General features: G+C 50.3%; 40 protein-coding genes (1 of these 40 running past the window's edge). 19 read left to right on the forward strand and 21 right to left on the reverse strand.

The genetic code is table 11. The annotated features are described in order from the left end of the window. Positions 1-188: 188 nt before the first annotated feature. From AArcSt2_RS10770 to AArcSt2_RS10785, 4 genes are all read right to left on the reverse strand, one after another. Positions 189-803 (reverse strand): TetR/AcrR family transcriptional regulator, encoded by a 615-nt coding sequence (locus AArcSt2_RS10770; RefSeq protein WP_250584521.1) that lies wholly within the window; start codon positions 801-803, stop codon positions 189-191. 68 nt (positions 804-871) lie between these two features. Beyond that, entirely contained in the window at positions 872-2,044 is a 1,173-nt protein-coding gene (locus AArcSt2_RS10775; RefSeq protein WP_250584523.1) for an XdhC family protein, read from the reverse strand. Between the two features lie 98 nt (positions 2,045-2,142). Then, positions 2,143-3,489: a VWA domain-containing protein gene (locus tag AArcSt2_RS10780; RefSeq protein WP_250584525.1), complete on the reverse strand. Its 1,347-nt coding sequence runs from the start codon at positions 3,487-3,489 to the stop codon at positions 2,143-2,145. Next, positions 3,486-4,430 carry an AAA family ATPase gene (locus AArcSt2_RS10785; protein WP_250584527.1) on the reverse strand — a complete coding sequence of 315 codons (945 nt, stop codon included), beginning with the start codon at positions 4,428-4,430 and terminating at the stop codon, positions 3,486-3,488. The genes AArcSt2_RS10780 and AArcSt2_RS10785 overlap by 4 nt, the downstream gene beginning before the upstream one ends. Positions 4,431-4,592: 162 nt before the next feature. On the opposite strand from AArcSt2_RS10785, the gene AArcSt2_RS10790 reads away from it, so the two are divergent. From AArcSt2_RS10790 to AArcSt2_RS10835, 10 genes are all read left to right on the forward strand, one after another. Continuing rightward, the gene (locus AArcSt2_RS10790; RefSeq protein WP_250584529.1) at positions 4,593-5,240 is read left to right on the forward strand and encodes a nucleotidyltransferase family protein; all 648 of its coding nucleotides are present in this window, start codon (positions 4,593-4,595) and stop codon (positions 5,238-5,240) included. A gap of 170 nt (positions 5,241-5,410) precedes the next feature. After that, positions 5,411-5,893: a (2Fe-2S)-binding protein gene (locus AArcSt2_RS10795; protein ID WP_174653206.1), complete on the forward strand. Its 483-nt coding sequence runs from the start codon at positions 5,411-5,413 to the stop codon at positions 5,891-5,893. Beyond that, positions 5,886-8,258 (forward strand): xanthine dehydrogenase family protein molybdopterin-binding subunit, encoded by a 2,373-nt coding sequence (locus AArcSt2_RS10800; protein ID WP_250584531.1) that lies wholly within the window; start codon positions 5,886-5,888, stop codon positions 8,256-8,258. Before AArcSt2_RS10795 ends, AArcSt2_RS10800 begins: the two co-directional genes overlap by 8 nt. Next, positions 8,258-9,127, forward strand: a complete 870-nt coding sequence (locus tag AArcSt2_RS10805; protein ID WP_250584533.1) for an FAD binding domain-containing protein — start codon at positions 8,258-8,260, stop codon at positions 9,125-9,127. The genes AArcSt2_RS10800 and AArcSt2_RS10805 overlap by 1 nt, the downstream gene beginning before the upstream one ends. A gap of 130 nt (positions 9,128-9,257) precedes the next feature. Further along, entirely contained in the window at positions 9,258-20,273 is an 11,016-nt protein-coding gene (locus tag AArcSt2_RS10810) for a right-handed parallel beta-helix repeat-containing protein (RefSeq protein ID WP_250584536.1), read from the forward strand. Positions 20,274-20,645: 372 nt separating this feature from the next. Then, a complete protein-coding gene (locus AArcSt2_RS10815) occupies positions 20,646-20,867 on the forward strand; it encodes a HalOD1 output domain-containing protein (RefSeq protein ID WP_250584538.1) in 222 nt (73 codons plus the stop codon). 159 nt (positions 20,868-21,026) lie between these two features. Then, the gene (locus tag AArcSt2_RS10820; protein WP_250584540.1) at positions 21,027-21,518 is read left to right on the forward strand and encodes an MOSC domain-containing protein; all 492 of its coding nucleotides are present in this window, start codon (positions 21,027-21,029) and stop codon (positions 21,516-21,518) included. Further along, on the forward strand, positions 21,515-21,778 hold the full coding sequence (locus AArcSt2_RS10825; RefSeq protein ID WP_250584542.1) for a hypothetical protein: 264 nt from the start codon (positions 21,515-21,517) through the stop codon (positions 21,776-21,778). The genes AArcSt2_RS10820 and AArcSt2_RS10825 overlap by 4 nt, the downstream gene beginning before the upstream one ends. Before the next feature lie 127 nt (positions 21,779-21,905). Beyond that, positions 21,906-23,549: a helix-turn-helix domain-containing protein gene (locus tag AArcSt2_RS10830; protein WP_250584544.1), complete on the forward strand. Its 1,644-nt coding sequence runs from the start codon at positions 21,906-21,908 to the stop codon at positions 23,547-23,549. Positions 23,550-23,558: 9 nt separating this feature from the next. Further along, positions 23,559-25,262 (forward strand): sensor histidine kinase, encoded by a 1,704-nt coding sequence (locus tag AArcSt2_RS10835; RefSeq protein WP_250584546.1) that lies wholly within the window; start codon positions 23,559-23,561, stop codon positions 25,260-25,262. A 95-nt stretch (positions 25,263-25,357) separates the two neighbouring features. Here the strand turns inward: AArcSt2_RS10835 and AArcSt2_RS10840 are convergent, their stop codons facing one another. The 4 genes from AArcSt2_RS10840 to AArcSt2_RS10855 form a co-directional block, all read right to left on the reverse strand. Next, positions 25,358-25,981, reverse strand: coding sequence for a hypothetical protein (locus tag AArcSt2_RS10840; protein ID WP_250584548.1), 624 nt, complete (start codon positions 25,979-25,981; stop codon positions 25,358-25,360). An 88-nt stretch (positions 25,982-26,069) separates the two neighbouring features. Then, entirely contained in the window at positions 26,070-26,639 is a 570-nt protein-coding gene (locus tag AArcSt2_RS10845) for a hypothetical protein (RefSeq protein ID WP_250584550.1), read from the reverse strand. A gap of 71 nt (positions 26,640-26,710) precedes the next feature. Beyond that, complete coding sequence (locus AArcSt2_RS10850) at positions 26,711-27,412, reverse strand: PrsW family glutamic-type intramembrane protease (RefSeq protein WP_250584552.1); 702 nt, start codon at positions 27,410-27,412, stop codon at positions 26,711-26,713. Continuing rightward, positions 27,409-28,152, reverse strand: coding sequence for a hypothetical protein (locus AArcSt2_RS10855; RefSeq protein WP_250584554.1), 744 nt, complete (start codon positions 28,150-28,152; stop codon positions 27,409-27,411). The genes AArcSt2_RS10850 and AArcSt2_RS10855 overlap by 4 nt, the downstream gene beginning before the upstream one ends. 617 nt (positions 28,153-28,769) lie before the next feature. On the opposite strand from AArcSt2_RS10855, the gene AArcSt2_RS10860 reads away from it, so the two are divergent. Next, positions 28,770-34,325, forward strand: a complete 5,556-nt coding sequence (locus AArcSt2_RS10860; RefSeq protein WP_250584556.1) for a S8 family serine peptidase — start codon at positions 28,770-28,772, stop codon at positions 34,323-34,325. Between the two features lie 62 nt (positions 34,326-34,387). Next, positions 34,388-36,223 carry a carboxypeptidase regulatory-like domain-containing protein gene (locus AArcSt2_RS10865; protein WP_250584558.1) on the forward strand — a complete coding sequence of 612 codons (1,836 nt, stop codon included), beginning with the start codon at positions 34,388-34,390 and terminating at the stop codon, positions 36,221-36,223. A gap of 356 nt (positions 36,224-36,579) precedes the next feature. On the opposite strand, the gene AArcSt2_RS10870 is transcribed toward AArcSt2_RS10865, so the two are convergent. From AArcSt2_RS10870 to AArcSt2_RS10895, 6 genes are all read right to left on the reverse strand, one after another. Then, on the reverse strand, positions 36,580-38,373 hold the full coding sequence (locus AArcSt2_RS10870) for a hybrid sensor histidine kinase/response regulator (protein WP_250584560.1): 1,794 nt from the start codon (positions 38,371-38,373) through the stop codon (positions 36,580-36,582). A 114-nt stretch (positions 38,374-38,487) separates the two neighbouring features. Then, a complete protein-coding gene (locus AArcSt2_RS10875; protein WP_250584562.1) occupies positions 38,488-42,645 on the reverse strand; it encodes a GLUG motif-containing protein in 4,158 nt (1,385 codons plus the stop codon). 303 nt (positions 42,646-42,948) lie between these two features. Then, positions 42,949-43,518 (reverse strand): hypothetical protein, encoded by a 570-nt coding sequence (locus AArcSt2_RS10880; protein WP_250584564.1) that lies wholly within the window; start codon positions 43,516-43,518, stop codon positions 42,949-42,951. Between the two features lie 79 nt (positions 43,519-43,597). After that, positions 43,598-44,116 carry a hypothetical protein gene (locus AArcSt2_RS10885; protein WP_250584566.1) on the reverse strand — a complete coding sequence of 173 codons (519 nt, stop codon included), beginning with the start codon at positions 44,114-44,116 and terminating at the stop codon, positions 43,598-43,600. 488 nt (positions 44,117-44,604) lie between these two features. Continuing rightward, positions 44,605-45,174, reverse strand: coding sequence for a hypothetical protein (locus AArcSt2_RS10890; RefSeq protein WP_250584568.1), 570 nt, complete (start codon positions 45,172-45,174; stop codon positions 44,605-44,607). Further along, positions 45,167-45,322: a hypothetical protein gene (locus AArcSt2_RS10895; RefSeq protein ID WP_250584570.1), complete on the reverse strand. Its 156-nt coding sequence runs from the start codon at positions 45,320-45,322 to the stop codon at positions 45,167-45,169. Before AArcSt2_RS10895 ends, AArcSt2_RS10890 begins: the two co-directional genes overlap by 8 nt. A 153-nt stretch (positions 45,323-45,475) precedes the next feature. Between AArcSt2_RS10895 and AArcSt2_RS10900 the strand changes: the two genes are divergently transcribed. Both AArcSt2_RS10900 and AArcSt2_RS10905 read left to right on the forward strand, forming a co-directional pair. Further along, positions 45,476-46,102: a hypothetical protein gene (locus AArcSt2_RS10900; RefSeq protein ID WP_250584572.1), complete on the forward strand. Its 627-nt coding sequence runs from the start codon at positions 45,476-45,478 to the stop codon at positions 46,100-46,102. Positions 46,103-46,280: 178 nt separating this feature from the next. Next, on the forward strand, positions 46,281-46,850 hold the full coding sequence (locus AArcSt2_RS10905; RefSeq protein ID WP_250584574.1) for a hypothetical protein: 570 nt from the start codon (positions 46,281-46,283) through the stop codon (positions 46,848-46,850). 255 nt (positions 46,851-47,105) lie between these two features. Here AArcSt2_RS10905 and AArcSt2_RS10910 read toward each other — a convergent pair whose 3' ends face one another. From AArcSt2_RS10910 to AArcSt2_RS10920, 3 genes are all read right to left on the reverse strand, one after another. Then, complete coding sequence (locus AArcSt2_RS10910) at positions 47,106-47,327, reverse strand: antitoxin VapB family protein (RefSeq protein ID WP_250584576.1); 222 nt, start codon at positions 47,325-47,327, stop codon at positions 47,106-47,108. A gap of 116 nt (positions 47,328-47,443) precedes the next feature. Then, positions 47,444-47,977, reverse strand: coding sequence for a PIN domain-containing protein (locus tag AArcSt2_RS10915; protein WP_174653257.1), 534 nt, complete (start codon positions 47,975-47,977; stop codon positions 47,444-47,446). Further along, positions 47,974-48,276, reverse strand: coding sequence for a UPF0175 family protein (locus AArcSt2_RS10920; protein WP_250584578.1), 303 nt, complete (start codon positions 48,274-48,276; stop codon positions 47,974-47,976). The genes AArcSt2_RS10915 and AArcSt2_RS10920 overlap by 4 nt, the downstream gene beginning before the upstream one ends. A gap of 163 nt (positions 48,277-48,439) precedes the next feature. Between AArcSt2_RS10920 and AArcSt2_RS10925 the strand changes: the two genes are divergently transcribed. The 3 genes from AArcSt2_RS10925 (at position 48,440) to AArcSt2_RS10935 (ending at position 51,107) form a co-directional block, all read left to right on the forward strand. After that, entirely contained in the window at positions 48,440-49,024 is a 585-nt protein-coding gene (locus AArcSt2_RS10925; protein ID WP_250584580.1) for a winged helix-turn-helix domain-containing protein, read from the forward strand. Further along, entirely contained in the window at positions 49,021-49,476 is a 456-nt protein-coding gene (locus tag AArcSt2_RS10930; RefSeq protein ID WP_250584582.1) for a toxin-antitoxin system TumE family protein, read from the forward strand. Before AArcSt2_RS10925 ends, AArcSt2_RS10930 begins: the two co-directional genes overlap by 4 nt. A 185-nt stretch (positions 49,477-49,661) precedes the next feature. Further along, entirely contained in the window at positions 49,662-51,107 is a 1,446-nt protein-coding gene (locus tag AArcSt2_RS10935; RefSeq protein WP_250584584.1) for an oligosaccharide flippase family protein, read from the forward strand. A 189-nt stretch (positions 51,108-51,296) separates the two neighbouring features. Here AArcSt2_RS10935 and AArcSt2_RS10940 read toward each other — a convergent pair whose 3' ends face one another. The 3 genes from AArcSt2_RS10940 to AArcSt2_RS10950 all read right to left on the reverse strand — a co-directional run bounded on the left by AArcSt2_RS10940 (position 51,297) and on the right by AArcSt2_RS10950 (position 55,339). Further along, positions 51,297-52,199, reverse strand: coding sequence for a glycosyltransferase family 2 protein (locus tag AArcSt2_RS10940; RefSeq protein ID WP_250584586.1), 903 nt, complete (start codon positions 52,197-52,199; stop codon positions 51,297-51,299). Between the two features lie 1,086 nt (positions 52,200-53,285). Next, complete coding sequence (locus AArcSt2_RS10945) at positions 53,286-54,125, reverse strand: hypothetical protein (protein WP_250584588.1); 840 nt, start codon at positions 54,123-54,125, stop codon at positions 53,286-53,288. Positions 54,126-54,502: 377 nt separating this feature from the next. Next, a complete protein-coding gene (locus AArcSt2_RS10950) occupies positions 54,503-55,339 on the reverse strand; it encodes a DUF8008 family protein (protein WP_250584590.1) in 837 nt (278 codons plus the stop codon). Positions 55,340-55,945: 606 nt separating this feature from the next. Here AArcSt2_RS10950 and AArcSt2_RS10955 point away from each other — a divergent pair. Further along, positions 55,946-56,398 carry a type IV pilin domain-containing protein gene (locus AArcSt2_RS10955; RefSeq protein ID WP_250584899.1) on the forward strand — a complete coding sequence of 151 codons (453 nt, stop codon included), beginning with the start codon at positions 55,946-55,948 and terminating at the stop codon, positions 56,396-56,398. A gap of 409 nt (positions 56,399-56,807) precedes the next feature. Then, positions 56,808-57,554, forward strand: coding sequence for a UTP--glucose-1-phosphate uridylyltransferase AglF (aglF, locus tag AArcSt2_RS10960; RefSeq protein ID WP_250584592.1), 747 nt, complete (start codon positions 56,808-56,810; stop codon positions 57,552-57,554). A 30-nt stretch (positions 57,555-57,584) separates the two neighbouring features. On the opposite strand, the gene AArcSt2_RS10965 is transcribed toward aglF, so the two are convergent. Then, positions 57,585-57,671 carry the end of a GDP-mannose 4,6-dehydratase gene (locus AArcSt2_RS10965; protein WP_250584594.1) on the reverse strand. Its footprint extends 900 nt past the window's final position, so 87 of the gene's 987 nt are visible here — the last part of the coding sequence; its start codon lies beyond the right edge, outside the window — the gene reads right to left on this strand; the stop codon is at positions 57,585-57,587.

Consider the following 57,671-nt stretch of genomic DNA (forward strand, 5'->3'; position numbering starts at 1 on the left):
CACGACCTGTATGCCTCAAGTGGGACGACCACAACTGGTCGGAGTTACCACGCTCAGTTCCCAACGAGGAGCATACGAACCCGCAAGTTGCCTCCGTGGGTCGGTAACCGATATTATACCCCCAGCGTGAGGAAACCTCGCCGTTTACGGCGAGGAGGATGTCATGCTTCGATTACGACAATAGCACTTCACTGCTCGCCGTCATTGGCAGAAGTGAACCGATCGAGATGAGCATAAATCGCGTTTCGGCTCGTTTCGATCGGGAATGAGCCATGCGTGGTGATACGGCGCATCCGAATACCGTGAAGCATCGAAAGCAATAGTTCGGCTTCCACTTCGGGGTCAATATCGCTAAATACGCCTGAATCTACGCCCGTATGCAGAATTTCGGTGATCTTCTCTTGGAGCGTTTTATCAACCGTTGTGTACTGCTCTTTGTAGAGCGGGTGATGTGGCGCGTCGCTGCGGAGTTCGAGTAGCGCAATCTGTGCTTGATACGTTTCTGTATCGATTGTTTCAGGGACGAGCCGATCGATGAGCGTCTCAAGTTGTGTTTGTGGATCAGTGGTTTCGACCTCAATCTCCTCAAGGAACGTGTTCAGCGCGTATGCCAGAAATGCCGACAGCAAATCCGCCTTGCCGTCATAGTGGTAGTACAGCAGTGACTTGCTTTTTTCGAACTCGTCTGAAATCGCTTGCATGGTGAGATCGCTATAGCCGTGCTCAACGAGTGCTTGGTAGGTTGCTCGCATAATCTCCTTTTTGAGCGGCCCAATATCGGAGGAAACTGCCATCTCAGCCATTATGCTTCCTCGCAGAATAGGTACGGTATCGATCGTGACATTCGAGCAAACGTTCTCATGCAGGATAATTAACTGTCTTCTTTTAATATCTCTGCTGCAACGCGGCCATGAATCGGGCCTGCATGTGATTGTAGATGCGCTGGTTCCTGCTCGTTGTGCACCGCAAGGAGTTCCGCAACAATACTGTGGGCAATCTGATACGGTGAGCCGCCACCAAGATTGAGGCCGATTGGCGTGTACACGCGGTCAAGCGCAGACGCCGTTACAGTTGCACCTGATTCCGAAAGCTCCCCAAGGAGCTGTTCGAAACGCTCTCGCGGCCCCATTAAGCCAATGTATGCTACTGGCGAATTAAGTAATGTCTCGATAGTTAAGAGATCATCAACAAAGTTGTGCGTCATCACGACTGCATACGTTCGGTCGTGAAGCGAGATGACGTCCTCGATTGAGCCGGGTGAGGTCGCGTATGTTTCATCAGCATATGGGAATCGTTCCGAGAGCGGGATACCGCCACGAAAGCCAACGACGGTAACGTGAAACTCGTTTTTTGCAGCCAATTCGGTGACGGGCTCCACATCGTGGCCGCTTCCAAAGATGACCAGTTCCGGCCGTGCTGCCACTCCATCAATAAAGACGGTTAGCTCGTTACCGGCATCTGTGATCGTAAGCACAGTCGATCGCCCATGTGTTGCCATCTTTCGTGCAGGGTCTGCCAACGCATCCTCTGGCCAGTTGTCACTCCCACCTGCAGGGATGGTAAATCGATCGTCCACCGGGTCGTAGTATGCTCGATCGCCACGGGAGTGCACGCCCGTTTCCGAGTCGATCACGGTTATAACGGCAATATCCTCTCGGTTAGCAAATGCATCAACTGCCGGTTGGTACTGTGCTGTGAGCGGTTCTAAAAGCACATCAATAATTCCATGACAGCCAATACCGAGTCCCCAGACATCATCGTCTTCCATCATATCATAGGTCACATACTGTATCGTCCCCGAGTCACGAACGTCAGCGGCTGCTTTCTGTAATGCATCCTCGAGACAGCCAGGAGTGAGACTCCCGCTGTGTGTCCCATCTGCGGCAAACAGCATCTTTGCGCCAGGGCGTCGGTAGGCGTTTCCCTCTACAGAAACAATCGTCGCGAGAACATCTTCGGTGGCCTCAGTAGCCGATGCTTCAAGCCGAGTACGGACGCGATTCAACACTGCCGGTTCTGGAATATTCCAATCGTGTTCTGTCATGATGGATGAGCGATCGACCGTCTCTGGATAAGAACGTCTCGACGGCAATTGCATCCAGTATGGTACCTGCACACAAAGTGGTTCCGTCGGTCACACGCTCACGGTGTGTTGGAGGTGGATGGTCCCCCATGACGACGGCGATCATAACGGTATCCGATCGGTCCATGCAACCCTCGATAGCTCAGTTGGCGGGTCGCCTCGGTAAGGTCTGCTGCATCAGCAAACCCGAAGAGTCCATCGACGAACGGGAGACAGGTGGCCATCCCACGTGCAGTTGGCTCGTATGCGCGAGACACTGCAAGCGGGTTCAACCAGATGATCGCGGCCGATCGGCGCGCAATCCACGCAATTGACTCCGCAAGCACATCATCATCTCCAACATCGAGTCCATCACTGACCATAATCACTGCCGTCTGTCGATCGATCGCATCCGGTGCAGTCCGCTTGAGCGTCTCGAGTGAACGTCCAATCTGTGTGCCACCACCCCATGTGACCTCGGCGTTTCGAAGTGCAGTAAGCGGGTCTACATGCCGATCAGCGAATGCGTCTGTTGCTTCGGTTAGTTCGGTGTCAAATAGGAATACGCGTGCGTTCCGTGCTCGCTCAGTGACGGTGGTTACCAACAGGAGCAGTAGCTCAAGGTTGAGCGTGTCTAGTACGGAGCCACTGACGTCGATCAACACACAGCAGTTTCGCTCGGACGTGACCTGCGTTTGCATCGGAAGATCGATCGGCGCACCACCAGTTTGGATGCTTTTTCGAAGCGCCTGCCGGAAATCAGGACGCCGACCACTCGTTGCGGGGCGATGTCTGCGTCCGGCAAGCGTGACCACCGTCTCGACAAATTCGGTCACTGCTGCTTCGGTGGTGTCGTGTTGTGGCCCAAGCGCACGTTCGGGGTCGATCGATCCAGCCGGTCCCGTGGCGCTATACCCCCTGACAGCAGCGGCGTCATCAGTTGTGGTGTCATCTGTCGAAGTTGCTATTTGCTGGGTACTCGTGGGCTGTATACTGTCAGGCCCACTGGTTTCGACATCCTGTTCTGCAGATTCGCGGGGCTCATCCGCAGTCATTACAGAGAGTGAATCCGATCGGGAGAGAACGTGTGTCTCGGGTCGATCACCGGCTTGGGTGGGAGTCTCAATAGCTACCGCTTCCAGCCGAGCCCGAAGTCGCTGCCAAAACTCGGGGAACACCGCTGCAAATACCGTGTACTCATCGGGTGCAGAGAGCAATGTTGCCTGAAGCACAGTTTGCACTCGTGTTTTGTCGCTGAGTCCGACAAGTGAAAGCGCACGCGCAGCCTCAAGCGTCGAGACTGCAGGCAATGTGACACCTTGTTGGTGTAACTGGTCAGTGAACCAGTGTAGCTCAGCAAGCACATGCTTGTGTGCAGTCGTAAAATCAGCCGCCTCGATCGGCGTGGTGGGTGGGTGATCAGTCATCTTGGCGTCTCTGCATCAGCAGCCACGGTAATGAGCTCAGAGAGTAGTGTTTCGTCAACGCGATCAAGATCTTCGATCTCTTTCAGCACACAGCCAAGCGTGCGTTGAATCTCTGCGATTGACAGCGGATCATCAGACTCTGGCGCCCGGAGTGTGTTAATCGCCCGTGCCCAATCGAGCGTCTCTGCCACACCGGGCTGTTTGAGAAACGGTTCTTCGCGGAGCCGCTCGATGATTGCACAGAGCTCTGCAGTGACTGTTGCTTGCAGCTCCGGCACTTTCTGTGACACAATCTGAAACTCTTGATCGAACGACGGTGGCTCAATGTGAAGGTAGAGACAGCGGCGCTTGAGCGCATCGCTCAATGCTCGTGTTCGGTTCGAGGTTAACAGGACGACCGGTGGCTGTGTTGCTCGGATCGTCCCGAGCTCTGGAATGGAGACTTGAAAGTCAGAGAGCACCTCAAGGAGAAACGCTTCAAACGCATCATCCGCACGATCGATCTCGTCAATCAAGAGGACAGGCGGGGTATGGCTGTCTGCAGAGATTGCGCGGAAGAGCGGCCGTTTGAGGAGATACGGTTCACTGAATACGGATTGTGTCGAATTTGAGGCGGCTGTGTCAACTGCACCTTCGTTCGATTGGACGGCAAGCAGCTGTTTCGTGTAGTTCCACTCATACAACGCGTTCTCCGCTGTCAACCCTTCATAACACTGGAGACGAATGAGCTCCGTTTCGAAGCCGCTTGCAAGCACTTTCCCCAGTTCGGTTTTTCCACTTCCCGGTGGTCCCTCAAGTAAGAGCGGCTTCCCAAGCGTGAGCGAGAGCCAGACAGTCGTGACCACGTTCTCGGGTGCAACATAGTCCATCCGATCGAATATCGATTCAAGCTCCGATTCTGTGAGGTTCTGAAACGATGATGCGGTTCGATCCGAGGTCATAGACACCAGCGCTGTTCAGCGCAGAGATCGATTGCCCTGCCTCTCCACCGCTCGATCGAATCACACATAGAATAATTGAACGTAGTTCGGGTCGGCTATATACTTTTGTAACATGGTACCATTGTGACCAGCAGCGGTCCTAAATGGGGTCTAGAATCAGATATGAGTGAGAGCGACTCGGATACTCAGCTCCCGACTGTTGACCCGACGTGTGTTCCATCTGGGACACCGATGCCAACCGTTGTTGGAATTGTTCTTGCCGGTGGAACGAGCCAACGCTTTGGTGACACAAACAAGCTCCTTGCAGAAATTGACGGAGAACCGATCGTTCGGCACGCAACGCGAGGGGTGTGTAACACCGCAGTCACTGCGACGATTGCCGTGCTTGGTCACGATCGCAAGCAGGTTGAAACAGCACTATCCGGGCTGCCGATCGAAACCGTCGTCAATACAGCGTATCGTGATGGGCAGTCAACATCGGTTCAAACAGGTGTTCGAGCAGCGTATGAATTGGTTCCTGATGCCGATGCGGTCGTTATTGCGCTTGGTGACATGCCGTTTGTCGCTGTCGAGACAATCAACACACTCATCCAGGTGTACGCAACTGGTGAGTGGGATGCGCTTGCACCGAGTACAGACGATGTTCGAGGAAATCCAGTCCTTTTCAGTCGGGATCACGCTCCAGCATTAACAGACGTCACTGGGGATGTCGGTGGGCGAGAGATCCTGTTAGCTGGTGATCGGAGCGCTCTCGTTGCGGTTTCGGATCCAGGTATTCATCGAGACGTCGATCGGCCAAGCGATCTCTGAAATTGTGTGCTCTGTATAGGCAGGCCACGGTCAGTCCTTTGGGTAGCTAGTCCACGATTTCGCACATATCTATTTACCACAACAGACAGTTGAATCATGTAGATAGATAACATGTTATCAATAACCATGAAAGTTGCTCTCAGTACAACGTATCATCTCGGAGTTGAACCATGAGCAAACAAGAGATTACACTCTCGGTTAATGGGGCAACACACGAGTTGCACGTTGAGCCACGAACGCTCCTTGTTACAGCCCTCCGAGAGGAACTTGGCTACACTGGTGCAAACGTCGGCTGTGAGACGGCACGATGTGGTGCGTGCACGGTTCGTGTCAATGGAGATGCGATCAAATCGTGTATGCAGTTTGCTGTCCAGTTAGATGGAGCAGAGATTGAAACCGTAGAGGGGCTTGCAGAAGACGGCAACCTTGCACCGCTGCAGGCACAGTTCCAAGCACACCACGGGCTCCAGTGTGGATTTTGTACGCCTGGAATGCTGATGACTGCAGATACGTATCTGAAAGACGCTGAGAATCCATCCCGTGAGGAGATCCGAGAGGCGATTGAAGGGAATCTCTGTCGCTGTACCGGCTATCACAACATCGTTGATGCGATCGAAGCAACGCTTACTGAGGGGGCACCAACCAATGAGTGACGCCGAAGATCGGTCCGATAAGCGAGTGTTTGGGAAAGCGATTAAGCGGAACGAAGATATTCCGTTGTTGACCGGCAGTGCAACTTACACTGACGATGTCATGCTTCGAGAGATGGTGCATCTTGCGATTCGGCGATCGGACCATGCACATGCCACGATTGTAGATATCGACACAAGCGAGGCAGAAGCGATGGACGGTGTCATCGCCGTCTACACCGGCGAAGATGTTGTCGAAAGCGGCGTCCCGAACACGATCCCAACCGCATGGATGCTCCCGGGACTGGTGACACCGCAGTATCGAATGCTCGCCGTGGACAAAGTCCGCCACGAAGGTGATGGAATCGCAGCGGTTGTCGCTGAGACACCTGAAAAAGCACGCGATGCACTTGATGCGATCGAAGTCACCTATGAGAAACTCGAACACGTGACCGACCCGGTCGACGCAGTTGAGAGTGATGTGCCGCCAGTCCATGATGAGGCAGCGGACAATGTGGCGTTTGATTTCGAACTCGGTGAAAAGGATGTTGTTGATGAGGCATTCGAAGCCGCAGATCATGTCGTGAGTGTCGATCTCCGACAGCCGCGGATAATCCCAAATGCAATGGAGCCACGGGCGGCTGTTGCAGATTGGGATCGTGGCACCGAAGAACTCCGAATCTGGATGACGAGCCAAAACCCCCATCTGCACCGAATGTTGCTCTCTGCAGGGACGCTCGGTGTTCCTGAGAACAAGATTCAGGTTATTGCCCCTGAAGTTGGTGGCGGCTTCGGTAGTAAGATCTACCACTACCCAGATGAAGCCGTGACTGCGTGGTGCTCAATGCAGTTGGGTCGGCCAGTCAAATGGAAGGCCAGCCGTATGGAGGCGTACGTCACGGATTGTCACGGCCGCGATCACACTACGACTGCTGAGATTGCAGTCAACGATGATGGCACTGTCCAAGGCGTCCGCGTGGAGACGTACGCCGGCCTTGGCGCACAGCTATCGCAGTTTGCGACGGCCACCCCCTCGTACCTCTACTCAACAATCCTCTCCGGTGAGTATGCGATTCCTGCGATCTACTGTCGCGTGATTGGTGCATTTACGAACACGACGCCGGTTGACGCCTACCGTGGTGCTGGACGTGCAGAAGGAATCTATGTGATTGAACGGCTCATGGATGTTGCAGCTAGAGAGCTCGACATGGATCCTGCGGAGTTCAGACGCCGAAATCTGATTCCGGCCGACCAGTTCCCATATCAGACGGCTGCGGCAGTCATCTACGATAGCGGAGAGTACGAACGTGCTATGGATACCGCGTTGGAGCACATCGGCTATGATGACCTTCGAGAGCGACAGAAAGCGCTCCGTGAGGAGGGGCGGTATCTCGGTATCGGCGTTGGAAACTTCGTCGAGTCTGCTGGCTTATCACCATCCGGGCTTGCCGGCGATCTCGGTGCGCAGGCTGGTGGCTGGGAGAGTTCGATCGTCCGGTTTGATTCAACTGGAACCGTCACCGTCCTTGTTGGCACTGCTGATCAAGGGCAAGGCCATCGTACAACGTTCGCACAGATCGCAGCCGAAGAGCTTGGCGTCGATATTGATGCCGTAAACGTTGTCGAAGGAGATACCGATCAGATCCCGCAAGGGATGGGGACATACGGCAGTCGAAGCGCCTCTGTTGGTGGTGGGGCGATCGCTCGTGGTGCCCGTGATGTACGAGAGAAAGCCCGCGAGATTGCGGCGCATCAGCTTGAGGCCAGTGTTGAGGACATCGGATTTGATGATGGGGAGTTCCATGTTGTGGGTGCACCCGACCGATCGATGCATATCCAAGCCGTGGCTGCACAAGCCTATCTTGGTCACAATCTGCCTGAGGAGATGGACCCCGGGCTTGAGTCAACAAACTTCTATGATCCGGAGAACTTCACGTTCCCATTCGGAACACACGTTGCCGTTGTCGAGATCGATCCAGAGACAGGGGCGATCGACCTCGAACGCTATGTTGCAGTTGACGACTGCGGGGAGATCATCAACCCATTAATCGTCGAAGGGCAAGTTCACGGCGGCATTGCGCAAGGAATCGGTGCGGCGCTGTATGAAGGCGCCGTCTATGATGATGACGGCCATCTCACAACTCGTCGAATGGACGAGTATGCCGTTCCGCACGCGACGTACCTGCCGGACTTCGAGACCGAGAATACGGTGACTCCAAGTCCACATAACCCGATCGGCGTCAAGGGTGTTGGCGAGTCTGCAACGATCGCTGCCGCGCCAACGATCGTCTCCGCGGTTGTGGATGCATTGGAACCGTTTGGAGTAACACATCTGGACATGCCGATCACACCAGAGCGTGTCTGGCGGGCCATGGGAGGTGGTGACTAATGTACGCAAACGATTTCGAGTACTATCGAGCAACGAGCGTTGCAGAAGCCGTTGAACTGCTGGTATCAAATGAGGGTGCAGAGCCGATGGCCGGATCACATGGGCTGCTCCCGCGAATGCGAACTGGTGAGGAAGCACCGCCTGTGCTCGTGGACATCAACGGTATTGACGGACTTCGGTCGATCGAGGAGACCGAAGCAGGACTGTCGATCGGAGCACTCACAACACATGCCGAAATTGCGCGATCGGAACTCGTACAGACGCATGCACCAGCACTTGCAGTCGCTGCACAGGCAGTTGGCGATATTCAGGTCCGAAACGGCGGGAGTATTGGCGGCAACCTTGCACATGGCGATCCGAGAGCGGACCTTCCTGCTGCAGTCCTTGCACTTGGTGGGTCAGTTTCGGTGACTGGACCGGATGGATCGAGTTCGATCGACGCAACCGAACTGTTTCATGGTGACTTCAAGACCGAAGTTGGTGATCATGAGATTGTGACCGCGGTTGAGATTCCAGTCGCAGCGAATACCGCGAGCACATATGTCAAGTATCGAAATCCACTCTCCGGCTATCCACTGATCGGTGTTGGAACGTGGGTGCAGACGGACGATGGTGGTGAGACGATCGAAGCTGCTCGCGTTGCGGCGACCGGAAACCTTGTCCGTTCGATGCGGCTCGAGGAGGTTGAAAATGCGTTGATCGGCTCAGCAGTCGATAAATCGACGATTGATGCGGCCGTTGCAGAGGCAGCCGTAGATGAAGAGCTGTATCGACAGGATCCACAAGCGTCTGCGGCATACTGTAACCACCTGTTGGCTGTTCGGACAGCAGAGGCATTGGATACAGTGCTTGCGATCGAGACAAACTGACTCATTCTTTTTTTAGAGTCTAGTGTAGCGGCGGTAGAGACATTGTACCGGTTCACGGGCTACAGTTTGTTCACCACGTGAACAGCGTTCAGGGGTCGATACTAAATACCGGTGAGGTACATCTCTCTTAATGAATCAAGAAAAACGAATTTCAGGTTTATTTGATGTTTTTACAACACATTCTATTCCGTTATTGCTCCGGCGTCCGAAACGTAGTACGGTCGAAACAAAACAGCTGTTTGCGATCGTGTTCTCTATTTTACTCCTTGGATCGGGGATGTTCCCGTTTGTTATGGTTGGAGACGCTCGTGCACAGAGCAGTTCTTGTGACTTTGTTGTTCCAACCCACAGCTCGATACAGGATCGGCTTACTGCTGCAAGTCCTGGCGATACGGTTTGTGTCGATAGTGGTTTTTATAGTGGCGAACTTGTGATTGATACGCCGGGGGTGACTCTCCAATCAAGCAGTACCCAGTCGCAGCCGGTGCTCTCCGGAAGTGCAAGTGGCACTGCAATCACTATTGACGGGGCTGATAACGTCACTGTTCGTGGATTTGAGATTCGTGGGTATGATACCGCATTCTCGGTTGAATCCAGCCCAAATGCGACGCTTGTATCGAACAGCATTCTCGAGAACAGTTGGGCGATTCGGGATCGAGATACACCATCCCACGATCTAACTATTACTGATAATTTCATCCAAGATAATTCAATCAGAGCGATTTCAATCGAAGGGAGCGATCGGACACAAATTATCGGTAACCACATAGCGGAGAATTCAGGCTCTGCATCCGGACAGGGATATGCGATCTACATTCGGGGTGGATCTGGTGGTGCTGGCGTCGTTATTGAGGAAAATACAATCACCGCACATGATATTGGAATCTCTATCTGGACACCGGATGCGGTAATTCGTGACAATACGATTACTGACCACTCAAATACGGCAATCAATCTTCGAACAGGGCTGTCCGGGCAAAATGGACATGATGCACTAATCGAAGGCAATAGTTTGGATAATGACGGGACAAACATTGCAGCACGATCTATCCGAAACCCCGAGATTCGTAACAATACGCTCTTTGGTAGTGGAACAGACATCGACTTTGAATTTGTACGTGACGCAATCATCACTGACAACGAAATGATAACCGGAGTGATGATTGATGGCAGCTCGCGGTCCCACTTTGATCATGAGATTACCGGTAATACGATCGGTGGTGCACCGCTTGTGTATCTCAATGGTGAAACTGCACCGACGATCCCATCAACTGCAGGCCAAATCATTGTATATGATTCAACCGATGTTACAATCACTGAGCTTACTATTGATAGCCTTGCGGTCGGGATTCAGGTTGCATACAGCTCCGACGTAACGATCTCGAACAACACGATTGCACAGACGGCAGGCCCTGCGATCCTGCTTCGAGACGCTTCGGGTGCGACTATTGAACATAATATTGTAACCCACCCACTTCGTAGCGCAGGGAGCTCCGACGCAGCAATCAGTGTTAGTGGCTCACCTGGGGCGACCATTGCACATAATGAGGTCTCAGACAGTGAGGGCCGATCGATCGCGGTTACTGGCTCAGCAAATGCAGAGATACACAGCAATACACTCGTTGATAATTATGACGGCGCGTTCATTTCTAATTCGGACAGTGCTACTGTTTCAGACAACGTAATCACTGGCACACATCACGGTGGTGGGTCTGTTGGCAACTTCCGATCTGCAATCCTCGTAACTGGAAGTGAAGGGATCCGATTTGAACGAAACCACATCTATGACAACGCTGGAAATGGGATCCACGATAACCGTGGACAGGGTTCGCAAAATGCGGTGATGAGAGATAATATCATCACTGGAAACGGGAATGATGGATTCTACTGGGGCAATAGCCGCGGTGCAACATTTAGCAATAATACCGTTTCAGATAACGATCGCCGTGGAATCTTTGGCCCGACTCAAGCAACAGTGACCGATAATACGGTCACAAACAATGGCGGTGCAGGTATTGACGTCTCTCACGACGCACACGTCAGCCACAACGAGGTGGAGAACAACGGGGGCCACGGAGTGGAGGCGAACGCTCGTTCCGTTGTCCAAGATAACCGTATTACCAACAACGGAGGAAGTGGTATCTTCTTCCGATATTTTGACGGGCAAATCGTTCGAAACAATACGGTGGGTGGTCACCAAGTAGATCTTGTTATTTTTGAGACCGAGGAAGTCACCGTCGTTGATAATACGTTTGAGACTGGTGTCCAATTGCTCTCAAGCTCAAATCCATACACTACGCTTGAAGAAGATTTGACAACGCACTCATTTAGTGGGAATACGGTTGCTGGAAAAGACCTGTACTACGTCGATGGTGAAACAGCTCCAACAATACCTGCTGATATCGGACAGCTCATCATCGTCAATGCAACCAATGTCGTTGTTAGTGACCTCTCGTTTGACGGTGTCACCGCACCGATTCAGATCGCATTTAGCGAGGTCACAGTTACAAACAATACAATTACGAATAGTGCAGGCTCGGCAATCCAACGAGGAGGGTCACTTACGCTTTGGGCTTCAGACGATGCGGTTGTTTCGGCAAATACAGTCACTGAAAGCGCAGCGACTTCGATTCGGATCGTCGAGAGCGATCGAGTTGAACTCACCAACAACACAATTATAGACAGCGATCGGGGCGGGATTCTATTTGAAGGGGCGACAAACGCATCGATCGTTGATACACTGATCCGTGGAACAACATTCCGCGGGATTGATGCAGAGCGCAGCCATGGGGCCTCCCTCGAACATGTAACGGTAAGAGATACCGGCAATGATGGTGTATATTTCACCTCATCAGACGGTGTGACCGTCCAAGATAGCACAATCGAACGAAATTCTGGACATGGATTATATCTAAGCGGGTCGGATGTTACAGTCGAGCAAAATACGATCGCCGCAAACGAAGGCCACGGTATTGCGACTGGAACTGTCCCGACGATTACCATCGCTGAGAATACGATTACTGACAACGATGATACTGGGATCAGTGTCGGAGGAACAAGTGCGACTGGCGTAACCGTTACCGAAAACGAAGTTCACAGAAACGATATTGGGCTGCGTGTAACCAATGACGCACATGTAACGAATAATTCGATCACTGGCCATTCGAGCAGTGCAATTCAGATCTCTTTTAATCCCGACGACATTGTGATCACGAATAACGAACTGTCCAACAATGGCGTTGGAATTGAGTACGAGCGTGCAACATGGAGTAGCAGTGAGCCAGTCACTGCCACGAACAACTGGTGGGGTGCAGAAAGTGGCCCAAGTGGTGGTGTCACTGACCCGGCCACAGGTGTAATCGCAACTGGCGATGGAGACATTGTTGATCAAAATGTTCGATTCGATCCGTGGCTCACAACAAGCCAACCTGACGATGAGACAGACAGCTCGTTCTTTGCGGTTGCAATCACAACAACAAACTCACCTGTTATTCCCGGTGCAGACCTCACTGTTTCGGTCACTGTGACCAATACCGGTGCGGAGGATGGTACCCAGACAATCTATCTGGAAGATATTTCTGGTACTGTTGTTGACTCTAGAAGTGTTTCTCTATCTGCCGCAGAATCCGTCGATGAAACGCTTACCTGGTCCACCGATGAGAGTACCGAGACGGAAGGGGATATTACTGTCCGAAGTGATAACGATGAAGCAACACAGCGGGTTCGACTCGCTGCGATCGGAGCAGAAACCGAGATTGCTGCGTGTACGGTTATCACAACACCAGGAGAGTACACCCTTACAGGCGATCTTTCTGGAAGTCAAACATGCATCCAGATCGCAGCCAGCGACGTGACGCTTGATGGGATGGGGCATACAATTCAAGGCCATGATCTCGTATCAGGAACACAGTATGGAATTCACGTATACAATCCGGATGAACGAGTAACAAACGTCACCGTCACTAATCTGACGGTTGATGGGTGGACATTTGGTGTCCGTCTCCAAGATACCGACGAAAGTACCGTTTCGAATGTGACTGCCCAACACAGTGGCTCCGGCGTGTCGTTGCTACGTGCACATGCGAACGAATTTGTAAATATCAGTGCACGTGAGAACCGATATCGCGGGATTTTGATCAGTGGGAGTACGCAGAATACGTTCACAGAGATTGCTGTCGTTGACAATGAAATAGACTCCTCATGGCTGACTGCGAGAGGGACTGTCTATTTGAGCGGCTCAAGTAACAATGTGTTTGACCAGCTCACTGCCACAAGAGGCGGTGTTGGTGTTCGCGTGCTTTCTGGAACTGGAAATTCGTTTACAAACATCACAACAACCGATACACGGTTCCATGGTATTGAAATCCACAGCCACAACCACGAGTTCGAAAACGTTGCAGTCACCGGGAGCGGGTGGGAGGGAATCCGCGTTGCAGAGGCGAACAACAACCAGTTCCGGAACGTAAATACAAGCTACAATGATGGGTCAGGAATCCGCCTTGCTGGGAGTACACGAGGATCCCCTGCTAGCTCCGGCAACACGCTCCTGAATATTACCGCGATCGGCAACGATCCTTCCGGTGTTGCTCTGAGTGTTGCAAATAATAACGAGCTACATAATCTAACACTCGATTCCAACGTAGGCATTAGCCTTGACCTTTCGAGCCGAGCGCAAGGGAATGTTATTGATAATGTTACGATTGTTGATGGTGGAAGTTCGGCGGTCCAGTTTGGTCCTGATAGTGTTGCAAATACGGTGCGTAATAGTACTGTCACAGATACAAACGGTGTCGTGCTTTCGTTTAGAGCAAGCGTCTCCGGTGAAAATACAGGTAACATCGTCTCAGATATGACGGTGTCTAACAGCGGTACTGCGTTCGTTTCCTCTTGGGGGGCAACCAGTAATACCGTTACCAGAATGACGTACGATGATGTCACGGTTTCGTTTCGTGCACAAGACGTTGCGATTATGGGTACCGACAGTCTAAATGAGCTTCCAGCGTCGGTTGAACCGATCGGTGCATACCTTGATATTATCGCGGGACCGCAGTCACCTGTTGACACCTACGACCCGCGAGTCGAGTATCTCCAATTCTACTACGAAGATGCTGACAGCAGCGGTCTCAATGAGGACTCATTGCGTGTCTGGCGGTTAAATGAGACGTGGAACAGTCCGTCAGCAGAGTCATACTCATCAGGTGTGAACACGACTGCAAACTACGTCTATGCCGAAAATATCACTGGATTCTCGACATTTGGTGTGTTCGGCGAGCAACTCGCCGCGGAGTTAGAGATACAAAGTGCGTCCGTTAATACGACTGAGACGGCTTCGGGTTCGGACATACTTGTTAGTGCAACCGTTGAGAATGTTGGGCCAGAAGCAGGTGAACTCACAGTTCCACTGTCGATCAATGGAACGATCGCTGACACCCAAACGGTCACACTTGATCCGTCTGAGACGGAGGTGATTACGTTTACGCACACATTGACAGACCCAGGAACCTACAGCGTAGCGATTGGCAACACTGAAGCAGGAACCGTCACGGTTCTCGAACAGGCAGATATCATCCTCTACAGAGGGTCAGTTGATTCGGTCGTAACCCCTGATGAGGAGGTAACGGTTACTGGTGACCTCTACAACCGCGGTGGCGTTAGCGGTGAATACACTGTCTTGCTCAACATCTCGGGCGAAACAGTTGCAGACACAACAGTCACTGTTGAACCGGGAATCGATCGCGGTGCTGTTTCACTCGAGTGGACGCCAACGATCGAGGACTTAGCCGGCGAGGACCGTATTGAGGTAGACGTCTACTTGAATGACTTCTTTGTCAAGACAGTTGCTGTCGAGAATCAGTACTCAGACATTAATGTGATTGCGGCATCGGTTTCCGAAGTTGAGGTTGTTCACGGTGAAGAGCCGTACGTGATCGGATCGATCTACCAAGCAGGAACGATCGACGGTCCGGAAGTGATCAAACTCAATGCAACAGACGAGTCGGGGAACACAGAGACGATCGGCCAGCAGGAAGTAACGCTCTCACCGGCATTCTATCACCTTGGCGCAATCAACATCACGGCAACGTTTGACGGTCCAGGAACGTATGAACTCACCCTTGGTGATCGTAGTGCAGGCACGATCGAGGTGCTTGAAGCAGTCTCGGATATCCAAGTGATTGCAGCGTCTCGATCGACAGACGAAGTGATTGAAAATGAGGAGTTCTACGTGATTGGGTCGATCTACCAAGCCGGCACGATCGATGGGCCACAGAATACCACCCTGAATGCGACGCCGGTTGGTGGCGGAGAGACGATTGAGTTAGGGGTCGATGCGGACCGGACGCTTGCCCCAGGATTCTACCATCTTGGTGCAATCAATCTGACCGCAACGATCGACACACCAGGAACGTATGAGCTGACACTTGGCGATCGAGATGCAGGCACGATTGAGGTGATTGCAGCGAGTTCAGACATTCAAGTGATTGCAGCATCTCGATCGACAGATGAAGTGCTCGAAAATGAGGAATTCTACGTGGTTGGCTCGATCTATCAAGCAGGTAATATCGATGGGCCGCAAGACACCATCCTGACTGCAACACCAATTGACGGCGGTGAATCGATCGAACTTGGTGTTGATGAGGAACGGACGCTTTCTCCTGGGTTCTACCATCTTGGTGCGATCAACATGACCGCGACGATCGACACGCCAGGTACGTATGAGCTGACACTTGGGGATCGCAGTGCAGGCACGATCGAGGTGATTGAAGCCGTGTCGGATATTCAGGTAATTGCCGCCTCTCGATCGACAGATGAGGCGCTTGAAAATGAGCCGTTCTACGTCATTGGCTCGATCTACCAAGCAGGCAACATCGATGGGCCGCAAGACATCTCGTTGACTGCAACCCCAACAGACGGTGGGGATCCGATCGAGATTGCGGTTGACGAAGATCGAACGCTTTCTCCGGGGTTCTACCATCTTGGTGCGATCAACCTGACTGCAACGATTGACACACCAGGAACGTACGATATCGAACTTGGTGGGCGAGATGCGGGGACGATCGAGGTGATCGAAGCCGTTTCAGACATTCAAGTGATTGCAGCGTCGGCGTCCGAAGATACCATTGTCGAAGGTGACTCCTTCCACACGATCGGGTCGATCTATCAGGCAGGGACGATCGACGGTCCACAAGATATCTCGTTGACTGCAACCCCAACAGACGGTGGCAGTCCGATCGAGCTTGGTACTGATAAAGATCGAATGCTTTCACCAGGATTCTATCATCTCGGTGCGATCAATATGACCGCGACGATAGACGAACCAGGGACGTATGAAATCACACTTGGCGATCGAAGCGCTGGTGAAATTGTCGTTGAAGCGGCAGTCTCAGATATCCAAGTAATCTCTGGGTCCGTCTCTGAGATGAGTCTCACTGTTGGTGAAGAGTTCTACACCGTTGGGTCGATCTACCAGGCTGGCAACATTGATGGGCCACAGGATATTACACTGACTGCGACGCCGACTGATGGCGGTGAGACGATCGAGCTTGCGACTGCAGAAGCAGTGCTTTCGCCTGGATTCTACCATCTCGGTGCGCTCAATATTTCTGCGACGATCGACGAGCCGGGACAGTATGAACTCACCCTTGGCGATCGGGTGGTCGGAACGGTCGGTGTCGATGAATCACCGTCAGATATCCAAGTGATTGCAGCATCGTTGTCTGAGATTGAGAAAATCGAAGGCGAAGACGCGTATGTCGTTGGGAGCATCTATCAAAATGGGACTGCAAACGGTGGTGAGCCACTCTCCGAGGAGATTACACTCCGAGCAACCCCAACAGACGGTGGCGAAACGATCGAGCTTGGTAGCCAGACGGTTTCGCTCTCGCCTGGGTTCTACCACCTCGGTGCGCTCAACATCAGTTTCACCATTGACGAACCCGGGACATATGACCTCACATTAGGTGAACAAGATGCAGGGACGATCGAAGTGATTGAAGCAGTTTCAGACATTCGAGTGATTGCGGCATCGGCGTCTGAAGACACTATTGTCGAAGGCGACTCCTTCCACACGATCGGGTCACTCTATCAGGGAGGGACGATCGACGGCCCAGAAGATATTGCCCTGACTGCAACCCCAACAGACGGCGGTGACCCAATTGAGATCGGTCTTGATGAGGGCCGAACGCTCACCCCCGGATTTTATCACCTCGGCGCGGTCAACCTGACCGCGACGATCGACACACCAGGAACGTACGATATCGAACTCGGTGGCCGAAATGCTGGGACGATCGAGGTACTGGAGGCTGTTTCGGATATTCAAGTGATTGCTGCATCCGCATCTGAAGATACCATTGTCGAAGGAGAATCCTTCTACACAATCGGGTCACTCTATCAGGCAGGCACGGTCGGCGGTCCAGAAGATATTGCTCTGACGGCAACTCCAACAGACGGTGGTGACCCAATTGAGATTGGTCTTGCTGAAGATCGGACGCTTGCGCCGGGATTCTACCATCTTGGTGCAGTCAATCTGACCGCAACACTTGAGACGCCGGGAACGTACGAGATTCGCCTTGGCGGTCGAGATGCAGGCACGGTCGAAGTGCTGGCAGCGGTCTCAGACATTCAGGTTATTGCTGCATCCGCATCTGAGGACACGATCGTGCAAGGAGAGTCGTTCTACACGATCGGATCGATCTACCAAGCAGGCACAATTAGCGGCCCAGAAGATATCGCCTTGACTGCAACCCCAACAGATGGTGGCGAGCCGATCGAACTTGGTTTGGATGACGGTCGGACGCTTTCTCCAGGGTTCTATCACCTTGGTGCAATTAATATGACTGCGACGATCGACGAACCTGGAACGTACGATATCGCACTGGGTGGCCGGGCTGCGGGGACAGTTGAAGTGCTGGCAGCAGCCTCCGACATCCGCGTGATCGCTGCCTCACCATCGGTGACAACGACGAGTGTTGGTTCGGAGTTCTACGTTATTGGATCACTCTACCAAGCAGGAACGATCGACGGCCCAGAGGACATCTCACTGACGGCAACCCCAACAGATGGTGGCAGTCCGATTGAGTTGGGCGTACAAGACGGAGTGACGCTCTCGCCGGGGTTCTATCATCTCGGTGCGATCAACATGACTGCGACGTTTGATTCGGCTGGAAGCTATGATCTATCGCTTGGCGATCGCAGTGCAGGCACTGTTACCGTCGAACCACCTGTTGTCGAACCACAAATAACCAATATCGATGGCTACTCGAGTGAATTTGATCCGGACCGTGACGTGGAAGTCGTCTACACGAATGAAGACACGCTCGTTTCGATCATGATCGACTCCGATCTTGCGATCGATCATGCCACCGTGCGCATTAGCTCGTTGCAGACATCGTATGTTACCTCGGTGGATGCGACACATCAGGGCGGCGATTACTGGGACGCAACAATCCCAGTTGACTCAATTCTCGATGACGGGTTGTACGAACTCACAGTCGTTGCTGCAGACGTACTGGGAACTGGTGGTATGAAAGATGCAGCGCAACTTCTCGCGATCGATCGCGATCAGCCATCACTGTCGGTCAGTATTACTGACGTTGACAGCAACGACGCAACAGTCATTGTCGAAAGCAGTGAGCCACTCTCTGGAACACCAACTGTCGAAGCGACTGTCTTTGTTGATGGATCTCAAGAGAGCGCGGATCTGGTGATGGATACAAGCGTTACACACGGAACAACGTTCACTGGAACGCTCTCATTCGATGAGAGTGGAGAGTACAACGTCTCTGCGACCGGAGTCGATCGAGCAGGAAACGAAGCAACAGATACTGCATCCGTCACGATCAACACGGCGTTTAAGCTCAGTGCAGGCGAGATTACCCTCACTAATAGCGGGACACAGATTATCTTCGATGTGAAAGATGACGCCGATAACGCCATCAAAAGCCAAGAGCTGTTCCTGGCACTCTCTGAGAATACGGTTAATCCACATCTCGACGGTGGACACACAGGTGTTGGGTTTGTTTCTGGAGAGCTTGATGGACTGTTCGATACGCTGATTGACGATGGTATTGTTGAAGGAATAACCCTCTCTGTCGCGGTTGATGATGCCGCGTTACCAACCGGAAGCGCGATTGAAGATGTCGAGATGCAGTACTTCGATACGGAGACAACCGCATGGAGTTCGGTTGAGTCAACATTCCAACAGGTCGGTGGCACAACGCATGTTGTCGCAGATGTGCCTGGATTCTCAACATACGGACTTGTTGTACCGGACACAAAGCCTCCAACGCTGACGCATGTTTCACCAACAGATGGAGACACACTCGATTCAGATCTCTCGGAGGCAACCGTCCGCTTCGAGTACGAGGATGATCTTTCGGGCGTGAACTCGAGTTCGATCGACCTCAAAATCAATGGTGTCTCAGTTGGAGGCGATGCAGATGGAGCAACACAGATCAACTCTGAAGCAGCCACTCACACGCTCTCGGTGACTGCAGGTGAGTCCTACACTGCAACGCTCACGATCGAAGACAAGGCGGGTAATGCTGCAGAGTACGAGACGAGCTTCACTGTCGAAAGCGCTGACGACGATTCGGAGTCAGACACACGTCCGCCGTCACGGCCATCCGCATCGATCGATCTCAGCCACATTGAGCTCTCGACAAGTAAAGCAACGGTTGGCGAGCCAGTGAATATCGCTGGAACGCTCGAAAATACCGGCCGTACAAGCGGTACCTACACCGCAACGCTCTCAGTAGATGGTACTTCGATCGGGACGCAAACGGTCACAGTACCTGCAAGAGACACTGTCTCGGTAAGCTTTACTCACCAGTTCGATACCGTTGGTGAGTACACGCTTGATATTGATGGACAAGTGGTGACGATCACCGTCTTTGAGCAGGAACAGACAACCGGTGATCATGCCGATAGCGACGATGACGCTACCAACACTGAGGTTGACCCATCAACAGACGATCGAGGCGAATCAGAGACAGACGAGACGAATACATCACAGCCGGTTGATGAGCCAGGAGGAGTTGCTGGACCGGATGCGGTGGAGACTGATTCAGTTATTCCTGGCTTCGGAATCACGATCGTATTGGTCACGATCGTACTGAGTGCGCTTCTCCTTGGTCGCCGGCGCCAGTAACCGCTCAGGTCCAATGATCGGGAGAGTCACGTCACCCGATCGATCATTATTATCCAGTACTAATCGTCAAAATATTCTTTGCTACACAGTCCCAATGTGTGTGTTGTTGAATAGTAGCTGACAATAATCCGGATACCACACTCACACAACAGCGATACCGTCAAAAAGCCCTGCGTTGCACATACTGTCTCGTAATAGCTGGTGTTTCGAGACCCTCCTGTCCATAGTGTGGTGTTTCCCTAATTGAGCACACAATGAATACTCCCCGTTCAGATGCACCTGTTGTCGTATCGTCCAGCGGCTGTGTCACCGTTGAGCCGATCGCTCTCAGCCCGTTATCCATCAAATGTGCAATAAAACGGGGTGTCTCCGATGTGTAAACTCACTCCAGATCTCCTCGGCTCCGCGATTGCTTCCCGGGTTGCGCGTATTGAGGGAATCGATAATATCGAATCCTCCGAACTACCGCCCGTTCAAGAGGCAATTGATTTGGATACACTCGCAAATGCGGTCAGGCATGAGAGTGTTACTGTCGCATTTGAATACTACGGGTACCAAATAGTTGTGTCAAAGGAAGCGATCGAAGTGCTCTAACGCGGCGTGCACGACGGTAGTTTCGAGGTTCCGAACGGGGAAATTACGTTCAATCTGTCTCATCCTCAAAATATATCTTTGGTCTACGCATCGACCGAACTGGTTGTGTTGTGGACATATCACCCAAACAGCTAACTCGTCTTTGAGTAACAAACCAGTATGCAACAGGGTATGGTGACTGGAGTGTATATCGCACCAGATAGTGGCGACCCAATGGAACCGAAAAGCGAAGTCGAAGCGGTTGCAAACCGCGGGCTTCGTGGCGATCGATACTTTGATAACAATGGCTTGTGGAATCTTCTGGATCAAGATCCAGACCGTGATATCAAAGGTGCAAGCGACGTGACCTTTATTGAGACAGAAGCGATTGCTGCGGCAACAGACGCTATTAACACAACAATTGAACCGGGGGCGCATCGAAGAAACATCACAACCGAAGGCGTTGCGCTCAACCATCTCGTTGGTGAACGCTTCACTGTTGGTGAAGTGGTTTGTGAAGGAATTGAACTGTGTGAACCATGCGGATATATGCAGTCACTGATTGGTGAGTCAGAGCTGAGTGAGGCACTTGTCCACCGTGGCGGGCTTAATGCGACGATCGTTACAGCAGGTATCATTGCAGTTGATGATGTGATTCGGTGGGACGTATGATCCGCCTTGATCTCGGTGATGGACTCTCCGTCTCGATCGAAGATGGAGGTGAGAAACCGTTTCAGTACACCATTTCCCTGCATGGTGGGCACGTAATTAGCTATCAGACAAGTGCAGATGTACGCAAACCTGCTGGTCGTGTTGGAGTCCGAAACATGGTCTGTCGACACGTTACTGACCGCTCGAAGGCCAACGTTGAGGAGCAAATCCAGAAAGAAGCCTCAAAACAGGCGTCTGCGATCGAGACGATTTGTAAATAGACAAATACCTATGTGTATTGGTGTTTGTTATTTATGATATGAAGAATAGTAGGAAGTAATGAATATTGGATATCCATTCTCCTGTAGAATACACGCTCCCTTTGGGCGATCTGTGGAGGCATAGCTGGTGTCGTTGAATCCATCGCGTATACCAGCAATGGCGGCGATCAAGGAGCCGATTTCACTGCTCTTGATTGATGATGACGAGCGGTGGCTCTGGGTAACCGAGCAGCTGTTGTCTGAGCAACACGACTTGTTTGTAATTGAGACTGCTACAGGGTTTCACAGCGGACAACGGAAAATCGAGGCGATCGATCCGGACTGTGTTGTCTGTGATTATCAACTTGGGGATGGAACTGGACTTCAGTTGCTTACGTGGGTTCGAGAACGCGACCGAACACAGCCATTTGTGCTGATTACTGGCCGTGGAAGCGAAGACGTTGCAAGCGACGCGATCAGCAAGGGGGTCACAGAATACCTCTCGAAATCGGAGAACAACAACTGCGAATTGCTTGCAAGATATGTACTGAACGCAGTCACGCAGCACCGAACAGAGCATGCACTGCAACAAGAGCAACGTACGAATAATCAGATTCTCGAACTTGTTACCGCAACAACCGATCACGAAGCAATCCTGCAACAGTTGTGTCAACTACTGGTTGATGAGTATGATTATCGGTGCGTATGGATCGGTCGGTTTGGTTCGGAGGTTCACATTCATCCACAGGCGGCTGCTGGTGACACTCGGTATCTAGATCTGCTTCTTGATACTACTGGCACCCCGCGTGTTGATGATGATCCTGTGTTGTTGGCGCTTAGCTATGGTGAACAGACCGCTGTGTCAGACATCCACAGCGCGACAAACGCAATTAACTCATCGATCGCAGAGGGAGCAGATGGTAGCATAGACCGTTCATGGACGTCGTTAGCAACGCAGTGTGGAATCTCGTCGGCTGTCGGCGTGCCGATCGAACGAGATGGTGTCTGTATCGGTGTTCTCGGTGTGTATTCTGAGGAGACGGCAGGTGTGAGTGACGCACAAAAACAACTGCTTGTTGCACAAGCAAATATCGTGGGCTACCTCTCGCGCGTCAGTGGGTGGAAACAGTCGCTGCTCTCAAACGAGATGGTTCGGGTTGATATTACAATCAAAGACGACCGTGTTCCGTTGCTTGCAGCAGCAGCGAGCCTCCCAAACACTCCCCGTCTTGAGGTACAGTCGGTCAACATACGTGAGAATGGACGGCGGATCTATCTTGTGACAACTTCTGATCCCGTTGACTGGTCTCAACTCTCACAGACAGCTGTTGAACTTATTGCCGTCTCGACACAGCCTCCAGTAACGGCCACAATCGCAACAGAAACTCTGATTCCCGAAGAGGTTGCTGTTGATAATGGTGCCACGTTCGATCGAAGCGTCATCGAGAACAATTCGATGGTACTCTCGATACGAATTCCCAATGGTGAGAAACTGTCGCCGATCGTCGATGCATTGCGATCGAAGTTTGGAAGCGTAAGCGTGTCGCGAAAATGGCGAGATAATATAATGAGTATCGCTGCCACCGGCCAAAACCCAATCGAGACACTCACTGATCGACAGCGCGAAGTGCTACAACATGCGTACTATGGTGGCTACTTCAACTTTCCACGGGGGATCTCTGCAACTGAGATTGCAGAACAACTTGGTGTTTCACAACCAACCGTCTCACAGCACCTCCAAGCAGCAGAGAAAAAAGTGTTTTCAAGCCTCTTTGCAGAGAGATACGAGTGAGTGCGACGAATGGACCACACTGCACTCATCTTCTCCAGTTTTGAAGCGGCATTCGCGATTGTAACGATTATCATTGTACAGATATCGTGGCGCTATCGCGATCGAGTAACTGGATTTCCGTTGTTAGTGACGGCGGTGAGTGCAGCCGCATATGCGATTGCGAGTTTTATCATGCCATTTGTGTCCGATCCGCTCACGTGGCATTTGGTGAACAATATCCGATATCCGCTTGGTGCACTGATTGCAACGGGCTCGTTCTTTATTGCGGTTGAGTTCACGCAGAACGAACAGTACAAACATCCGATTGTAATTGGTATCTTTGGATTTCTCGTGTTATTGGATGCGACAGTTGCACTCACTGATCCGATACATCGGCTGATGATTGCAGATCAGTTCGTCACTGAGACTGGAATTTACGCGGCCGTTCTTGGGCCGTTGTTTTGGGTACACGTTATTGTTGGACTTGGAATCGGCTCAGTAAGCATTAGCATATTATTGTCAAACCTCCGGGAGGCACGAGGTGTCTATCGAACACAGAATGTCGTGCTGGTTGTTGCCCTCGGTATCTTAGCGATCTTTTTTGCCGTCCAATCAGTTGCGGCAATCAACGATCGATTCGATCTTGCAACGGTTGGCATCGTTGGATACTGTAGTCTCATCCTGTGGGGCCTGTTTAGAGCAGACCTGCTCAAGACGGTCCCCGTTTCAAGAGAGACACTATTAAAAAGCATGGATGATCCCGTTATCGCACTCAACGAGAATGATGTTGTGGTTGATCTAAATGCGGCTGCGATCGAGTTATTTTCCGTCGATGACACTGCAATCGGGAGTGATGTGGAGGCGGTGTTCGCTGAGTATCCTGCACTCAAAACACGGGTTGGCAGAGTGGAGCTTGAAGCAGAGACACGAGATGAAATTACCCTCTCACGCAACGGCGTCACACAGTATTACGATCTATTGGTCTCACCGATCGTGTCCCGAGATACAACCAGTCCGACCGTTAATGGGACGCTTGGTCGGATTGTCGTGCTTCGGGACATCACCGACCGAAAGCAGTACGAAACCCGAATTGAAACTCATAACCGAACGCTCGAACGGCTGGCAAATGTGATCTCTCATGATCTTCGCAGCCCGATGGCGACTGCTCAAAACCTCGTTACGATACTGAAACTGAATATTGATGAGCCAAACGAATCAGCCGAACGATCGCTTTCGGAGTTAGAGGCGTTAATTGGTGATATTGAAGCCTTTGCAAGCCATCTTCCTGCGCTCGCTCGCGAAAGTACCTACGTTGAGCATCCAACGGAGTTTGAGCTTGCCCCAATCGCAGCTGCTGCGTGGCGGGCGGTTGATACTGATGGCCTGTCGCTACTGGTTGCTGATGAGATCACGCTTTCCGGTGATCCACGGCGACTCAGACAGGTGCTACAGAACCTGTTTCAAAATACGGCCCAACACGCACGACCAACCGCAACCACAGTGACGATCGGACACCTAGCCGATCGGGATGGGTTCTTTATCGAGGATGACGGCCCTGGAATTGGGGCTGCACAAGACAACGAGATATTCGATTATGGGATGAGCACCGGTGATGGCACCGGTATCGGATTAGCAATTGTGCGAACGATCGTCGAAGCACACAGTTGGCGTATCTCCGTAACGCATAGCGATCGGGGTGGCGCACGGTTTGAGATCGATACGAATCCAACCTGAGTGTGTCAATTTTCGCTCCGAGATCGCTTGAGGGATCGATCGTCGGTGAACCGTTTACGGATTTAAAAAGGACTGTATACGGGTTGCATATCTCGCTACCAGTGGCCAACCCAATAGTTTGCTGTAAGAACCGCACCGCCGAGCCAAATTAAATGGTCATTGCTATTCGTCAGATCGATATTGAGTGCCTCGTTCTGTGCACTTCCTACAACACGTATCTTTGCATTCTTCGCAGCGTCATCATGAAACCAAAACCCAAATCTTAAAGGTAGTGTCCAATCGTAAAGTTCATCGCCATTGTCATCGGTGACTGTTGCCTCCATTACATATCCTCCAAGATTCACGCACGCAAGTGTCAGGTTCATCCGATTAGGATCAATCGACCCGTATCGTTTGGACTGATCGTCGGAGACAAAGAGGAGAAAATCGTAGATTCTATGATTGTAATCGTTAACATCGAACCAGCCTCGGAAGCGCATATTGTGGGCGTCAATCCAATCTGGCTCTCCGGCCCCAGTCGATCCAGCAAGGTCACTCCCACCAGTGGGCTCTTCAAGATCCTCCAAAGACTCAATTCTGATCTCCCCAGCCTCTGGAGACTCATCTGAAGCGTCTGGTTCACCTGATGCGGGTGCACCGATACAACCTGCAATGGCCGCACTAGTCAGTGTTGCGCCAGTTGCGAGAAATGCACGTCGAGAGTGCCACGGTTTATTCATGATGTACAGAATAGCTAGGTAACGGATAAGTCAGATACCTATACATCATGGTAGTAGGGGCTTTCTTCGAGGAGCGGTCGATCCTTTGTCACCAGCGGCCGATCCAATAGCTCGCAGTAAGAACCGCCCCGCTGAGCCAAATTTCATGGTGTCTGCCCTCCGTAAGATCTATTTCGAGCGCCTCGTTTTGGGCACTCCCAAGAACGCGAATTTCAGCAGTCGTCGAGCTATAGCTTCTGATCCACCAAGCTTGTGCAAAGTTTCGACGTTTCGTATACAATGAGTTTCCGTCTTCATCAAACAGTTTTATTTCGACTGTATATCCTGCTCTATTGACAATCGATAGTGAAATGTCTTCATTATGATATGGCATGGCCGGATTGTACCGATCCGCATCATACCAGCCTCGGAACCGCATATTATGCGCATCAATCCAGTCGGGTTCTCCGTCTCCAGCAGTTCCTGCAAGATCACTGCCACCACCAGGCTCTTCGAGATCGTCCGCAGATTGTATTCTGATATCTCCCTCTCCGGGTGAGCGATCGGAGGCCTCTGTTTCTCCAGAGGCAGGCGCACCGATACACCCTGCAATAGCCGTACCAGTTAGTGTTGCGCCAGTTGCGAGAAACGCACGTCGAGAGTGCCACGATTTGTTCATGATGTACAGAATAGCTAGGTAACGGATAAGTCAGATACCTATACATCATGGTATTGTGGCGGCGGTGCTTGCTAACTCTTTTCGGGAGGCACAGCGGCACGCAAATCTGGCTGTGTCCGAGTCAGTTGTCGATACCGGCGCAAGAATACCCACAACACAAGATATGAAACCAGCCCGCTTGCGATCGCAACCGGTCGACCGAACACCTCGAAAAGGACGATCAAATTAAACAGTGCGTGCAGTAAGACCGCGAGGCAGTAGCCGTAGACAACAAACAGCGGCCAAAAACCGAACTCATCGAGCGTCCCATTATATAAATGATACAGCGTGACACCGATGACTCCAGTTGCGGTGCCGTGCATAATTGTCGTTGAGACGCTGCGTGTGATAACATACTGCGTCAGTTCAATCGTCGCAAGGTCTTGTGCACGGATGAGAAACGAAAAGTTCTCGACGAGGCTGAAACCGAACCCAACAAAAATTGCGGCCAGAATGAACTCATGTCTCGCGAGGTAGCGACGAGCGGCGATCGCAACGGCAAACAGCGGCAGCGCCTTGAGGAACTCTTCAACGATCGGCGCAAACTGAATCTGTAGATCTCGCGTTGAGAGCCGGAACATGAACAGCAGTTCCGTATTAATTTCCGATGCGAGAAAGCCAGCGATCGCACCCCAGACAAAGAATAACAACAGAAAGCGTGTCTGGGGGTTATCGACAAGCAGAATCAGTAACAACAGTGGAACCGTAATTGCAACCGACAGCGCAAGCATCATCGGAGCCATCCCTCCTGTTCATATCGTAGCAATGAAGCTGCAATCAGTGTCGCAGACACATACCAGACTGGATCAAGAAACTCTACTGTAAGCTGTGGTGTAATAATTGCAATTGTCGTATATGTAATGTCTGATATTGCAAAGAGCGCGACACCGATTGCAATCCCCCGAAACCGATGTGACAGCAGCAGGTTTGTTGCAATCGCCAGCGAAGCGCCCGCGAGTGTCACATACCAGAGGCTATAGACAAATCGACCGATCGGGATCGGTTGGCCGATCGTTGCAACGGCAAGCAACACTGGACCCGCAATGATAATCGGCACAAGCGATCGTCGAAGTCTAATCTCGGCATGTCTGTGAAGATACAGCAACGTTGGGAGTATTAACAGATAGAACGCCTGAAACCCGAGTTCTGCAACGGATGGGTACGTGATCGGAACGCTCGCAAGATAGACATACAGCGTCCAGTACACGTGGGCTAGTGTCCAGCCGCTAAGTGCTAATCCAGCAACTAACAGCACTAATCGCTGGTAGTGATAATAACCGACAAATAACAGCGACACTGCGAGCATAAAAAATCCATTCATCAGCAAGTAATGTAGATCCAAGAAGACCTCACTGAACAGTGTTGTCCCACTGAACGTATCGGTAAGCAGTACCCCTCCGACCCCGATCGCTGCAATGATCGCACAGGCGAACACCGCGAGTGACACAGACTGGAGTGGATGTTCGCGAATCATCTATAGGATATACGGACTGTCGCGCGGCTTAACTGATTGGGTTGTTGTGATACCAATTGTCGCAGATATCTGTCTGTTCCTTGCCAGTGAACTCTCATCGTATATGACTGCTGAGTCAATCGTTGTTGATTGGGTGTGTATCAAAAGCGTCTAAGAAAAAACAGCGAGAGGTTCACAGGTCAGGTGACCTGTGGTCGTTTGCAACAGGGCAAGTTACTTATCCATCAATCATAGCACGAAATAAATTGTGTGGAGAATATGACAAAAGAGAGATATTAAAAATGCAATGATTAGATTGTGCGCAAGGAATATTTACAATATTACATCTGATTCGACTATTTATTATATTATAAATTTTTAATTAACTTACAGCTATTTTCAGATATTAATTTTCGGCTCTTACTAAAAATGTGATTGGTTAGATACATATATAGAAATTTGAATTTTAGCTTGATAATGGTAGAGACAAAGTTATTTTTAAATGTAGCATTACTGATAATTTTTAACAAACGAATAAACTCGATACATTTTTTCAGCGGTTTATTAATTATTTGCACACTATTCCTTCAGGAAAAGATATAAGTCAGAATAATATACAGTTACAGTTGCTAACGCACATGAATTATTCCCCAAAATTTAGTACAGTACTCGCAATCTTTTTTGCAGCCATTATGCTCACCACACCGGTAGCAATGGCTGCACCTGGTGTCGACTCCTCCAATTCAGGAGAAATTCCAGATGCGAGTCTAGATGAAGTACAGACCCAATCTCCAGATGAGGTTGAAGTCTCATCTGAGCTTGAATCTGAGGATTCAAACGGAGAAATAACCGAAGTCTTAGTCAGATTAGATGCTGACTCATCACAGTTCCGCAGTAATGTGGAAGATGAGGTTGACTCCGTCTCAGATGAACAAGAACAACTCAAACAAGACGCAGAAATTACTCAACAAACCCTCGAAAGATATGCAGAGTCGGATGAGGGAATCGAGATCATAAACAGTTTCTGGCTTGTTAACGCCGCACTTGTCGAGATCGACACAGAAGAGACTGATCTCGATGACATTGCATCAGTTGATGGTGTATCCGAGCTTCATCCAAACTACAACGTAGAGTTGGTTGAACCAGATGGTGACGTCGATTCAAATGAATTTGGCGACGCAGACTACACGTATGGGCTGGAACAAATTAATGCTCCAAACGTGTGGGACGATTTTGATACACAAGGTGAAGACACATCTGTTGCAGTTGTTGATACTGGTATCAATGCAGATCATATTGAGTTCGCCGATCGTGACGAAATCGATGATAATTGGGCTGCATTCGACTTCAACGGTCTAGAAATGGACACCGAACCGTTTGATGAGAATGGTCATGGAACACACGTTGCTGGAACTGTTCTCGGTGGGGACGCCTCCGGAACCAGTATCGGTGTCGCACCCGATGCAGAACTGATCCCGATCAACGTGTTCCCTGATCCAGACGGTGGAACGACGCTTGCCGCAATTATTGGTGGGCTTGAGAATGCAGTCGAGCAAGGAGCAGATGTTGCGAACTTCAGCCTCGGTGGTGCTGGGTTTGCCGCAATCTACATTGATCTTGTAAAGAACGCCAAAGAAGCTGGAACGCTCATAGTCTCCTCTTCAGGTAACGACGGGCCAGGCTCTGATGGAACGCCTGCGAATGTGTTTAACAGCTCTGCGATCGGTGCAACCGATGAAAACGCGCAAGTAACTGACTTTTCGACCGGATCGGAGGTTGATACGGAGGCAACATGGGGAACAATCGCCCCAAGCAGTTGGCCTGATGAGTACGTTACTCCTGACTTTTCTGCACCCGGTGCGGATGTTATGAGTTCGTATGTCCCTGGCGATGATGAATACACTGCACTCAGCGGGACGAGTATGGCTGCCCCACACGTTGCCGGGGCTGCAGCACTTCTCATGTCCGAACATGACCTCTCACCATCCGAGGTGAAAGACCTGCTTGAAGAGACCGCAACGAAACCGAACCCATCCGAGATTAGTAGTGCGACGATCGGAGATGCTGAAATGGTCAGTAGTGGACAAGGAGACAATCTCTTTGATGATGATGTTGCTGATGTCCGATACGGCTACGGAATTGCCGACGTGTATGCAGCGTTCATCTACCTTGATGAAAACACTGCCACGATCGAAGGCGAGGTAACCGATGGCGAGGACGCAGTCGGTGAACAGATTGTTGACGTTGACGATCCTGGTATTCGAAGCGTCAAAACGGATGACGATGGAGAGTTTGTCGTTGACGTTGTCGCTGGAGAATACGAATTCTCCGTCGACAGCTTTGGTGAAACGGCCAGCGAAACCGTCTCTGTCGGTGATGGTGAAACTGAAACAGTATCGCTCGAACTGAGTAACGTTGCTGCTGTTGAGCTACTCCAATCGCAGCCACCAGAGGTTGCGTCTGGAGATGGCTTTGACATTGCTGTCAATGCAGCAAACATTGAAGAGATTATTGTCGACTTTGGCGAGGATTCCACAGTTTCAAAAGAGAATGTGACTGTGATGCTCGGTGAAGACGAAATCGAACTCGGAGTGCCAACAGACCTTACTGATGAAGAAGATCTCTTTACTGGTGAAGCAGTAATCAGCGTCACAACAGATGCTGATGCTGGTGAAAGTCTAGAGCTCGTACACACATTCACTGGCTCTGGTTCGGATATTGAAGACGTCTCATCAGGTGTGACTCAAGTACTTGCTGAGGATGCTGAACCAGAAAACGTCGAACTCGTTGAGTTTGACGCGGCTGATGAAGTTATCCCGAGCCAGCCATCGCTTGCTGGAACTGTCACTCTCGAAAACCCAGGTGACTTTACTCAAGACGTTACTGTCGCACACTCAATTATTTCGCCACCACTCGGTCTGTTCCCAGAACAAGTCACTGTTGGGGCAGGAGAGACTGTTGAGGTAGATATCGGACCATATAATTGGTTTGTTATTGGCGATCCTGGCATAAGTATTAATCACAGGGTAGATGTCTTCCAAGACGGCTCTACGGTTGAAAGTGGTGTCGAAACAACGGAGTTTGTTGGCGCAACCGGCTCAGCCGGTACTGTCACTGATGTAGATACTGGTGAACCGATCGTCGGTGCAACTGTAACCGTCACTGACCCTGCCGGTGAAGAGTTCGTCGGCATTAGTGGTGTATCAGGTGAATATGATGTTGGTGGTCCCGAACTACCAGGAACATACACTGTCGAAGTTGCACACGATGGATACGTAACCACAGAAACAGAGGTTGATGTTGAAGATGGACCAGTCCAAGCAGATGTCGAACTTGTAAGCGATCCTGTCTATGAGTTCTCGATGGATGCTGACGAGGTCTACTCGATCGGTATTCCAGGCCCAATTGAGGGTGATACTGTCGGTGACGTAATCGAGGCAGATACTGAAGGAGTCATCTACGCATACGATCCCGAAACTGGTGGTTGGACACAAGCAGCAGTTGATGACAGTGTTAGTGCACTCGATGCACTCGTCGTCATTCCAACTGAAGACGCAAATGCATCGATCGAACTCGCGGGTGATGCTGGCGATAGCAGCACTGCAGCGCCTGTCGATCGGAACATCGAAGAAGGATGGAACTTCATTGCACCATCCTCGTACAATACACCAGATAATGCGTTTGTGACCACTTCAGAGGAACTCCGTATCCTCCAGATAGGATCACACACTGAACCAGCCTCAGGAATGGCGATCGACGGTGAGTTCAGTGATGGATCGCTGTTCGATGATGTTGGGTCCGAGGTTGTAAACCCATTCTCTGGATACTTTGTCTTCGTTGATGATGACGGTGTCCACTCAGGAGAGCTGTACGACGGTCTCTCCCTTGCAGACGCAAATGAACGACTGAACCTTGATACAGAGGCGTTCTCTGTTGATATTGTCGGTGAGAATAGTGATCAGCTTATCACTGATGCATCTGTCACTGTTGAGAACACGTCATTTGCAACTGTGAGCACAGATGCTTCAACTGGGTCTGATGGTATCATTGGTTTGAACCACCTTCCAGAAGATGAAGAACAAGTACTTTCGATTGAAGCAGACGGCTTCGTTGATGACCGTGTAACAGCAGATAATGATAGTTCCGTCACATTGCAAGAAGAGCGGTTCTTCCAAATTGATGACTTTGAAATCAGTGAAACAACACTCGAACCAGGTCAAGAGTTCGAGGTTGAATACACAGTCACCAACGTTGGGGCTGAAACAGCAATGCAGGCTGTTGAGGTTGAATTCGGACAGAATGTCCAACTAGCACGATCGGAGATGGATACATTTGCCATTAGCTCACAGATGATCGAGCTTGAACCGGGTGAATCCGAAACCGTGACTGTCACCGATGTTGTCTCCGAACAGCAACCAGTTGCACCACAAGAGGTTGCGGTCATCACGAACGCAGCAGGAGCTGACCTCCAAGATACCGAAGCGATCGACGTTGAGGTCATTCCAGAAATCGATGAGGTTGAGCTTAGCTTCAACGAACAGGCAGTCGGTGTTGATGAAGAGGGTGACCAAGCAGTCGTTGTTGAAGATGTGACTGCAGAAGCTGGTCAGTACGTTGTTATTACTGAAGACGGCGAAGACGTCACAGAAGTTGGCGCGGTCCAACTTAACGACAGAGTCGTTGGTGAAGATGTTGTTGTTCCAGTCGATGATGCAACACCTGGCACGCATGTCGCACACATTGTAGAAGATCTCTCCGAATTTACGGATGAATCAGCAGACACAAGCGACGAGGAATCGGTCCTTGTTACTGACGATGCTGATGTTCTCGATGCAGTATTGACATTTGAAGATGATAGCTTCGACAGCGAAACTGATGTTGTGACTGTCGAGGAAGCATCTGTCTTTGATGGAGCGGATGATGAACGGAACTTCACCGTTGATCTGCACCCAACAGATGCAGATGGAAACATCATCGCGGATGAGGCAGTCGGACAATCCGCAAACCTCACTGGCGAAAACACTGATGTGAGTATCGATCTTGACGAGAATATCACGGCAACTGACGAGTATGTTGCAATGATCCATCTCGGCGACTCTGAAGAACCTCTTTCGACACCTGCACTCACCGCTGCAGCAGGGAGTGGATTTGCACCAGTTGTTGATTCAGCTGAGGTAGAGATTGTCCCTGATGTAGGGTTCATGATCGAGTCGCTCGACGCACCTGAGTCAGTCCTTCTTGGACAGAGCTTCGAGGCAGAAGCGACGATCAAAAATGTCCGTGACGACACTGCAACACAAACTGTGACCTTCGAGTTTGATGGAGACGAGATTGCAGCGGAAGATGTTGAAATCGAAGGCGGAGAAACAGAGACCATCGTCTTTGGTCCTGTTGATTCCGAAGATATCGGTGCTGGTGAGTTCGAACACCGCGTCTCAACTGACGATGATTATGAGACCGCACCGATCGAAATCACGTCGACAAACGTTGAGCTAAACGAGCAAGCACTTGGCACTGACGCTGACGGCGAGGATGCAATCCTTGTTGATGATGTAAGTGCCGGTGCTGGTCTGTATGTTGTCGTGACTGATACAGATCTCAACGAAGTTGGATCGGTACAACTCGAGGAGTCGCTTGCAAACGAATCCGTTACAGTCCCAGTCGATTCGACGGCGGGAACACATGTTGCGCACGTTACGAGCAATCCAAATGATCTCGAATCAATGGATACCGACAGCAGCCAGGAGAACCTTCTCGTGAACGATGCTGCATCAATCTTTGCAGCAACACTCGAGTTCGGCGATCAGGATGTTGATGCCGGTGCTGAGGAAGTGAACGTCTCTGTCGCCAATTTAGTTGATGGAATGGATGATGACACGGAATTTGTCGTTGACCTACATCCAACAACCGAGGATGGGGACATTATTGGTGATGAGGCCGTTGGCCAATCAGAAACAATCACTGGTGAAAATGAGGAAGTAACGATCGAACTCGAGGAAGAACTCGAGGAATCCGATGAGTTCGTTGCAATGCTCCACGTAGGGCCAAGTGGCGAGCCGCTCTCAACGCCACCGATCTTGACGCTTGATGGTGATGAGCTCGTACCAGTCGTTGATTCAGGAGAAGTTACAGTTGACGACGATGAGCAAGCGTCGATGACTGCTCCAGCAACGGTTGCTGTTGCAGGACTCTAAAAAAACGCCCATTTTTATTTATACAACTTATCAATGAGAAAAATAATGGAGACTGATAATACATGAGCGGGCAACACAAGCGCTTGTTTACAGTTCTGATAGCGATCGCAATGCTGCTCTCTGTCGTTGCAGTTGGCGGAGTTGGATCAGTGGTTGCACAGGAAGATAGCCCAGAACCAATTCCTGCAAGCTACTACGGGCAAGCGACGATCGGTGGTGAGCCAGTCCCAGAAGGGACCGTAATCACCGCTGAAGTCAATGGCGAAGAACGTGGGTCAATCACCGTTACTGAAGACGGAGCGTTCGGTGGACCTGCAGTAGGTGACGACAAACTGGTTGTTAACGCAAGTGATGATGAAGCAGGCGAAGAAGTGACGTTCCTAGTCGCAGGTGAAGAGGTAGAAACTGATCCAGACTCCGTGACGTGGGAATCTGGCGCAGTTGAAGAGATTACACTCGCTGGCGATGATATAGACATTCCTGTGTTCGACCTAGCGCTCGATGAAGACGATTCGACACTCGCCGTTGAAGAGGGCGAGACAGCAACGGTTGCGGTCTCAGTCACGAATACTGGTGATTCAGGAAGTGACACGCTCTCATTTGAAATCGATGGTGACGAAGTCGATACCGAGACGATCGATATTGACGCAGGCGATACTGAAACCGTAACGTTCACTGAAACGCTTGATACCGTTGGTGAGATCGACGCAGCAGTTGTGTCTGCGGCTGACAGGCTTGATGTGACACTCGAAGCCGAAGAAGCAGATGACGATGATCCAGCACCATCGCCACCAAGCGATCCATCACCACCGCCTGCTGACGATGACGATGACGATGCAGACGAGGCAGATGAAGAGGGCGAGGATGATCCAGCAGACGATCCTGAAGAGGATGTTGTCGACCCCGTTAGCTCATCCACAGCAGCGGTAAGCGTTGATACAGAGACAAACCGATCGACTGCACGGTTTGAGAACGTCTCAGTCTCATCGGTCTCGTTCGACTCTACTGAGATCGTCGGAGACACCACAGTCGAATCCTTTGAGCGTGCACAGGATAGCGACCCTGACGCATCAGATCCACCAGGCTCAACCGGTACTGTGCAGCGCATTACCGTTCCTGACGGTGCTGAAGACACCGCTGCACTGATTAGCTTCTCGGTCGATCTGGATGCGGTTCCAGATGCAGATCCAGAAGACTACACACCTTACCGTCTGGCATCCGGTGAGTGGGAGCAACTCGACGTTGAATCACGCGATATTGGTGACGACACGGTGACGATAGAAGCGGAAACACCTGGTTTCTCAACATTCGCTGTGAGTGCGGTCGAGACACCTGACGCAGTTGCAGCAATCGAGCCAACGGAGATTGCAGCCGGAGACACCGCGACGCTTTCGGCTGCAGAATCAACCGATCGATATGGTGAGATTGTTTCGTACGAGTGGGTGATTGACGGCGACGTTGTTGGTACAGATGAAACAGTCGATGTCAGTCCTGACGCAGGCGAGTACGACGTAGTGCTCACGGTGACGAATGATGCAGGTGAAGAAGCGACAGACACCGCAGTGTTGAGTGTCGATGCCGGTGAGCAACCGGTGACCGTTACCGTCACTGATGAAGACGACTCCGCGATCGCGGATGCAACCGTCACGATCGACGGACAAACCGAAACAACCGACGAAAACGGTGATGCAATCTTCGAACTCGCTGACGGTGACTACACTGCATCGATCGCCGCTGATGGCTTTGTCGATGAGGACGTTGCAGTCACAGTTGATGGTGAAACCACGGTAACCGGAACGCTCGCTATGGAGACTGACGATGGAATTCCTGGATTTGGAATACCTGTTGCGCTCACTGCGCTCTTGCTTTTGACGATCGGTCTACACCGACGGCAATAGCACGGTCTCCTCCGACGATTCCTATCTTTTTAACGAGAGAAACCCGGCGTTTACGCCGTCAACAGAACGCTTAGCTTCTGGTTACCCACCAGATGCGCTGCGACTTGCAACGCCGCGTTCGGCGGGGATGTCACTCCGAAGACAGACCGGCATGCAACTCTGACTGTGCCTGAGTCAATTGTCAATACCGGCGCAAGAATACCCACAGGACAAGGGACGAGATCAATCCATTTGCGATCGCACAGGCGAACACCGCGAGTGACACAGACTGGAGTGGATGTTCGCGAATCATCCAGAGAATATCCGGACTGTCGCGCGGCTTAACTGATTGGGTTGTTTTGAAGCAACGCTGTGAGTTAGGGCTGTGCGACCGTTTGGTTCGGGAGCTGTATCCTGACGATCGTCCCTTGTGGCTCATTTCTCTCCACATGGAGGGTGCCACCTGCGTTTGTGACGACCCAGTGAACAAGCCAGAGTCCACTGCCGCTGCCATGAAAGAGTTGCTCCTCGGTTTGACCTAACACGGCGATTTCGTCTTCCGGAATTCCCGTGCCCTGATCGGAGACTGCGATCGTAACGGTGTCATCGGTATGTGTCCCAGCGAGTTCAACAGTTGCTTGTGCGGAGGTGTGTTTGATGGCGTTCGTAACGAGTTCGAAAACAGCATGCTCTAATTCAGGAGTCACCGTAATTGAGAGGTCATCTGGTGCTGTGATCGTGATTGTCGCCGTCGTGTAGATCTCTTGGATATCATCTTTGACTTCGGTGAGCATCTGTTTAAGATCGAACGTCACGGCTTCATGATTTGTATTGATTTGGGCTGCAATCTTCTGTTGCTTTTCCGTGAGGGTCATCACCTTATGACCGACATCAATGATCGTTTCGGCGTGTGCTGCTGGCTCGCCGTCGGTTTTGGAGATAATGAGATCGGCATACCCCATCATAATATTTAGATCGTTGCGAAGGTTGTGCCGGAGGACGCGATTGAGCACGGCAAGCTGTTGTCCACGCTTTTTTCGATTGGTGATCTCCTCTGCGAGGCCAACAAATCGATACGGGTTCCCATCCGCGTCAAACACCGGAATTCCGCGATCGTGTATCCACCGAATCGATCCGTCCTGATGGACAATCCGATACTCGATATCATAGTGACCTTTCGCTTTGTTTTTCACGGTCTCTCTGACACGCGGTTGATCGGCTTTGTGAACCGAGTCAATAAATGAGAGCGGGTCTGCATACAGAGAGTCTCTCGATCGACCCCACACTTTCTCGTACTCCGGATTCACGTAATGCATCGTTTCGGTTTTTGCGTCGCTTACCCACAACACCTCCGTGAGATTCTCTGCAAGCTCTCGAAAGAGGACTTCGCTCTTTTCGAGTTCGTCAACGTACGTCCTGCGCTCGATACCACCTTTGAGCAGCGTCACAATTGTAACGCAGAATGATTCTTCTTCAGAGAGAAATGGCCCATAATCAGCGATCGGTTTGGGTTCGGTATAGACAACGTCTAACCGAATCTGTGTTCCAGTTGCGGTGTCCGCAGCAACGCTAAGCATCTTTTCGCGCTCTTGAAAATGAGGCGTTTGGACGGTGGTAGACCCAACTGTGAGCCGCACCTCCGCGGCATCGGGATACTGAAACGCTTGGGGGAGTTCTGTCGCAACGTCTTCAAGAATATCTCTGACTGCACGTGAGGTTGGGTCTTCCAAGAGTCTTGCAACGGTCCGGATCCCATGGAGCTCTTTGATCCGTTCATGAAGGCTCGCAATGGGCCACTGCTGCTCGATCGCATCTTGAATTGTGGCCACAAGGTCGTCGATGTGACCTGCAGCCTCCGAATATGAAATGTATTCGGTGACGTTTGCAGTAATTGCCTTCTTTGCGATCGCTTCCGAACTGTCTGTTGGATAGAGGACAACTGCGAGCTCCGGGTATGACTGGGTGAGTGATTCGATGAATTCGAAGACGTCCGTATTCGGGAGCGTCTCGGGGAGTAATAGACACTGAATTTCCGATTTCTTCGAAAGCAGCTCTGTGGCTTCCGCTGCCGTCGAGACGGCACGTACCTCGTAGGCAGGTTGGTGTTTGAGTTTTGTTGTCACCGATGTGGCATGTGGCTCGTCTCCGGTCACATAGAGTATCGGCGTCATAACAAACTCATCTACTTGTATTGTTGGATTTGTGTTAGGATAACAGTGCTGATATCACGGTGTCGTCTTCGAAGCCACCGCCAGCAAGGACTGCCAGCGCTGGTAGCGATTCGGTTACAATCCAAGGAACCCTTCGATCGTTGCGAAGAGTGCACTGGTGTCGAACAGAATCCCACTTAACAGTGCGGCAAGCACGACAAAGGTGATTTTTCCGTATCGGCTGATGAGCACCCGTGTCGATGTTGGCAGCCGAGCACGCACCGGTGGGAGCGTCATAAACCCTAAGAATATGCTTAGCGAGCCTGCGAGGAGGTTCTCTTGCACGTTCGAGAATCCGATGTAGAGGACGAACGTTCCTGCGGTGTATGAGAGAATCTTGCCCTTCTTGAGCCAGATCTGGTTGAGAAGCCCTGTTTTCGTCCCTTCATCAATTGCGTCGTCCGTCTCGTCTGTCTCGTCCGTCTCATCTGTCTCTTCGATCGGTTCGCCTCCAACTTCGACCGTCACGTCTGTGGCATCGGTCTCACAGTCGATCGTAAAGCCAAGCGACTTTCCAGCGTCCTCCGGTTTTACCTCATATTCAAGCTGTATCGGCTCCGTTTCATGTGGCTCAACCTCGAGCGCTTGTGAATCTTCCTCCTCATTTAATGCAAGCGAAATCATCCGTGCACCCACGATATCTCCCTTATTTTCGATCGCGATCGTGAATGTAATCGTCTCGCCAACTTCGACGCCGTCGTCAGCACCTCCCACACTCACTGCACCGACCACAAATGCAGCCTGTTCAGGCTCTGCAAGCAGTGCCGATGCGGCACCTGGAACCGCGGCGACCGCTTTGGCAACGCTCTCTGGTGCGGCTGCTGCAAACAGCTCCGTCCGTGAGAAGAGCACAATGCCAAGCCAGCCTGCCGCTGCTCCAGCACCCCCGCCAACAACGACTCTTGATGCATTGGTCCATCCACTACTCGTTGGTGGAACCGCTGCGGCTTCCTGTGGTGTCTCCGTTTCATTCTCGGTTGGTTCTGGCGTCTCCGTCTCCGTTTCCGTTGATGCGTCTGTCAGTGACGACTCTTCCGTTGGGATTGGTGTTTCAGTTGGCGTTGGAGTTGGTGTTGGCGTCTCAGTCGGAGTTGGGGTTGACCTGCTCGGTCGAGGGGTGCTCTGGCTTGGTGTGGACGTTTCTTCGATCGTGAAACTGCCGGTTGCAGTATCAGTTGCACCAGTATCTGATTGAATTGATGCAGCCCACGTGTACTCACCTGATGACAGCTCATCAGTGACGTATTCTCTCGTTATGCTGCCGGTTTCTGGGGGCAGATAATCGTCGGTTAGAACGACTTCATCATCAAACTCAAATTCAACCGTCCCTTCAGTGAATGCGCCGTTCGGGTCTGTGATTTCAATTGTGAACGTCACGGAGTCATCCTCTTCTGGGGCAGATGGATCAAACGAAACCGAGACCTCCACAGATTCAAAGACCGTAATATCTGCGACAGCACTAAACCCGCTGGCTTCTGCAGTGAGTGGTACGGTCCCAGCACTTTCTCCAGTGATCGACCCCTGATCGGTAATACTTGCGATCGTAGAATCGTCGCTTACATACGATGCGGGTTCAGTTGCGGTAACGCTCCGATCGGCAAGGAGTTCGACTGTGACTGCTGCTTGTGCTGTTTCTTCGACGGCGATCTCTGCTGGGTCAAGTTCGACGCTGTAATCTAAGACGTGGTCAACGAGTTCTGGGTACTCGTCTGTTGCAATCCACGTAGGATTAAATGAAAACTCCATCTCTGTTAGACTTGACTCGCCTTGCATCTGGTCTGTGGTCAAACCACTCACTGACTCAGTAGTACCGTCACCAAGCGCATCTTCGACACCACTTGCAGCAGTATCCCAGTAGACATCAGTGATATCTGGTTCAGCGTTGAGTTCACCAGCAAATCCGCCACCACCATCTGTGACGGCTCCTGCTGCGTATGATGTTCGAACAATACCTTCATCAATAGTTCCAATGAGGCCACCATACTGTGAGTCTCCATCAACGTCCCCAACAGCGTACGTGTTCTCGATCGTTCCAAGTTCATTTAGTCCGACTAGACCACCGATACTGGTGTCTCCAGAAACATCACCACGTGCGGAGGAGTCTGTAACTTCACCCCCACCACTGACTTGTATATTCTGTCCGATTAGGCCTCCAACATTTGTCTCACCAGAAACGTCACCTGTCGCAGTCGTATTGAGAACGATTCCGTCATTTCTTCCGACTGCACCACCGACATCATCCTCACCGTTTACTGAGGCAGTTGAAACAGCGTTAACAACATCGCTTGTTGTCCTACCAACAATCCCACCAACCGAATTTTGACCGTTCACATCTCCTGCTGCAACGACATTAGTTACTACAACCCAATCTGATGCGGTTCCAATAATTGCACCAACATCATCGGAGTCTGTAGCCGTTACCTCAATGTCTACTTGAACCGATTGGATTTGGTCAACTTCGCCAGCAGCGTCTTCACTATTTGCACTTGTACCAACAACACCTCCAATCCCATCGCCACCATTACTTTGAACTGTCCCGGTGGCAGTCACATCAGTGATATTCCCTAGATTACGGCCAATAACCCCACCGATCGACTCCATGGAACCCTCGTCTCCGGTATCCAACTCTTCTGCCCCTGTAACGACAACGTCTGCCTCAACATCGGTTACTGATGCACCGGTGGCTGTAACCCCAACGATACCACCCACTTGAGTAAACCCTGTTGTCTCACCTTCATAATTTATGTTTGATATAGACCCATCTAGGAAACCAACTACTCCCCCAACAGCATTGACGCCAGTCACTGACGCTTCAACAAGGCTGAGATTAGATAGTTCACCAGTCTCTGCAACTGTTGAAAAGAATCCAACTCCATTATCTCCATCCCGATCGATCGACAGCCCTTCAATCATGTTCCCCTGTCCATCAAATGAGCCACTGAATGCGGTCTCTTGACCGATCGGCATGAATCCTGCGCCATCATTCCACAATTCTGTCTCACTCGCATCGATCATTGTCTCGATCGTGTAGCTTGCAGTCAGTGCGGCTTCGATCGCTTGGAGGTCATACACATCACCAAGGACGTATGGATCTTCAGTCGATCCATCACCGGATAGTTGTCTAAAGAACTCCCCGGTGAGTTCAGGGTACGAGTCCGTTGGAATCCATGTGTCATAGAACTCGAAGCCGTCGAGACCATCCATCGCCGTTACGTTCATCCCAGTCATTCGATCGGTTGCTAGCCCAGTTCCGAAGTCGTTTGGCGTGGTAACACGATCACTATCCCAGTAGACTGTTTGGAAATCAACGTCTCCTGGATCAACTGGCTCAAAACCGGGATCTTCAGCGCCCCCAACTGCACCACCGACGGCGCTTTCATCGATCGCGGTTACACTGGCTGCTGCGAAGGATGTGTTGAGCTGTGGAGAGCTTTCAGGAACAACAAAGAGACCAACAAGACCACCGACGTTTTCGCTGCCGTTTATTGAGCCAACGACTCTTGTGTTGGTGATTTCTCCGCCAACATCATTAACACCTGTAATTCCACCAACATTCGATTCACCGTCGATCGACGCATCTACCGAAACGTTTGTGATAAGACCATCATTCAAGCCGGCGATCGCACCTGTTGTATTCGGCGTCCCAGCAGCGTTTCTTGCCTGAATATTTACTGTAAGTGAAAGATTGCTAACTGTCCCTTCGTTCAATTCAAACAGGCCAATACCGGTGGTATCGCTGTGCGATCTGTTAATATATAGATCCGTAATGCTGTATCCATCACCGTCTAATGAACCAGTAAATGGTGTTTCGCCTGAACCAGTAAATACTGTTTCGCCTCCAATTGGGTTGAACCCAGACCCACCGTTCCATGATTCTGTCTCGCTTGCATCAATATCGTTTACAAGCCGATAGTCATCGTCAAGCCCGTTCGACTCGATACCGTTCAGCTCGATACCGTTCGACTCGATACACTGCAGTTGGGAGACGTTCTCGATGAGATAGGTTTCGCCATCTTGTTCATAGGTTACGATCTCACACTCAGGTGCTGTCTCTGCGATCGCAGTCCCTGCAAAGACAGTGAACCCGACCAACAAGAGACTCCCCACAAATAGACAGGCAATAAGAAACTGCTGCGATCGTGGTTGATGGGTGCCGTCGATCGAGTCGCGGTTTTGTGTGTACGTGCGTGTGTGCGTAGAGTTGTCATTGGAAAGTCGTGGTTGAATAGCCATGTGTAGGTCGGGCGCACCGAATCGAATCGACCCTACAGAGGAGAACCCTCACAGAGAAATATCGCAAACGGAGCGTTAGTACCGTCTACTAACTATCTGTATATAAGTTCAATACCTATACTTATAAAATAGTACACTCTTACTGATAACAACCGAGATATATATATTGTAATTTTGACAATATGTTTGCGTACAATGGTTTGTTTTGTTCGAGACCACTCTCTGTCTCACCTTCACATTGTGTTGCTCCCCTATCACTAAATTCACATGTCGAAATAGTACCATTTCGCCAACGAGCGATCGTCACCAGCGGCCGATCCAGTAGTTGGAAGTAAGAACCGCACCACCAAACCAAATCTCATGTTTTTCACCCGCAGGTAGATCGATGGTAAGTGCTTCGCTTTGTGCACTTCCTACGACATTGATTTCGACCGTTGCCGCTTCTGAATAGTTGAACCACCAACTGTAGGCAAAGTTAAGACGGTTGTCAGTTATCCCGTTTCCGTCCTCGTCAAAGGCTGCAATATCAACAGAGTATCCTGCGGCGTTAACAAATGCTAGTTGGATATTGCGTCTTTCATACGGCATTGCAGGATCATACTCATCCGCATAGTACCAGCCTCGGAATCGCATATTGTGTGCATCAGTCCAATCAGGCTCTCCATCACCAGCTGAGCCAGCAAGGTCACTGCCACTACCAGGCTCTTCAAGGCTATCTTCGAGACTTGTATTGACCTCCCCCTCATCTGCAAATTGTTCTCCAGCATCCGTTTCTCCGGTTGCAGGTGCTCCAATACAACCTGCAATGGCTGCACCAGTTAGTGTTGCACCGGTTGCAAGAAACTTTCGTCGAGAGTGCCACGATTTGTTCATGATTTCTGAATGGTTGGATTATGTATAAGTCAGGTGCCTATATATCAAGGTACTACGAAATTTCCTCAGCTAAAAACAGTCACCACCGGCCAACCCAGTAGCTCGCAGTGAGGACCGCGCCACTGAACCAAACCTCATGCTGTGCACCCGACGCAAGATCAATTTCGATTGCCTCACTCTGTGCACTTCCGAGAACACGTATTTTCGCAGTCCGAGCATTCAGATTGCTGAAATACCACCCGTTAGCAAAAGGCAGGCGGCGATCATGTAATGTATTTCCAATATCATCTAGGACTTCAATGTGAACAGTGTAGCCTGCACGATTGACAATGGCCAATCTAATATATTGTCGGTGGTATGATATGCCTGGTTCATAATTATCAGCATAGTACCAGCCTCGGAATCGCATGTTGTGTGCGTCGATCCAATCGGGTTTTCCGTCGCCAGCCGAGCCAGCAAGCTCACTGCCACCAGCGGGTTCTTCAAGGCCTTCTTCGAGGGTTATATTATCACTCTGGCTGTCCGGGACCTCTTCCCTAGTTTCTGTTTCTCCTCTCGTAGGTGCTCCAAGACATCCTGCAAATGCTGCCCCAGTCATCGCTGCGCCTGTTGCTAATATATCACGTCGTGAATGTAACCGGCTATTCATACTTATATAACAATTGTCTACCGGATAGCTTCGATACCTATACATCATAGTATCGTGGCTGTGGCGGTGCTCTCCATCAAGTTCTACAGAGATACAGCGAGAGTGCCTCGGGGCTTGACCCCGAGGGTGAATCGTGTAAGCTTTATTGCTAGTTCCACCATATTAACGAGTACAGTTGCGAGGAATGCGATACCTCTCAAAACCCGCGCTCTTGGCGTGGTGAGACGGGTGTTGTCGGGTCGTGGTGGAGCGACCGGCCCTCACGGACACAACGGGTGTTCGGGTGTTAATTCCAACCGACCCATTTCGGGGAGGTCGAGGGGAATTAAATTCGCCTGCGTCCATCCGTCCGTTTCTGGACAGCATGGACAAAACGGTGAAGCCTCGGGGCTTGTCCCCGAGGTACTTCACACCCTGCCTTCCCAAGCGACTTCGACTCACTTGATCCGAACGTCGATTAAATTTCCAATTTCATGTGTGGGGGGGTCGTACTGGATGTAAAATCCTGAGTTGTACGACTTCTCAAGACACTCTTCAGTCCGTTCAACGTTGACCGTGACAGTAACGGGACCATCCCACGGGGGAAGAACTTCTTCTGTACGCCCGTCTTTGATTGCTTGTTCTGCCTCTTCCCGAGTCAATTCATCATATTCTTCCAACCACCACTTTCGCGATGCATTGATATCAACAACACAGTATTCAGGTTGTTCGTCAACTGGTTCGGTGTACACGACTGCGGGGTCAATACCCACTCGATCTAATTCATCCATCCCGATTTTTGCAAAGCACATGAGCGTTTGGCCCTCGTCTTCGACGCTAGCACGCCATATTGTTGCGTTCAGTGTTGCCTTTGGAAGTGTATCTGTTTGATACGATGACCCGTTGTATTTCGACATCGGGGCGCTCATCGGTCCATCAAACCGAAGGACCACATCCCCTCTTTCGGCTTCACAGAGTGTTCGAACGATCGAGGCAGTCCGATCGGAATCGTTCGTTGTATTATTCATATTTTTCTCCTCCATATTTTGAGACTCGATCGGCTTTCGCGTTTGTTCCACACCAGCGTTGTACGACGCGACCGTGGGCGCGGTTCCAGAATGGTTTGACCGTTGCGTCAAGAGCTTCCTCGCGATCGATTCCAATACGCTTCGACATACTCGTGTGTCTCTTTCTGCGTGGACAAGCAATATAAGACGAGTGCCTCTGTGTTTGTCCCTGAGGTACGCCACTCAAAATCGTTGCTAGAAATCGATCGCCACCATGATATATAGGTGTCAAGGTTATAGTGTGAGAGATATTCATGTTTGTATGAATGACCGATGGTACTCACGGCGTGATCTATTGGCAGCTGGAGCTGCAGTAACTGGAACCGCACTTGCAGGCTGTCTTGGTGCGCCAGCATCTAGTGAGACAGATCGATCGGAGCAGCCCACAGAAAATGCAACTGAAGATGGCGATATTCAGACTCCAGATGGGTCAGAGGAGCCCGCTGGAGGAAGCGAGCTTGCAGGATCTGCTGGTGGTGACGCACCTAGTTGGGTCGATGCACATCGGATGCGATTCCGAGGTTGGTATGATGCGGATGAGTATGAACCGTCAGCACCATATCATACGCAAGATGTTAAATTATCAGTAATAAACAAGGGCGCATATGTAATTGAGACTACACTGGTAGATTTTGATGGTAACAGATTTTCTGGCAGACCGAGACCCATAGATGGTGCCGGTTCGCGTTTTCAATTATTTCATGAGCGCTATTTTTGGTTTCGTAACCCCAATGTATATGCTGATGATCCTATTGCAGCAGCTGAGATTCGTGTTGTTGGAAGCGCACAAAACGAACGCCTCACGATCGATCTCACTGAGGGCAAACACCACGAGGTTTGGTTCAGCGGTGCAGTGCTCACAGCCGGCTACTGGATCGGCCGGTGGTAGGTACTGCTGTTTTGTATTTTCTCTGTGAGATATAATAACGATACGTCACCTGTTTCCGTCACATACCTCTCAAATCGCTGGTTTGAGGCATTTTCTCTGCGATCGCTATGACCACAAATTGACGACTACCATGATATATAGGTATCAAGGTTATGATGTGAGAGATATTCATCTTTGTATGAATGATCGATGGCACTCACGGCGTGATCTATTGGCAGCTGGAGCTGCAGTAACTGGAGCCGCACTTGCAGGCTGTCTTGGTGCACCTGGATCAGCGGAAACTGACGCTTCAGATGGACCGCCAGAAAATGGGGATATCAGAATTCAATCGACGGATGTGATAGAAGAGCCTAGTGGCGGGAGCGATCTTGCGGGGTCTGCTGGCGATGGCGAGCCTGACTGGGTTGATGCACATCGGATGCGATTCCGAGGCTGGTACTACGCGGACGAATATGACCCTGCGATGCCATATCACAGAGAAAACATTACAATGTCGGTGTTCAATATGGGAGGATACGTTGCTGAGATAACCGTCAGAGATGGCACTGATGACGAGCTCTACAGTTGGAATAAGAGCTTTGAGCGTGGACAATGGTTTAGAAACTCTGATGCCGCCTCCGCAGAAATCCGTGTCATTGGCAGCGCTCAAAACGAACGTCTCACAGTCGACCTTACCGAGGGTGCACACCATGAAATATGGCTCAGCGGAGCCGTGCTCACAGCAGGCTACTGGATCGGTCGCTGGTAGGAACAGTCGATTTGTGTTGCAAACACGAGTCACCACGCTTTGTCTGAGATTCTGTGTTTGTGACAGAGAACATTTTTGCATTACGTGCTCAAATTTCCACACTCGATCGGTCGAACATCTCGTCGATATCCACCCCTCTGCAGGAGTCTGTCTTGGATTCGATCGGAGACAAATACCTGCCTACGTGATACGACTGTCGACGGTTCGCTCCAACTCCGTCGCTTCTTTCGGGTCAAGGAACTCAAACCCATCCCGCTAATCAGTTTGTGCCTCATCCAAGAGACGGTCAACAAGGTCTGTGAAACTTTCTCCGTCTCTTTTCCGGGCCTTCAGACGGTCATATACATCCTCTTTGACTCCAATTGTTTTCGTCCCCGGTTTGTGTTTATCGGATGAACAGGTGCAAAAATTCGCCTTCAACGCGAGGAGGATGTCAACAGCCGATAAAGCGAATACCTCGAGTCGATTCGCGTCCACGAGCAATCGTCAACTCGGTCGGTATGACGGTTTCTAGTATTGTATTCATCGTCGATCGGCAGGACATACAGCTGTTTGGTGTTGATGCGACTACGCAGCCATCTAGTCAGTGACGGTCACGATTCGGGTGGTGAGTCCGCTGCGTCGTCAATCAATGTATACGCCTGTTGGCGAAGACTCCCCGTCATATGGAGTCCGTTCGAATCGATCCGATCAATGATGTCCCGTCCGGTCTGTGCAGAGACGCCCGTAGAAACGGCTCGGACAACCACACCGATCGTCCCAGTCACTGTGGCACCGAGTCCACGCGCAACCGTTCGGACACGGCGATCGTCTGAGACAACACCAACTGATTGTGTATCAGCAGTGTGACCAAGTACGGCTGCGATGATGTCAACATCTCCATTTGGCGTCTTTTCTCCAAGTGTTTTCATTGACTGCTCACGGAAGGACGCAATATGTGGGTCTGTCTGAGCGATATCGTACCTCGAAATGAATCTTGAAAGATTTGTCTGTGCAGGCTCTGTCGTGACTTCGTGTTGGACGCGTGGTACCACGACAAGGTCGCCAGAAAAGTTTGTGAGAAGCGCAAGCTCTCCGATCGTCCCGAGAGCGATGAGGGTGGTTGCATCAACAAAAATACGCGTCATAACTCACGCGCAGCTGCCGCGTCCTCATCCAAATCAGCCGGTGCTAGTTGCGTCGTCAAATTATGTTCACGAGCGATCGTCAGCCAGTCTGCAAGACTCACACCAGCAACTCGTGCTGCTTGATTCACAGATATCTCCCCAGACTGGTATTGCTCGATTGCAACCCGCTGGCGGAGTGATTGTAAGCCCTCAGAGAGGGCCTTCCGGATGACCGTACTCTTTTCTTCATCCAAGAGTTGAATGACTGCTTCGAGTTCTGCGTTATCGTCATCCGGAATTCTGGCGCTGATTGAAGGCATGTATACATATTATTATTCTGTATACAAAAGGTTGTCTGCGAGTATTCCCAGAGCCTATTGATAACACGATCGGCGATCGATCAAAATGCACTGGCACAGCATTTTCTACGTTAGTATAGCAATCTGCAAATTATTATACTACGCTACCGTATGTTATCACACGATGCCCGAGGATACGCCCCCACCCGAACACGATGATGTGAACGACGCTGTTGTAGCGGAGTGGATTGAGGAGACCACACCGTTTGAACGAGTATACGAGATCATCCGCCATACCTACACTCCCGTGTCTGCAACGGAGATTGCTGATCGCGCCCGTGTCTCGCCAACCACTGCACGGAAACATGTGCGGACACTCACGAACTCGGGTGAGGTAACGACATCTCAAGACGGGCAGACGACACTGTACCGCCGATCGGAGACTGCGATCGTCACCGAACACGCACAGTCGCTGCTTTCGGAACTAACGCCCGAAGAAATCGCCTCTGGGATCACTGACATGAAAACAGAAATACGAGAATGGCGTGAAGAATACGGTGTTGAGTCACCCGAGGAGTTTGCTCGAGAGCTGGATATAGATGATGCCGACAGTGACCAGGGCACAATACTCACCACCTGGCAAACGACCCGACGCAACCTCGCACTCGCACACGCTGCACTCGCGATTGGTGAGGCGAGTCAGAGTGGTCATCTCACTGGTGCGGATGCAGACGACGATGGTAACGGCGATACATACGTTACCGTATGACTGACGGCGATCGACCCGCTCAGAATCCTCCACCCAGAGATCACTCCGAGACGTTTGGTCCAATTGATGCTGGCGCACTGCGCGAAATTCGAGATCTGTTCCTCGAAATGGAACCGTTAGTCACTTCGGCGTCACTGGATGATCCAGTCAATCCACATACCCTCTCGATCGAACTATCTGACGGGATTGGAAACGCAACGGCTTGTCGTATCGACGTGCGGTGGAGTCTGACAGGGAACTACGCCGCCCACTACAGCGACTCCCACGATCGGAATTTCCGATTCGACTGTCACCCCAAACCGAATGCGCCAAGACGACACTTCCATCCACCACCGGATGCTCCAACTCGCCCTGTTGAGCGTTCCTGCATCACGGTCTCTGCAATCACGCTCGTCACGCGAGCAATACTTCAGCGATGGCGGTATGTGTACACGAACGGAACAAATCGATAACCCCGCGCACGGTGGCGCGTGGAACCCTCCTTGCTACCAGTTTGAACCCATTGAGACCGATCGTACAAAGACGGATGTTTATAATATCGTAATGACATTTTCGTATCTGGGTCTAATCAAAACCTTCCCACTGATCAGAAAATATTCATCAGTACAACTTATAATTAAAATTGATCTCCCTCTCCATGCGCCTCGGACAAACGTCGGCGATTTATTTCGTCTCTAAACTCGTCGGCTCTGCTCTTGGATTCCTCGCAACAATCTATTTTGCTCGGGAACTCGGTGAGGTAGTCCTCGGTCAGTATGCGTTGGTGCTAGTGTTAGTGACTTGGCTTGGGGCTGCTGGCAAGTTGGGCTTTTCGAGTGCGATTACAAAACGAATAAGTGAAGGTAATGATCCAGAGAAGTTCATCGGCGCAGGGATTGTTGTAATGAGTGTGCTGATCTCAACGATGAGCCTTCTTGTGATCATTTTTCGCTCGCAAATTAACGCTTATGTTGGTGCTCCGATCGCAGGCTTCGTTGTTTTACTACTGTTTGTCACGCTGTACAAATCGTTTGTCAATGCATCACTCAAAGGAAACCATCTTGTTCATGTCGATGCAATTCTATCAAGTACGAAACAGGTAGTTAGGGCAATCATTCAAATCTTGCTCGTTGTGGTTGGCTTTGGCCTCTCTGGAATGCTTTGGGGATACGCAGTTGCTTATATTATAACCGCTACCCTTGGCCTCTGGATTCTCGGGCTACGACCGGCGATTCCACAAAAACATCACGTTGTTAGCTTGTTCAATTATGCTAAATTTTCTTGGCTGGGAACTATGCGTAGCCGAACTTTTGACAGTGTTGATATTGCTGTCCTCGGAGTATTTGTTACGCAAGGATTTGTTGGTATCTACTCTGTTGCGTGGTCGCTCAGCAAATTTTTGGATATCTTCGGAAGTGCAATTAGTACGACACTATTCCCCGAAATGAGTAAAATATCTGCCGAGAAGAGTGCCCATGCTGCAGCTGGCTTGACTGAAGATGCTCTCACGTATGGTGGGCTTATTCTTATTCCGGGTCTTGTTGGCGCGTATTTTCTTGGCGACCGGCTCATGTTGATTTATGGTGAAGCATTTGTTGCTGGAGCTGAAGTTCTCACCCTCCTCATAGCGGCATTACTTATTTATACATACAATAAGCAACTTCTTAACACACTCAATGCGATTGATAGACCCAACCTCGCGTTTCGAGTCAACGCAGTGTTCATCATTATCAACGTTATTCTCAATTTTGTCTTGATCTGGCAGATCGGTTGGGTTGGTGCTGCAATTGCTACCCTCGTTTCCGCTTCGATTGGTCTTGTCTTCGCATTCTATTACACACAAAAGCTTGTACCATTCTCAATTCCGTATGCTGAAATCATGCGTCAATGGGTTGCAGCGCTTAGCATGGGTCTCATGATTTTTATAGCCCGGAGAACGACTGAGGCCAACTTCACGTGGCTAGACAGCTACAATACAGCATTCATCATAGTATTAGTAGCTCTCGGCGCTACAGTCTACTTTACGATCCTCCTTGGGATTTCTACCCGATTCAGAACCACCATAAAAAACAATCTACCGTTCGACATCCAGCTTCTCAATTAATCCACGATCACATCACAGGTTCTCGAGCCGTCTCATTGCACATGATGGTTAGATACACTTTGTCTTGTTCTTCGAGGTTGGGTCTGTCAAACCGAGACCTTGTCTACCAGAGTTGCAAGGAGGAAGCCCACGACTTCAGTCGTGGGTTACTGACACAAAGTCATGATACCTTATTGTAAGATTGCTGGATTATCGTCGGATTTTGGGGATTGTTTCTACACCGTCATGTTCCTCACCCCTAACATATTCTTGGTAGTAGCCTTGGCCACGAACACCCGTGAGAAAAATGGAAATTATACTGAATTCAATACGTTCTTTCAGTTGTAGATTCTGATCAGGGCGTTTGATCCCACTCGGACGTGGTGGGATTCCAGGTGTACCGTACCGATCGGGGTGATAACGCTGTAGCTGACAGAGGCCACTACCGACCCGCCGATCTTTTTTTATTAGTTCACGGAGAGAATTCCGGGTTGGGTGATAAGCGGTTACATCAGGAAGGAAGACCAATTTGTATCCGGCATTTTTGACACGGTTGCCAAACTCGAGGTCTTCAGCCGCAGTCAATCGATCGTCGAAGAGACCGATATCGAGAAACACACTGCGGCGGACAAAGAGTGCACAGGTCGGGGCATACTCATGATATTTGATATACTCTTTCATTGGAAAGCCCGTGTGTTTATCAAAACGCGCAGCAATCGTTTCTTTTCCATCCGGGATTAACAATTCAACATCGCAGCCAGCATAGTCGAGTTTGTCTGCTTCCATGTTTTGAACTGCAGATTCGACATATCCCTTCTCGACAGTCATATTGGAATCAAGAAAACAGAGGATACCACCATTTGAGTCTCTGATAGCTGCGTTCCGTCCTGCTGCGGGTCCTGGGGTTTTTTCTGTAACAACAGAAACGGTACCTGAATTAGATCTTGCAATTGACTGAGCGACCTCGATCGTAGCACCGTCTGCAGGAGTGACTGCGACGATGACTTCCAAGTGGGTGTAGGTTTGAGTGAGAACGGTTTCTAATGTATCGCGTAAGCCAGAAGGGTCGTTGTAGACTGGAATAATAACGGATACGAGTTGGGGATCGCTCACGTGCACATTCTCATTTTCTACACGCCTTCTAATATACTCGGGGTTACGATTACGTCATGAGTTTATTTCGAATTATAACACAGTACCGGGAGAGTGTACATGGATTTACCTAGGTAGAAACAGTAGTGGTAATACGATTTCAATTGTAGAATATTATGGATGGAATAATACACGTATGAAACCGACCTTTCCAATTACTCAGGTAGATATTGAATTTTGGTGTCACAAACATATTGGCCCATATATTCCTCAGTACCCTCGTCTGACAGAGATAATCACTAGGTATGGAAATAGACTCTCGAATCAGCAGTTCACAGATGCGGATCCATTTAAGATCATTTGGGTTAGTCCTTCTAACATAACACATTATGTCATCCCAAATGCCCGTGTTTTTGGTCGTGTCTACGGTGGATCGTGGGATAAAGAGATCTCCGAATTTAATACCAGAGAACGAGTGAAGTCAATAAACAGACATTTTTGTGATGGTGTTGCTTGGGAAGATACTGACTATTATCAAACGGAGATGGAACTGTTGCAAACACGTGGGAAGACACGGTACAATTGCACGACGCCAACCGAAGTTGATCAACATTTTACATCGGTTGATCAATTATACGAGACAATTTATTCTGATGGTTATTTGTCTCAACAAGAGCTACTATTATTTAATCCACATAAAACACGAGCTGCAAACAATGATGAGCCTTCTACATTGATGAATGAAATTGGTGTGAATATTGGACGCTCGGGTGAACTCTTATTTTCTCGGTGTGGAATTCATCGCTTAACAATTGCAAAACTCTTAGATTGCGACCGAGTACCAGTAAACATCCGTGTTCGACATCGGAAATGGCAGCAACTCCGGAATGAAATTATACATTCACCATCACGATCACCGATCAGCCATCCAGATCTATCTGATTTGACATCCTCGCCGCCCTGAAAGACGGGTTTTAGCCTTATATATCAAAAAAACAACAACCGGATTCTCTCACAGAGATACCGCAAAAGTAGCTCAAGATGCAGATATGATGTTCTACGACCGCGTTCTTGCATCACCATGCAGCAACCGATTAAGTACAAGTACTACGATTTTTTATTAGTGTCCCAAACAAAACGGCTACCATCACTAATCAGTGATTTCAGCCCTTCTTTTGTATATTTATCATTCGCCATCTGTGCAAGACGTTTCAATCGATATGCACGGCTATTTTCGATCACAGAAATGTGATTTTGTAGTTTTCGATCGATCGTCGGTTTGTACACCCGTCGTCCCTGAGGAGTATTTAGCTTGTTTGCAACTTGCTCAAGTGGCTCAGCGCAGCGGCCATGAACTATTTTGGCGTCATGTGCAAGATACCCGTGCCGAGGAACTCGACAGTTGTATTCTCTTGATAATACGAAATAGTCAGGTTCGTAATTATGAATTGCATGGGTGAACGATGGCTGATTCCGTTCAATCCCTTCTTGATTTAATAACTGTTCGTGCACTTCTTGCCACTCGTGAAAAAACCGATCCATGCTTGCAGATTTCGAGTAGGCAACGACGCCAGTATTAAATTCGATCCAAGGATCAGGCAATCCAGGGACTGATTTTCGCCCAGGACTCAGAGTAAATGCGATGTCGTGGCTTTCAACCACATCAAATAGCTCATAAACAGGTTCTGTTATGTACGTATCGCTATCCAGAAATAACGTTCGGTCAAATGGTGACATGCCTGGCTGTATCGTTGAGATTCCAGTGTGTGGATACGATTTTGAGAGATCAAGAACCGTATCAAATTGACTATCACTCACATTTATTTTATCGTCCGTTACTATGGCAGTCTCTACATCGGGCATGTGATTTTTAACGCTATTTACCGACAGAGTTGCTTCTTTGATATACTGCTCCCCGCTTGCGATGTACAAAACGCCGTCACTCATTACTGAATTCGTTTTAATTGTTTTGACATGTACTTTTTGATCGGTTGACTTCAATACCAACAGATCTTGTACTTGAGGCTGCTGGTGCGATCGAAGGCTTCCTCGGTGCATTCTTGATTGCCTTACTGGTGTTTACGCTCACCCGATCGATCCATCGATAACTGGTGCAGTATGATTCCTCTCCGTAGACAGTTGGTGTCCACGGACGCACATCCCCACCACGTCCCTTACACTGACCGACGACGACCGATCGATCGACGGACTACACAGTAACGGTACCGCGTATAGAGAGTCGATCGGTGTGAATGGGTTGGGATAAGCAGTGAGAGTCCCGCTTGGGAGTTGAGATACGTTGTTAGATTACTCGGTGGACACTCCTACCCGTGGACACCAGCTGTCTCTGGCGTATCCCTACCGAACTCACCGGGAATTGCCGCATCGGTTGGCAGGATAACCCGCCGCTCCGTGTAGGAGAGGCCGTTCTTGCGTTCTTTCTTTCGTCGGAGTGCAATACGGTTCTGTGTGAGGTCTAACAATGCGTCGATCGTTCTGGAGACGAGTTTCTTTGCATAGCTGTCCGAAACGCCAGGGTCTTGTCTTCGTATCCAGTGTTTGAGATCGCTTGCTTTCACGAACTCGCGAATCGTTTGTGAGCCGCTCTTCCACGGGTTATCACCAACAGTGTCGTCTGCTCGTGCTCGCCACAGTTTCACAGCCAAGCGGGCTGGACGCGAAGAGGTTGCCGATCGCAACATATCATCATCCAGTCTGGCGAGTTGTTGGACGGGCAAGAGGTCACTATGTGATAGTCTGATCTGTCCGCCGCGATCGAGTGGGTCCTCCCCGTTCGGGAGTCTGAAATACTGATTGCCGTCCTCTTTCGTGAGTTTCTCTAACCGATCGGTATGCACGTCGATCGATCGCGTATCTACATGTTCGCGCTTGAGATGCGCACCCTTCTCTAACTCTCGTGATTGGATCTCCGTAATTCGGTCTTTGTTCAGTTGGGACTTCTTCGCGATCGCATCTGTTTTCGCATCGGTTGCCTCGATCTGACGCTCTTGTTCGGCCAGTTGCTCTCGGAGTCGATCGTTCTCTCTTTCAAGTTCTTCGACTCGCTCTCTGAGTTCAGTGTTTTCGTGAGCCGTCTGTTCAACGTCTGTGAGCCGATCGGTGAGTTGCTCGATCGTTGCGTGGAGGCGATCGATCGACATTATCGCTGGCCCTCCTGTTCGATCGTGGTCACTCGATGTTGTGTGTTGTTTTGGTAAGAGATGATCGCACAAATCGATCGATGTGTGTTCGAAAAACTAGTCGAAACGGTTTCCTGTTGGTGTGTCGTAGCTGTCATTGCCTGATCACAGGCACAGGTCTGGTGGTGCAAACACCAGGCCACATTTTCGTGGCGTACTGTGCCGTTCTGTTGTCAATAACGAGTGGGTTCTGTATAGATGTGTTGGTCTCTTCTGTGGGTTCTGGGTGACGGGAAAGCGATCGGCAGTCGATCGGTTCGTTGAATGGTGTGACAAGGATGTGGTATCTGCTGATCTGAACTGGGTTATGGCCGTCCTGTGGGGAATCTGTAATCGTAGTTATGTGTGTCTTGCGCCTGTGTGACGAATGATCACTCGAATTTATTATACTTCAGCATCAACTGCAACGTAACGGTATCCATTCGGTAACAAGTGAGTTCGGAGAGAATTGATCTCTCAATTGCCCTTGGAAATGGGCTCTCATAAAGCCTTGTTCACCGGTGAACCGTGGTTGAATATATGAAACTGAAACAACTATTCACAAACGATCGGGCAGTATAGCCAGTCATCGGTGTAATCCTAATGGTTGCTATTACAGTCATCCTCGCGGCTGTGATTGGAACCTTTGTGATCGGTCTCGGTGACGATCTGGGTGATTCAACACCACAAGCAAGTATCTCTGGAGAACAGCTTCTGAGTGGAGAACAAGATGACCCGATTGCTGATGATGAAGTGCTTGTTCGATTTACCCACAATTCTGGTGATGGGATCGACAACGATAGCATAAGTCTAAGTTGGAATTTGGATGCTGATAGTCTTGGAGAGGGTGACTTTCAGCGGTCTGGAAATAATCGGTTCTCAGCAGGACAACAGATTGATATCACATTAGTCAATGAAGCTGGTTCGGAAGATACAGTATTTACAGATGGCGACTCTGTTTCATTGATTTTCGATGATGGGTCACGGTCGGCAACACTTCGCTCAGTCGACCTTGACGCACTTTCAGTCGCTGAGCAATAAACGACTGTAGCGAAACCTGCTACCATTTTTATTTATTAAATACCAGCAAAAATCATAAATAGAACGTGTTTTTGAAACAGAAGATCGGTTATTAGTTTCAGACGCGTTGTTGAGCAATGAGTCTAAATACTACTGATATTGAGCGCCCGAAAATTCATAATCTGCTAGCAAGACGTTATGTTGTATTCTCTGAATCTCAAATTGAGTGATTACAATATAACAAATCAATCAATTGTGCTGAAGTTACGATTATATTTTTGTAACTGTCGCATTCTCAATCAGTATATATACTAGACTGTACATCTGCTGTGAGTGATATAGTAGTACTCGTTGATTTGCTGGTTCTATCACTTTCGATCGGTCAGCCCAATAACAAGTACTATTTTTACGGAGTTATGTACAAAAGAATATGCAAGCAGTTGTACTCGCGGGCGGTAAGGGGACCCGGCTTCGGCCACTTACAGAAGACAAACCTAAAGGAATGGTTGAGGTCGATGGACAGCCGATCTTGACCCACTGTTTTGAACAGCTCATCGAGTTAGGAGCCGATGAGTTGGTTGTCGTTGTGGGCTATCTCAAAGAAGTCATTATCGACCACTATGGGGATGACTTCGAGGGCGTTCCGATCACCTACACACATCAACGTGAACAGAAAGGGTTGGCACACGCATTGTTGACCGTCGAAGGCCAAGTTGACGATGACTTCATGCTCATCCTTGGGGACAACATCTTCCACGCAAACTTAGCGGATGTTGTTCGACGCCAACAAGAAGAGCGTGCAGATGCAACCTTCCTCGTTGAGGAAGTGCCATGGGAAGATGCAAGTCGATACGGTGTCTGTGAAACTAACAAATACGGCGAAATTACAGACGTCGTGGAAAAGCCAGACGAGCCAAAATCGAACTTGGTGATGACTGGCTTCTACACGTTTACGCCTGAGATTTTCCACGCCTGCCACCTCGTCCAGCCATCGAACCGTGGCGAGTACGAGATCAGTGAAGCGATCGACCTGTTGATCCGATCGGGCCGGACGATCGATGCGATCGGTTTGGATGGCTGGCGGATGGATATTGGCTATCCAGAAGATCGTGACGAAGCAGAACGTCGACTCCAAGATGCGGAATCCGTAGAGCAGCCTGCCTCTGCAGACGACTAAATACCGAGAGAAAAGCTGCTTTTTTGGTCGTTAGGAGTTCAACACGAGCGGTTCGTACCAATCACGATTCTGTTCGTACCAGCTGATGAACTCACTGACGCCCTCTCGAATGTCTCT

Source organism: Natronocalculus amylovorans, from assembly GCF_023638035.1.
In the GTDB taxonomy this organism is placed as follows: Archaea; Halobacteriota; Halobacteria; order Halobacteriales; family Haloferacaceae; genus Natronocalculus; species Natronocalculus amylovorans.

What these genes read in the sequence shown, in the direction of transcription:
- AArcSt2_RS10770 (WP_250584521.1), bottom strand. Translation starts at nt 803, where the DNA reads ATGGCTGAGATGGCAGTTTCCTCCGATATTGGGCCGCTCAAAAAGGAG.
- AArcSt2_RS10855 (WP_250584554.1), bottom strand. Translation starts at nt 28,152, where the DNA reads ATGATTCGCGAACATCCACTCCAGTCTGTGTCACTCGCGGTGTTCGCC.
- AArcSt2_RS10850 (WP_250584552.1), bottom strand. Translation starts at nt 27,412, where the DNA reads ATGATGCTTGCGCTGTCGGTTGCAATTACGGTTCCACTGTTGTTACTG.
- AArcSt2_RS10915 (WP_174653257.1), bottom strand. Translation starts at nt 47,977, where the DNA reads ATGACGCGTATTTTTGTTGATGCAACCACCCTCATCGCTCTCGGGACG.
- AArcSt2_RS10775 (WP_250584523.1), bottom strand. Translation starts at nt 2,044, where the DNA reads ATGACAGAACACGATTGGAATATTCCAGAACCGGCAGTGTTGAATCGC.
- AArcSt2_RS10865 (WP_250584558.1), top strand. Translation starts at nt 34,388, where the DNA reads ATGAGCGGGCAACACAAGCGCTTGTTTACAGTTCTGATAGCGATCGCA.
- AArcSt2_RS10810 (WP_250584536.1), top strand. Translation starts at nt 9,258, where the DNA reads ATGAATCAAGAAAAACGAATTTCAGGTTTATTTGATGTTTTTACAACA.
- AArcSt2_RS10840 (WP_250584548.1), bottom strand. Translation starts at nt 25,981, where the DNA reads ATGAATAAACCGTGGCACTCTCGACGTGCATTTCTCGCAACTGGCGCA.
- AArcSt2_RS10845 (WP_250584550.1), bottom strand. Translation starts at nt 26,639, where the DNA reads ATGAACAAATCGTGGCACTCTCGACGTGCGTTTCTCGCAACTGGCGCA.
- AArcSt2_RS10930 (WP_250584582.1), top strand. Translation starts at nt 49,021, where the DNA reads ATGACTGACGGCGATCGACCCGCTCAGAATCCTCCACCCAGAGATCAC.
- AArcSt2_RS10905 (WP_250584574.1), top strand. Translation starts at nt 46,281, where the DNA reads ATGAATGATCGATGGCACTCACGGCGTGATCTATTGGCAGCTGGAGCT.
- AArcSt2_RS10825 (WP_250584542.1), top strand. Translation starts at nt 21,515, where the DNA reads ATGATCCGCCTTGATCTCGGTGATGGACTCTCCGTCTCGATCGAAGAT.
- AArcSt2_RS10805 (WP_250584533.1), top strand. Translation starts at nt 8,258, where the DNA reads ATGTACGCAAACGATTTCGAGTACTATCGAGCAACGAGCGTTGCAGAA.
- AArcSt2_RS10820 (WP_250584540.1), top strand. Translation starts at nt 21,027, where the DNA reads ATGCAACAGGGTATGGTGACTGGAGTGTATATCGCACCAGATAGTGGC.
- AArcSt2_RS10880 (WP_250584564.1), bottom strand. Translation starts at nt 43,518, where the DNA reads ATGAACAAATCGTGGCACTCTCGACGAAAGTTTCTTGCAACCGGTGCA.
- AArcSt2_RS10945 (WP_250584588.1), bottom strand. Translation starts at nt 54,125, where the DNA reads ATGAGTGACGGCGTTTTGTACATCGCAAGCGGGGAGCAGTATATCAAA.
- AArcSt2_RS10835 (WP_250584546.1), top strand. Translation starts at nt 23,559, where the DNA reads ATGGACCACACTGCACTCATCTTCTCCAGTTTTGAAGCGGCATTCGCG.
- AArcSt2_RS10800 (WP_250584531.1), top strand. Translation starts at nt 5,886, where the DNA reads ATGAGTGACGCCGAAGATCGGTCCGATAAGCGAGTGTTTGGGAAAGCG.
- AArcSt2_RS10870 (WP_250584560.1), bottom strand. Translation starts at nt 38,373, where the DNA reads ATGACGCCGATACTCTATGTGACCGGAGACGAGCCACATGCCACATCG.
- AArcSt2_RS10790 (WP_250584529.1), top strand. Translation starts at nt 4,593, where the DNA reads ATGAGTGAGAGCGACTCGGATACTCAGCTCCCGACTGTTGACCCGACG.
- AArcSt2_RS10900 (WP_250584572.1), top strand. Translation starts at nt 45,476, where the DNA reads ATGAATGACCGATGGTACTCACGGCGTGATCTATTGGCAGCTGGAGCT.
- AArcSt2_RS10795 (WP_174653206.1), top strand. Translation starts at nt 5,411, where the DNA reads ATGAGCAAACAAGAGATTACACTCTCGGTTAATGGGGCAACACACGAG.
- AArcSt2_RS10925 (WP_250584580.1), top strand. Translation starts at nt 48,440, where the DNA reads ATGCCCGAGGATACGCCCCCACCCGAACACGATGATGTGAACGACGCT.
- AArcSt2_RS10815 (WP_250584538.1), top strand. Translation starts at nt 20,646, where the DNA reads ATGTGTAAACTCACTCCAGATCTCCTCGGCTCCGCGATTGCTTCCCGG.
- AArcSt2_RS10890 (WP_250584568.1), bottom strand. Translation starts at nt 45,174, where the DNA reads ATGAATAATACAACGAACGATTCCGATCGGACTGCCTCGATCGTTCGA.
- AArcSt2_RS10860 (WP_250584556.1), top strand. Translation starts at nt 28,770, where the DNA reads ATGAATTATTCCCCAAAATTTAGTACAGTACTCGCAATCTTTTTTGCA.
- AArcSt2_RS10935 (WP_250584584.1), top strand. Translation starts at nt 49,662, where the DNA reads ATGCGCCTCGGACAAACGTCGGCGATTTATTTCGTCTCTAAACTCGTC.
- AArcSt2_RS10785 (WP_250584527.1), bottom strand. Translation starts at nt 4,430, where the DNA reads ATGACCTCGGATCGAACCGCATCATCGTTTCAGAACCTCACAGAATCG.
- AArcSt2_RS10885 (WP_250584566.1), bottom strand. Translation starts at nt 44,116, where the DNA reads ATGACTGGGGCAGCATTTGCAGGATGTCTTGGAGCACCTACGAGAGGA.
- AArcSt2_RS10920 (WP_250584578.1), bottom strand. Translation starts at nt 48,276, where the DNA reads ATGCCTTCAATCAGCGCCAGAATTCCGGATGACGATAACGCAGAACTC.
- AArcSt2_RS10780 (WP_250584525.1), bottom strand. Translation starts at nt 3,489, where the DNA reads ATGACTGATCACCCACCCACCACGCCGATCGAGGCGGCTGATTTTACG.
- AArcSt2_RS10895 (WP_250584570.1), bottom strand. Translation starts at nt 45,322, where the DNA reads ATGTCGAAGCGTATTGGAATCGATCGCGAGGAAGCTCTTGACGCAACG.
- aglF (WP_250584592.1), top strand. Translation starts at nt 56,808, where the DNA reads ATGCAAGCAGTTGTACTCGCGGGCGGTAAGGGGACCCGGCTTCGGCCA.
- AArcSt2_RS10875 (WP_250584562.1), bottom strand. Translation starts at nt 42,645, where the DNA reads ATGGCTATTCAACCACGACTTTCCAATGACAACTCTACGCACACACGC.
- AArcSt2_RS10950 (WP_250584590.1), bottom strand. Translation starts at nt 55,339, where the DNA reads ATGTCGATCGATCGCCTCCACGCAACGATCGAGCAACTCACCGATCGG.